The organism is Bacillus sp. CGMCC 1.16541 (assembly GCF_003184905.1).
GTDB lineage: Bacteria > Bacillota > Bacilli > Bacillales > Bacillaceae_H > Priestia.
The window spans coordinates 57,672-100,518 of sequence record NZ_QFRU01000014.1; the positions used below are offsets into that span (position 1 = coordinate 57,672).

At 37.6% G+C, this 42,847-nt stretch carries 37 protein-coding genes, 10 tRNA genes and 1 pseudogene; 9 read left to right on the plus strand and 39 right to left on the minus strand.

Features of this window, described 5'->3' with window-relative positions:
* Positions 1-56 precede the first annotated feature (56 nt).
* The gene (locus DIS06_RS13970; protein WP_110113867.1) at positions 57-665 is read left to right on the plus strand and encodes a biotin transporter BioY; all 609 of its coding nucleotides are present in this window, start codon (positions 57-59) and stop codon (positions 663-665) included.
* Positions 666-722: 57 nt separating this feature from the next.
* On the opposite strand, the gene DIS06_RS13975 is transcribed toward DIS06_RS13970, so the two are convergent.
* The 10 genes from DIS06_RS13975 to DIS06_RS14020 form a co-directional block, all read right to left on the minus strand.
* Positions 723-1,256 (minus strand): NADPH-dependent FMN reductase, encoded by a 534-nt coding sequence (locus DIS06_RS13975; RefSeq protein ID WP_110113868.1) that lies wholly within the window; start codon positions 1,254-1,256, stop codon positions 723-725.
* Between the two features lie 130 nt (positions 1,257-1,386).
* Positions 1,387-2,025 carry a response regulator gene (locus DIS06_RS13980; RefSeq protein WP_110113869.1) on the minus strand — a complete coding sequence of 213 codons (639 nt, stop codon included), beginning with the start codon at positions 2,023-2,025 and terminating at the stop codon, positions 1,387-1,389.
* A gap of 11 nt (positions 2,026-2,036) precedes the next feature.
* Positions 2,037-3,155, minus strand: coding sequence for a GAF domain-containing sensor histidine kinase (locus DIS06_RS13985; RefSeq protein ID WP_110113870.1), 1,119 nt, complete (start codon positions 3,153-3,155; stop codon positions 2,037-2,039).
* A gap of 356 nt (positions 3,156-3,511) precedes the next feature.
* On the minus strand, positions 3,512-5,254 hold the full coding sequence (locus tag DIS06_RS13990) for a phospho-sugar mutase (RefSeq protein ID WP_110113871.1): 1,743 nt from the start codon (positions 5,252-5,254) through the stop codon (positions 3,512-3,514).
* A 272-nt stretch (positions 5,255-5,526) separates the two neighbouring features.
* Positions 5,527-7,194, minus strand: a complete 1,668-nt coding sequence (locus tag DIS06_RS13995; protein ID WP_110113872.1) for a glycerol-3-phosphate dehydrogenase/oxidase — start codon at positions 7,192-7,194, stop codon at positions 5,527-5,529.
* A gap of 168 nt (positions 7,195-7,362) precedes the next feature.
* Positions 7,363-8,853: a glycerol kinase GlpK gene (glpK, locus tag DIS06_RS14000; RefSeq protein WP_110113873.1), complete on the minus strand. Its 1,491-nt coding sequence runs from the start codon at positions 8,851-8,853 to the stop codon at positions 7,363-7,365.
* A 19-nt stretch (positions 8,854-8,872) separates the two neighbouring features.
* Positions 8,873-9,694, minus strand: a complete 822-nt coding sequence (locus tag DIS06_RS14005) for an MIP/aquaporin family protein (protein ID WP_110113874.1) — start codon at positions 9,692-9,694, stop codon at positions 8,873-8,875.
* A gap of 177 nt (positions 9,695-9,871) precedes the next feature.
* Entirely contained in the window at positions 9,872-10,426 is a 555-nt protein-coding gene (locus DIS06_RS14010; protein WP_110113875.1) for a glycerol-3-phosphate responsive antiterminator, read from the minus strand.
* A gap of 167 nt (positions 10,427-10,593) precedes the next feature.
* Entirely contained in the window at positions 10,594-12,129 is a 1,536-nt protein-coding gene (locus DIS06_RS14015) for a GNAT family N-acetyltransferase (RefSeq protein ID WP_110113876.1), read from the minus strand.
* A gap of 144 nt (positions 12,130-12,273) precedes the next feature.
* On the minus strand, positions 12,274-13,116 hold the full coding sequence (locus DIS06_RS14020) for a L,D-transpeptidase (protein ID WP_110113877.1): 843 nt from the start codon (positions 13,114-13,116) through the stop codon (positions 12,274-12,276).
* A gap of 428 nt (positions 13,117-13,544) precedes the next feature.
* Between DIS06_RS14020 and DIS06_RS14025 the strand changes: the two genes are divergently transcribed.
* Both DIS06_RS14025 and DIS06_RS14030 read left to right on the plus strand, forming a co-directional pair.
* The gene (locus tag DIS06_RS14025; RefSeq protein ID WP_110113878.1) at positions 13,545-13,970 is read left to right on the plus strand and encodes a disulfide oxidoreductase; all 426 of its coding nucleotides are present in this window, start codon (positions 13,545-13,547) and stop codon (positions 13,968-13,970) included.
* Positions 13,971-13,974: 4 nt separating this feature from the next.
* Positions 13,975-14,448 (plus strand): thioredoxin family protein, encoded by a 474-nt coding sequence (locus DIS06_RS14030; RefSeq protein ID WP_110113879.1) that lies wholly within the window; start codon positions 13,975-13,977, stop codon positions 14,446-14,448.
* A 155-nt stretch (positions 14,449-14,603) separates the two neighbouring features.
* Here the strand turns inward: DIS06_RS14030 and DIS06_RS14035 are convergent, their stop codons facing one another.
* The gene (locus DIS06_RS14035) at positions 14,604-15,011 is read right to left on the minus strand and encodes a DUF5365 family protein (RefSeq protein ID WP_110113880.1); all 408 of its coding nucleotides are present in this window, start codon (positions 15,009-15,011) and stop codon (positions 14,604-14,606) included.
* A 200-nt stretch (positions 15,012-15,211) separates the two neighbouring features.
* On the opposite strand from DIS06_RS14035, the gene DIS06_RS14040 reads away from it, so the two are divergent.
* Together DIS06_RS14040 and DIS06_RS14045 are read left to right on the plus strand one after the other, a co-directional pair.
* Positions 15,212-16,141: an RluA family pseudouridine synthase gene (locus DIS06_RS14040; RefSeq protein ID WP_110113881.1), complete on the plus strand. Its 930-nt coding sequence runs from the start codon at positions 15,212-15,214 to the stop codon at positions 16,139-16,141.
* 243 nt (positions 16,142-16,384) lie between these two features.
* A complete protein-coding gene (locus DIS06_RS14045) occupies positions 16,385-17,578 on the plus strand; it encodes a dicarboxylate/amino acid:cation symporter (protein ID WP_110113882.1) in 1,194 nt (397 codons plus the stop codon).
* 45 nt (positions 17,579-17,623) lie between these two features.
* Here DIS06_RS14045 and DIS06_RS14050 read toward each other — a convergent pair whose 3' ends face one another.
* From DIS06_RS14050 to DIS06_RS20970, 3 genes and pseudogenes are all read right to left on the minus strand, one after another.
* A complete protein-coding gene (locus DIS06_RS14050; RefSeq protein ID WP_162595978.1) occupies positions 17,624-18,454 on the minus strand; it encodes an aldo/keto reductase in 831 nt (276 codons plus the stop codon).
* Positions 18,455-18,642: 188 nt separating this feature from the next.
* A complete protein-coding gene (locus DIS06_RS20965) occupies positions 18,643-19,608 on the minus strand; it encodes a methyl-accepting chemotaxis protein (RefSeq protein ID WP_481746868.1) in 966 nt (321 codons plus the stop codon).
* Positions 19,603-20,676, minus strand: a pseudogene (locus tag DIS06_RS20970) (cache domain-containing sensor histidine kinase); the annotation flags it as partial. The pseudogene DIS06_RS20970 and the gene DIS06_RS20965, both read right to left, overlap by 6 nt.
* A 243-nt stretch (positions 20,677-20,919) precedes the next feature.
* Here DIS06_RS20970 and dacB point away from each other — a divergent pair.
* Positions 20,920-22,419, plus strand: a complete 1,500-nt coding sequence (gene dacB, locus DIS06_RS14060) for a D-alanyl-D-alanine carboxypeptidase/D-alanyl-D-alanine endopeptidase (protein ID WP_110113884.1) — start codon at positions 20,920-20,922, stop codon at positions 22,417-22,419.
* Positions 22,420-22,453: 34 nt separating this feature from the next.
* On the opposite strand, the gene DIS06_RS14065 is transcribed toward dacB, so the two are convergent.
* Complete coding sequence (locus DIS06_RS14065; protein WP_110113885.1) at positions 22,454-23,335, minus strand: cation diffusion facilitator family transporter; 882 nt, start codon at positions 23,333-23,335, stop codon at positions 22,454-22,456.
* A gap of 193 nt (positions 23,336-23,528) precedes the next feature.
* Entirely contained in the window at positions 23,529-23,930 is a 402-nt protein-coding gene (locus DIS06_RS14070; RefSeq protein WP_110113886.1) for a DoxX family protein, read from the minus strand.
* Between the two features lie 327 nt (positions 23,931-24,257).
* On the opposite strand from DIS06_RS14070, the gene DIS06_RS14075 reads away from it, so the two are divergent.
* Positions 24,258-25,214, plus strand: a complete 957-nt coding sequence (locus DIS06_RS14075; protein WP_110113887.1) for an L-lactate dehydrogenase — start codon at positions 24,258-24,260, stop codon at positions 25,212-25,214.
* Between the two features lie 261 nt (positions 25,215-25,475).
* On the opposite strand, the gene bioB is transcribed toward DIS06_RS14075, so the two are convergent.
* The 6 genes from bioB to DIS06_RS14100 all read right to left on the minus strand — a co-directional run bounded on the left by bioB (position 25,476) and on the right by DIS06_RS14100 (position 32,225).
* Positions 25,476-26,474, minus strand: coding sequence for a biotin synthase BioB (gene bioB, locus DIS06_RS14080; protein WP_110113888.1), 999 nt, complete (start codon positions 26,472-26,474; stop codon positions 25,476-25,478).
* Positions 26,471-27,187, minus strand: a complete 717-nt coding sequence (gene bioD, locus DIS06_RS14085; protein ID WP_110113889.1) for a dethiobiotin synthase — start codon at positions 27,185-27,187, stop codon at positions 26,471-26,473. Before bioD ends, bioB begins: the two co-directional genes overlap by 4 nt.
* A gap of 1 nt (position 27,188) precedes the next feature.
* Entirely contained in the window at positions 27,189-28,571 is a 1,383-nt protein-coding gene (gene bioA / locus DIS06_RS14090) for an adenosylmethionine--8-amino-7-oxononanoate transaminase (protein WP_110113890.1), read from the minus strand.
* Between the two features lie 315 nt (positions 28,572-28,886).
* Positions 28,887-29,057 carry a hypothetical protein gene (locus DIS06_RS20185; RefSeq protein ID WP_162595979.1) on the minus strand — a complete coding sequence of 57 codons (171 nt, stop codon included), beginning with the start codon at positions 29,055-29,057 and terminating at the stop codon, positions 28,887-28,889.
* A gap of 141 nt (positions 29,058-29,198) precedes the next feature.
* A complete protein-coding gene (locus DIS06_RS14095; RefSeq protein ID WP_110113902.1) occupies positions 29,199-31,706 on the minus strand; it encodes a heavy metal translocating P-type ATPase in 2,508 nt (835 codons plus the stop codon).
* A gap of 153 nt (positions 31,707-31,859) precedes the next feature.
* Positions 31,860-32,225 carry an ArsR/SmtB family transcription factor gene (locus DIS06_RS14100; protein WP_110113891.1) on the minus strand — a complete coding sequence of 122 codons (366 nt, stop codon included), beginning with the start codon at positions 32,223-32,225 and terminating at the stop codon, positions 31,860-31,862.
* A gap of 169 nt (positions 32,226-32,394) precedes the next feature.
* Here DIS06_RS14100 and DIS06_RS14105 point away from each other — a divergent pair, with 169 nt between their 5' ends.
* The gene (locus DIS06_RS14105; RefSeq protein ID WP_110113892.1) at positions 32,395-32,718 is read left to right on the plus strand and encodes an ArsR/SmtB family transcription factor; all 324 of its coding nucleotides are present in this window, start codon (positions 32,395-32,397) and stop codon (positions 32,716-32,718) included.
* A gap of 106 nt (positions 32,719-32,824) precedes the next feature.
* Here DIS06_RS14105 and DIS06_RS14110 read toward each other — a convergent pair whose 3' ends face one another.
* The 7 genes from DIS06_RS14110 to queG all read right to left on the minus strand — a co-directional run bounded on the left by DIS06_RS14110 (position 32,825) and on the right by queG (position 40,830).
* Positions 32,825-33,733 (minus strand): cation diffusion facilitator family transporter, encoded by a 909-nt coding sequence (locus DIS06_RS14110; protein WP_110113893.1) that lies wholly within the window; start codon positions 33,731-33,733, stop codon positions 32,825-32,827.
* Between the two features lie 271 nt (positions 33,734-34,004).
* The gene (yhbH, locus tag DIS06_RS14115; protein WP_110113894.1) at positions 34,005-35,183 is read right to left on the minus strand and encodes a sporulation protein YhbH; all 1,179 of its coding nucleotides are present in this window, start codon (positions 35,181-35,183) and stop codon (positions 34,005-34,007) included.
* A gap of 357 nt (positions 35,184-35,540) precedes the next feature.
* Positions 35,541-35,696, minus strand: coding sequence for a hypothetical protein (locus tag DIS06_RS20415; protein ID WP_204166803.1), 156 nt, complete (start codon positions 35,694-35,696; stop codon positions 35,541-35,543).
* A gap of 102 nt (positions 35,697-35,798) precedes the next feature.
* Positions 35,799-37,694: a PrkA family serine protein kinase gene (locus DIS06_RS14120; RefSeq protein WP_110113895.1), complete on the minus strand. Its 1,896-nt coding sequence runs from the start codon at positions 37,692-37,694 to the stop codon at positions 35,799-35,801.
* Between the two features lie 501 nt (positions 37,695-38,195).
* A complete protein-coding gene (gene trmL, locus DIS06_RS14125) occupies positions 38,196-38,678 on the minus strand; it encodes a tRNA (uridine(34)/cytosine(34)/5-carboxymethylaminomethyluridine(34)-2'-O)-methyltransferase TrmL (RefSeq protein ID WP_110113896.1) in 483 nt (160 codons plus the stop codon).
* A gap of 64 nt (positions 38,679-38,742) precedes the next feature.
* Positions 38,743-39,627 (minus strand): amidase domain-containing protein, encoded by an 885-nt coding sequence (locus DIS06_RS14130; protein ID WP_110113897.1) that lies wholly within the window; start codon positions 39,625-39,627, stop codon positions 38,743-38,745.
* A 69-nt stretch (positions 39,628-39,696) separates the two neighbouring features.
* Complete coding sequence (queG, locus tag DIS06_RS14135; RefSeq protein WP_110113898.1) at positions 39,697-40,830, minus strand: tRNA epoxyqueuosine(34) reductase QueG; 1,134 nt, start codon at positions 40,828-40,830, stop codon at positions 39,697-39,699.
* Positions 40,831-40,953: 123 nt separating this feature from the next.
* Here queG and DIS06_RS14140 point away from each other — a divergent pair, with 123 nt between their 5' ends.
* Positions 40,954-41,622 (plus strand): B3/B4 domain-containing protein, encoded by a 669-nt coding sequence (locus DIS06_RS14140; RefSeq protein ID WP_110113899.1) that lies wholly within the window; start codon positions 40,954-40,956, stop codon positions 41,620-41,622.
* A gap of 144 nt (positions 41,623-41,766) precedes the next feature.
* On the opposite strand, the gene DIS06_RS14145 is transcribed toward DIS06_RS14140, so the two are convergent.
* The 10 genes from DIS06_RS14145 to DIS06_RS14190 all read right to left on the minus strand — a co-directional run bounded on the left by DIS06_RS14145 (position 41,767) and on the right by DIS06_RS14190 (position 42,785).
* Positions 41,767-41,840 (minus strand) — tRNA-Gly (locus tag DIS06_RS14145).
* Positions 41,841-41,910: 70 nt separating this feature from the next.
* A tRNA-Leu gene (locus DIS06_RS14150) sits at positions 41,911-41,991 on the minus strand.
* Between the two features lie 29 nt (positions 41,992-42,020).
* Positions 42,021-42,109 (minus strand) — tRNA-Leu (locus DIS06_RS14155).
* Positions 42,110-42,120: 11 nt separating this feature from the next.
* Positions 42,121-42,194: transfer RNA gene (locus DIS06_RS14160), tRNA-Cys, on the minus strand.
* 13 nt (positions 42,195-42,207) lie between these two features.
* A tRNA-Gly gene (locus DIS06_RS14165) sits at positions 42,208-42,282 on the minus strand.
* Between the two features lie 60 nt (positions 42,283-42,342).
* A tRNA-Cys gene (locus DIS06_RS14170) sits at positions 42,343-42,416 on the minus strand.
* A gap of 13 nt (positions 42,417-42,429) precedes the next feature.
* Positions 42,430-42,504, minus strand: a tRNA-Gly gene (locus DIS06_RS14175).
* 4 nt (positions 42,505-42,508) lie between these two features.
* Positions 42,509-42,583: transfer RNA gene (locus DIS06_RS14180), tRNA-Gln, on the minus strand.
* A gap of 32 nt (positions 42,584-42,615) precedes the next feature.
* Positions 42,616-42,691, minus strand: a tRNA-His gene (locus tag DIS06_RS14185).
* A 20-nt stretch (positions 42,692-42,711) separates the two neighbouring features.
* Positions 42,712-42,785 (minus strand) — tRNA-Trp (locus tag DIS06_RS14190).
* Positions 42,786-42,847 lie beyond the last annotated feature (62 nt).

Consider the following 42,847-nt stretch of genomic DNA (forward strand, 5'->3'; position numbering starts at 1 on the left):
ATTAGTTGTTAACTTTAAACTTTTTATAACACTACATAATAATTGGAGGGTTTCTCATGCAAACAAAACCACGCTTTCGTGCATTAGACCTTACATTGATTGGTATGTTTGCTGCATTAATGGCAATTGGGGCAAATATCACATCATGGGCGCCTTTTTTACAAGTAGCCGGTGTACCACTATCAATGCAACCATTTTTCGCTATTCTAGCGGGCGTTTTACTTGGAAGTCGACTTGGAGCGACCTCAATGGTTGTTTACTTGCTAATAGGCCTTGCAGGAGCACCTGTCTTTGCACAATTTAAAGCAGGAATAGGTGTGTTAGTTGGAAGTACAGGTGGATTTTTACTTTCCTATATCATTGCCGCTTATTTGGCCGGGAAAATAATTGAGATGAAAAAGGATCCAACGCTTCCTACATTCTTGATTGCATCTTTTGTTGGTATTGCACTAATTTATATCATTGGCACGAACTATATGTTTATAGCCGTAAACTATTGGTTAGAAGCACCGATGAGCTACGTTACAGCTTGGAAGGTCATGGCCTTTTTTGGAGTAAAAGACGTCATATTTACCATTTTCGGTGCATTTATTTCTCCACGTATTTATCGTGCGGTTTATTCATCACCTTACTTTTCCAATCAGCAAAAGTCAGTTGTCTCCTAATTAAATAAGGTATGTATCAGATGGGACAGGTGTGAGTTCCATTTGATACATACCTTTTTATTGTGCTTGTTTCATTAATTCGTACGTTTTTGCATACATGTGTAACTCTTCGATAAGAGCTTTTACAAGTAAAGATGCTTCCTCATTTAACGTCCCTTGTTCGTGTTGGATATGAATTGGGTCGAGTACAAGTTGCTTCGGAATGACATTCGCGTAGAGAGCACGAGCCACGGTACGCATATTGCTAAGAGCATTCATACCACCTTTTCCTCCGCCAGCAACCGCTAAAACCGCCACTGGTTTATGATGAAATTGCTCGCTTCCTAAAAAGTCTAGTGCATTTTTTAACGCTCCACTCATTGCACTATGATATTCGGGTGACAGTAACACAACTGCGTCTGCTTCTTGAACAGTAGAACGTAGCAATTGTACTACTTCTAGCTCATACTGATGTGGTTCTCCGTTAAAAATCGGTAATTCTAATGTACTTAAATCAACGAGCTGACCACCATATTGATGTTGTAGCTCTTTTGCTACAATTGTTGTTCTTCCTTGCTTTCTAGGGCTTCCGTTTATCATGACAACCTTCATCTTCATCGCTCCATTTTTTCATTTGTTACGACTAGTATACGTGAAAAGCTAAAATGAGAAATCTTACAGAAGGTGGAACATTTCCTCCTAAAAAAGTCGAAAGACATCTACAACTTTAGTCGTAGATGCCTTAAACAAGTCCGTGTTTTACAGCGTAAAGAGCTGCTTGCGTACGATCGGCTACATTTAGTTTTGAGAAGATATTCGATACATGTGTTTTTACAGTCTTTTCTGTAATCACAAGAACAGATGCGATTTCTTTATTGCTTCTTCCTTTTGCAATTTCCATTAATACTTCTCTTTCACGCTTCGTTAATGTATGAAGCAAGCTCGTTTCTTTCTTTTCATTGGCAGATAAATGAGAGAAAACATGAGAAGTCACTTTCGGATGTAGTTGACTTTCACCTCGATGAACAGCGTAAATCGCTTGAACAAGTTGATCTGGTTCAACGTCTTTGAGGTGATAACCAACCGCTCCAGCGCGAATAGCAGGAATAACATGATCCTGGTCCGAAAAGCTTGTTAAAATGAGTACCTTCATTTCTGGTAATTGTTCTTTTAGCTTTTTTGTTGCTTCAATTCCATCCATATTTGGCATGATTAAATCCATTAATACAACGTCTGGCTTCAGCGTTTTAGCGAGTTGCACTGCTTCTACTCCATCTTTGGCTTCCCCAACTACTTCAATTTCGGATTGCGTTTTTAAAAAGAACAGCAAGCCTCTTCTGACAACGTGATGATCATCAGCAATTAGCACTCTAATTTTCATCTTTTCCCCTCCTACAGTGGCATCCAAATTGTCACTTGTGTTCCTTTCCCTAACGAACTTTGAATATGACATGTTCCGTTCACTAATTCTGCTCTCTCTTTCATACTTAACAATCCGAGCGAAGGTAACGTTTGATTTGATTCATAAACGAATCCATCTCCTCTATCTTCGACTGTCATCACAACAGATTGATTTGTGGCTTCAAATGTCACAAACACTTCTTTTACGTTGGCATGCTTACTACAGTTATTCAATGTTTCTTGTCCAATTCTCCATAACACTTCTTCTATTCGTGAAGAGAGATTTAATACACCACGCACATCCATGTGAACAGTTAAGCCAAGTATTTTCCCATAGTCAATTAAAGCGGTACTAATCCCATGTTCTAAGCCTTGTGGCCGAAGTTGCCAGATGAGTGCTTTCATTTCTTTTAATGCGTCTTGCGAAAGCTGTTGCATATAAGTCAACATCTCTTTAATATCAGGGTTCTCTGTCATTTCCTTTGTACCTCTAGCCGTTAGCACAAGTGAAAACAACAATTGATTCACCGAGTCATGAAGATCTCTTGCAAGTCGATTACGCTCTGCTAAAAGCATCAATTCGTTTTCTTTTTTTGCAAGTGTTACTCTCTTTATCGCTGTTCCAATTTGATAAGCTACTCCTTCTAATAGTACAAGTTCGTCATCTGAAAAGTGAACTTTATTTGGAGAAGCAACGTTTAGTAAACCAAACTTTTCATCTCCTGCACGCAACGGAACAGTTGCGTGATGCGTAATACCGTTCGTTTCTCCCCACCCAAACTCAATAGCATCCTCTATTCGCTTACACTCAATAATATTTGTTGCTCGTTTTAATCGCCCATCATTATAACGGTCTATACACCAACACCCACCTTTACACATCGGTCGTTTATCTTGTATACACAGCCCTTCAGGTAGCTTATAATCCGCAACAAGTTCATATTTTCCTTGTGAATCAATCAAGAAAATCCATCCTGTATAAAGTCCTGTTAAATTCAACAGTTTTTTTAATACTTCGTGTAGCATGATTTGTAAATCGTTTTCTGAATTCAGCGTTTCAGCAATTTCTTTTAAGGTACGATTGTCACTACGTTTTTTATGATCTTTCATTTTCATATCCCCTTATAAAGGTTAAACAACTTTACGAAGGCGAAACTCTCTCATTCGTCTCGTCTATCTAAAAGTAGAAGTATCCTCGCTTTTGCATCATGATGAATGTTCAAGTGAATGTACGTTTATTATATCAGGAATGTTATACCATTATCTCTCAAAAGATGGGTGGAGGTTGTCTACATCAAAAGTTGTAGATATTTAAACAAACGTTTGATTAATGCTCTTTTATCCCTTTTAAATCAATGGATTAACGACTTTAAACAAACGTTTGATTAGTGTAAAAAAAGACCGCTACCATTAAACCTTGTTCCTCCAAAGTTTCTGTTAGCGGTCTTTAGTATAAGGCTCTTCTTTTATCTACTTAATACGCCGTTAATTTGATTTAATACATCTTCTTTTACTCGCTCTAATTTAGCCGTACTTTCTTCATCTGTTTGCCCCGTTACTCCAAAATAAAACTTCACTTTTGGCTCTGTACCAGATGGACGTAAACAGAACCACGATTGATCTTCAAGGTAATATTTCAAAACGTTTGATTTTGGCAGTAAAATTTCTTCTTTTGTTTGAACTGACAAAACATGGCGCTCGCTTAGTTTATAATCTTCAACAATTGTTACTTTTTGGCCAGCAATTTCTTCTGGAGGAGCTTGTCTAAACGTCGAAATGATGTGTTCAATTTGTTCTGCTCCTTCTTTTCCTTTTAGCGTTAAAGAGTGTAGTCCTTCACGATAGTATCCATACTGTTCAAAAATTTGGTGAAGAGCTTCATAAAGTGTCATGTCTTTTTTCTTGTAATACGCACATACTTCTACAGCTAAAAGTGCTGCTTGAATAGCATCTTTATCACGTGCAAAATCACCAATTAAATAACCATAACTTTCTTCGTATCCAAACTGAAATTCGTACTCCCCTGTTTGCTCGTATTGCTTAATTTTTTCACCAATAAATTTAAAGCCCGTTAACGTATCAATTGTTTCTAAACCAAACGATTCTGCAATCTTTCGACCAATTTCAGATGTTACAATTGTTTTTAACACAACACCATTAGCTGGTAAGATACCTTTTGCTTTTTTCTCACTCAATAAGTAGTGAAGTAAAATCGCTCCTGTTTGGTTTCCTGTTAAGAGCACATATTGATCATTGTGATCTTTAACTGCAATTCCTAAGCGATCAGCATCAGGATCGGTTGCAATTAACAGATCCGCTCCTACTTTTTCGCCTTCACGAACTGCATATTCAAATGCTGCAGGCTCTTCAGGATTCGGTGATTTCACTGTTGAGAAGTTTGGATCTGGCAGCTCTTGTTCTTGAATAACTGTTACATTTTCATACCCAAGTGTTTGCAACGCTTTTCGTACTGGCTTATTTGCTGTACCATGAAGCGGTGTAAATACAACTTTTAAGTCAGCCCCAACTTCACGTGCTAACTCTGGATGTAATGAAATAGTTTGTAAGCAATCGTTGTAGGCTTCATCCATTTCATGACCAATCATTTCAATTAACCCTTTTTCTTTTAGTGCTTGTTCGGATTCTACTTCAATTTGAAGTTCATTTTCGACAGCACTCACATATGAAACTAATTCGTCAGCTTCTTTCGGTGGTAGCTGACCTCCGTCTGGTCCATATACTTTATAACCGTTATATTCAGGTGGATTATGACTCGCTGTGACGACAATTCCACCAAATGCCTGTAAATGACGAACTGCAAACGATAACTCAGGCGTTGGACGAAGCTCTTCAAACACGTATGCTTTAATACCATGAGTCGCTAATGTTTTGGCTGCTTCCATCGCGAATTCCGGTGATTTATGTCTTGAATCATAGGCAATCGCAACACCTCGTTGTTTCGCCTCTTCTCCTGCTGCTTCAATGTAGCGCGCTAATCCTTCAGATGCTTTTCTTACGGTATAGACATTCATTCGATTTGTACCAGGTCCGATTTCGCCACGCATTCCACCTGTTCCAAATTCTAATTCTTTGTAAAAGCATTCCTCTAGTCGCTTTTCGTCTCCGTTCATCTCTTCTAGTAGAGAACGTGTTTCTGCATCTAAGGCAGGTTCGTTAATCCATGCTGCATATTTTTGCTTCCAACTCATAAGATGAGGCCCCCTTCAGCTGATCGGTAATATGTATGAACAAAGAAAAGACATAACTTTTCTTTACCATTTCGTTTACTTATGGTACTTTACGAAACGTTGCATACAATAGTTCTACAAAAATAACACTCTTCCTGCTTAAAATTTTTCATTTCTTTTTTGCTATACGCTTTCATTTTAACATGTCTAATCACAAAATAGTTGCTCTTACACTTTTTGCATAATAATGGCTCTAACCCAGACGGGAAAGAGCCACTTTATTAAAATAATTGTTAGCTAACTTTGTCACTCGGTGCAGCAACCACTGCATCATGAAGTTGTTTTTCAAGGTCTGCTTTATAATCATTTGTTTGTGCTTCTGTCCATTTTAATGATTCGCTCATGTAACGAACGACATCATCTTTCCACTTTTTCGCCCACTCAATATCAAATAGCACAGCGCCTGTTCGACGAATAAAGAAGTCAACTGGTTTTGTCGCCATTTCTTCATGCATCGCATAATACACTTGTAAGAAGACACTTAACGGTAAGCCACTTTTCTTCAGTTCATCTTGTTGTGTTTCAATATAACTGTAAAGAACATCAATGTTTGAGCCGTAGCGCTTTACAAGCTTCTCTGCTTGCTCATGTGTAAGACCTAGTTTGACTCCCTTTTTCACATGAATATCCATAAATGCTGGGAATCCTTTTGAGCCACCAACATCTCCACCTGAAATTGGCATATGCTTTGTTTTTGATTTATCGAACGTTTTGCCTTCACTTTCTTTCAAGCGCTGCGCAACAAGATCGACAACCATTTCACCCATTTTACGATAACCTGTTAGCTTTCCACCCGCAATCGTAATAAGCCCTGAATCTGATGTCCATACTTCATCTTTACGAGAGATTTCAGATGGATCTTTTCCATCTTCGTGAATTAAAGGTCGTAAACCTGCCCAGCTTGATTCTACATCTTCTTCTGTAATGTTTAATGTAGGGAACATATAAGCAATCGCATCTAATACGTAACGACGATCCTCTACTGTCATACGTGGATATGCCACGTCTCCTGTATAAACTGTATCTGTTGTTCCTACATATGTTTTACCATCACGTGGAATTGCAAAGACCATACGTCCATCTGGTGTATCAAAATAGATCGCTTGTTTTAAAGGGAAACGACTTTCATCAATAATCAAGTGAATACCCTTTGTTAATTTTAGTTGCTTTCCTTTTTTAGAATTGTCTTTTTCACGCAGTGAATCTACCCAAGGACCTGCTGCATTAACAATCTTCTTTGCATACACGTTATAAGATTCGCCTGTTAATTGATCAACAATTACCGCACCAACTACTTTGCCATTTTCATAAAGGAACTTCTCTACTTTTGCATAGTTAGCTGCTGATGTACCGCGTTTTACCGCTTCTTTTACTACTTCAATTGTTAGGCGGGCATCATCTGTTTTGTACTCAACATAATAGCCTCCACCTTTTAATCCATCTGTTTTTACAAGCGGCTCTTTCTCTGTTGTTTCAGCAACACTTAACATTTTTCTTCGCTCAGAGCGCTTAACACCTGCTAAGAAGTCATATACACGTAATCCAATTGACGTAGAAAATTTACCGAATGTTCCTCCTTTATGCATTGGAAGAAGCATCCATTCAGGTGTTGTAACGTGTGGGCCATTTTCATATACAATTTCTCGTTCTTTCCCTACTTCTGCTACCATCTTCACTTCAAACTGCTTTAGATAGCGTAAACCACCGTGTACAAGCTTTGTTGAACGACTTGATGTTCCTGCTGCAAAATCTTGCATCTCAACAAGGGCTGTTTTCATCCCACGAGTTGTTGCATCTAGTGCGATTCCACACCCTGTAATTCCTCCTCCAATAACGAGTAGGTCGAACTGTTGATTACTCATTTCTTCTAATGTATTTAAACGACTTTGACTTGAAAACATGTGTCATTCTCCTTTCAATTTCCATTTTAGACATAAAAAGAGAGACCACAACACACTTACTCCCCTAAATAGGGTGTAAGTGCTTGTGGTCTCTCCCATTCTCCAACCTGTTTATTAACTTGTTTCTATTGTATCATACATCCGTTGGCAATAAAAGTACTTCCTCTATTATTTAAATGCCATTGTTGCATGAACTGCTTTTTTCCACCCTGTATATAATTCTTCTCGTTTTTGCTCATCCATATTCGGCTCAAATGATTTTTCCATATTCCATTGCTGAGCAATCTCTTCTTTGTCTTTCCAATAGCCCACAGCTAGTCCTGCTAAATAAGCTGCACCTAGCGCTGTCGTTTCGTTAACGCTCGGACGCTCGACAGGTACGTCTAAAATATCACTTTGGAATTGCATTAAGAAATCATTTTTCACAACTCCTCCATCTACACGAAGAGTTTTTAATGTAATCCCTGAATCTGCCTCCATTGCACCAAGCACGTCTCTTGTTTGATAAGCAAGAGCTTCTAACGTTGCTCGAATAAGATGCTCTTTTGTTGTACCACGTGTTAATCCAAACATTGCTCCGCGTACATCACTATCCCAATATGGTGTTCCTAGTCCAACAAACGCTGGTACTAAATAAACGCCTTCTGTTGAATCAACTTTTGTCGCATAGTGCTCTGTATCTCTTGCATCTTTTACCATTCGCAGACCGTCACGTAGCCATTGTACTGCTGAACCTGCCACAAAAATACTTCCTTCAAGAGCATATTCAACCTTCCCATCAATTCCCCATGCGATCGTTGTAAGTAATCCGTGCTCAGAAGGTACTGCCTTTTCTCCTGTATTCATAAGCATAAAGCAACCTGTACCGTATGTGTTTTTCGCCATTCCTTTTTCATAACATGCTTGTCCAAATAATGCCGCTTGTTGGTCACCTGCTGCACCCGCAATTGGAATGTTATGACCAAAGAAGTGATAGTCTACTGTATGAGCATATACTTCTGAAGACGGTTTCACTTCAGGCAACATAGACTTTGGTACACCTAAAATCTCTAATAATTCATCATCCCACTGAAGGTCGTAAATATTAAACATCAACGTACGAGCCGCATTCGAATAATCCGTTACATGCGCTTTCCCACCTGATAATTTCCAGATTAACCACGTGTCAATTGTTCCGAACAGTAAGTCCCCGTTTTCTGCTTTTTCTCTTGCTCCTTCTACATTGTCAAGAATCCACTTCACTTTTGTACCAGAGAAGTAAGCATCAATGAGTAATCCTGTTTTTTGACGAAATGTATCACTGTGACCTGCTTCTTTTAGCTCTTCACAAATATCTGCTGTTTGACGTGATTGCCATACAATCGCATTATAAACAGGATTTCCTGTGTGTTTCTCCCACACAACCGTTGTTTCACGTTGATTTGTAATCCCAATTCCTTCGATTTGTTTTGCTGTGATACCTGATTCTGATAAACAAGTTGCAATAACTGCTAAAATTGAACCCCAAATTTCACTCGGGTTATGCTCAACCCAACCTGGCTTTGGAAAGTGTTGTGTAAATTCCTTTTGGGCAACATGCACAATTTCACCCTTTTTATTAAATAACATAGCGCGTGAACTTGTTGTTCCTTGATCTAATGATAAAATATAAGTCTCCATCTTCTATCCCTCTCCTCTTTTATTTTCCATATCCTTCTGATAATCTTGTGCTTTTTATTTTTGTTAGCGCAAATGTGATACCTAATATAATCACTACTGAAACAACTACACCAATTGTCATTGTTCCTGTCTTGTTTTCAAATGCATATTGATAAAATACAGCACCTAGCGAACCTCCTAAAACAGGTCCTAAAACAGGAATCCAAGCATATGACCAGTTTGATCCACCTTTTCCCGGTATCGGTAATAATGCATGCGCAATACGTGGACCTAAATCACGTGCTGGATTAATGGCATATCCTGTTGTACCGCCTAATGAAAGACCAATACTAACGATTAAGAATCCAACAATGAGTGGATTTAAACCTTCTGTAAACTCATTTGCTCCAAGTGCTAGTATACCTAAAACAAGAATGAATGTCCCAATTGTTTCACTTAATAAGTTAGCAAACGGGTTAACAATTGCTGGTCCTGTTGCAAATACACCTAATTTTGTACTAGCATCTTCGGTTTCTTTCCAATGAGGTAAATAGTGTAAATAAATAAGTGCTGATCCTAGCATTGCTCCTAAAAATTGAGCGACAATGTACATTGGTACATCTCCCCAAGCAAATGCTCCTGTCAATGCCAGACCTATTGTAACAGCAGGATTTAAATGTGCACCACTAATATTTCCAACTGCATATACAGCCATCGCAACACCTAATCCCCATCCCATTGTAATAACAATCCAACCTGAATTTGCTGCATACGATTTTTTTAGATTAACCCCCGCGCATACACCTGCACCAAGGACAATTAATATCATAGTTCCAATAACTTCTCCCCAAAAAACTGTCATAGAAACGCCTCCTTTTGGCTACGTAAACGTTTACGTTATGTCGAATAAAAAAGGAGTCCACAAAACACCCATTGCTAGTATTAGTTTTTGGGTACACTGTGGATCTCCTTTTTCTCCGTCACAAAGTATTAACTTGTCTATAGATTACAAGATGTTGAAAGCGTTGTCAACACCTATTTATATCGAAACATGCCATAAATTTCGATCTGATGTTGTCACTGCAGCTGCACCTGCACGTAGCGCTTTTAGTACATCTTCTTCTGTTCGGATGAGTCCACCTGCTAATACAGGAATAGTGGTTTCATTTTGTACTTCTTGAATCATCATCGGCGCAATCCCCGGTAGCAATTCAATATAGTCTGGTTTCACTTTTTTAATAAGCTCATAACTCTTTCGTAACGAGGTACTATCAAGTAAAAATACACGCTGAATTGCATAAATCCCTCGTTGCTTGGCTTTTAATAACACACTAGCACGCGTAGAGATAAGTCCAGCAGGTTTATACTCTTGACATAAAAAGTCAACTGCATATTCATCATGCTTCAACCCATGAATAAGATCAACGTGAATAATGAGCTTTTTACCTGCTCGCTTTGTTTCATTCATAATCCCTTTAAGCAACCCTAGTTGGCTATCTAATAAGACGCCATACTCGAATTCACTTTCTAAAAATTTCTCTAACTGTTTCATATCACGAACAGCCGGTAATACTTGTTGATTATTAAACCCCATTCTTTTCACTCCACTAGTTTTTCTATTTTCTTATTATGACAAAACTTTAAGAAAAAAACACCATACAAAAAAGGCAATATCAAAGACGTAAAAAGTGCGCCATTTGACATTGCCTCTTCTTATCTTGTTCCCTTCAATAAATAGATAGATGAACGGATAAGAAAACGTTATTTCTTATATTTAATATTATATACATCGTGTCGGCGATCTTTTAGCTGACGAACTGTTCCTGATTGGCGTTGACGACGCAAAATCTCTAAGTCCACGTCTCCAATAACAACCATCTCGATATTTGGGTTACATTCTCCTACAATCCCATCACGTGCAAACTCAAAGTCAGATGGTGCAAAAATAGCTGATTGCGCATATTGAATATCCATATTTTCTGTTTGTGGTAAGTTTCCAACTGTTCCAGCAATAACGGTATAAATCTGGTTCTCAACCGCGCGAGCTTGTGCACAGTAACGTACACGCAAATAGCCTTGACGATCTTCTGTACAGAACGGTGTAAAGATAATGTTTGCTCCTTTTTCTGTTGCAATACGAGCTAACTCTGGGAACTCAATGTCATAGCAAATCTGAATTGCAATTTTTCCGCAATCTGTATCAAATACTTCCACTTTATCTCCTGCACTAATCCCCCACCACTTACGTTCATTCGGTGTAATGTGGACTTTGTATTGCTTTTCAATCGTTCCATCACGACGGAAAAGGTAGGCAATGTTATAAATGTTCTCATCTTCTTCTACAAAGTGAGAACCTCCAATAATATTAACGTTGTAGCGAACAGCAAGGTCTGTAAATAGCTCAATATACTCTTCTGTAAATTCAGTGAGTCGCTGCACTGCCTTACTTGGCACTTGTTCATTCAAAAATGACATAAGTTGTGTAGTAAAAATTTCTGGAAACACACAGAAATCTGCACCTGCATCAGCTGCAACATCGGTATAATACTCCACTTGATTTCCAAATTCTTCAAAAGAAGAGATTTGTTTCATCATATATTGTACAACGCACACGCGAACAGGGAATGATGTTTTAAAGTGACGCTTTGTTTTACGAACATAATCTACATTGTTCCATTCCATTAATGTCGCATATTTGTTTGAAGCAAGGTCATCAGGTAAATACCCTGGATTAATACGCATAAGCGTAAATCCATTCATAAGCTGAAATGATAAAACGGGGTCATAAATCTTATGGTGCATCACTTGTTCAACATATTCTCTCGGTGACATTTCACTCGAATGTTTATGATAATTTGGAATGCGCCCACCAATAATGATACTTTTTAGATTTAATTCACGAGCAAGATCTTGACGTGCCTCGTAAAGGCGACGGCCAATCTTCATCCCTCGATACTCTGGATGAACCATAACCTCAATACCGTACAAATTGTATCCTTCTGGATTATGATTTGTAATGTATCCTTCATCTGTAATATCGTCCCATGTATGTTTATCATCATATTCATCAAAGTTTACAATTAAGCTCGAACACGAACCGATAATTTCTCCATCATACTCTGCACAAATTTGGCCTTCCGGAAAAACGGATAAGTGACTTTCTAAATGCTCACGTTTCCACGGTTGCATACCCGGGAAACATAATTTTTGTAGTGCCAAAATATCATCAATATCTTTATGTTCGATATTACGAATAATCATCTTTTTTTCAAATCTTGATAAATCTATTGTCGACATATCTATAACAACCCTTTCAAAAATCTATTCTTCTATTCCCGCTTTTCCAAAAAGGTAAACATTTCTTTTTATTATTTCTCTTTTTCATAAAAAGATGTCATATGAAGAAGGCTTATTTTACGCCCTTCATATGACATCTATTTTTTAATAGTTATAGTATTTTTTCAACTCATTAATTTTGACTGTTGGTAAATAACTTACATGAATTCTACTTAGATTGTGATCAATATACCTTCCACCTACACTGACCACATTTACGTTACGATCTACTTCGTATACTTTATACGTTACTCCAGCTGGTAACGTACCGACAACTGTATATTTGCCATCTCTTTTTTCCATAAGCGGCATAGGTTTGTTGATTTGCACATAACCAATTTGACCTTTTGATAGCTCTAGGTTATTATGACACACACTCTTACAGACAAATGGAGCAGGAGCTGGTGCTGGTGCTGGTGCTGGTGCTGTATTGTAGCCTTTTGACTTTGCAATGTCTTCAAACTTCTTCGAACCAAATTGTCCGATGGCAACTTTTGTGTGAAGTTTTACGCGATCAAATAACCATCTGACATCTTCGTTGTACATACGCACACAGCCAGAACTTACATACTTTCCAATTGAGCTTGAATTATTATTTCCATGGATCGCATAAGTTGTACCATATGTACCTCTTGCGTTCAAGCCTAGCCAACGATCACCTAGTGGATTGTTAGGGGAACCTCCTGGGATGTTCTTCTTATAATAAGGACGGTTTTTAATTTTATTCACAATGCTAAATGTTCCTTCTGGGGTGTAACTCATACTGCGACCGGTTCCCACTTTAAATGTTTTAACGAGCTTTCCGTTATCAAAAAACGCTAATTGATTTGTGGATTTATTAATAATAATGAACTGACCTGTACTACTTGCTTGAGCTGTACTTGTAAAACCGGATAATAGCAAGAAAAAAGTAACAATACCAACGATGACCCTTTTCACCTTTACCATCCCCCTATTTGTCTGTATAGGAAGAATTATAGATTACTTTTTTTTACATTTAAACAGTTTCTACCAAAGATGTCAAAATATTTTAAAAACTTACAAAATAGGAACCTTCCTTTCGACAGCACGATTGATAGACATGTTGTTAGAATGATTTTGTAAACTCAGTTTATATGGAAGAACATACTACTGCTTTTCAAAAAGAGAGAATGCTTAACAACGAGTATCTAGACCTATCTAACTCCCCCATAAAGGTTCATCTATAGCGAATGACTCCACCTCCGCAAGGAGGGGGGGCATTCGCTTAAGTCTAAAAAGTGTCACATAACAGCTCTTCCGTTATGTGACACTTTTTAGACCAATTTATATATTTTACTTTCTTTGGGTTGTCCTCTATAATTTTTATGAGATTATAGCGAATGTGAGGGAAAGGTGTGCAAAACATAAAGAAGGAAACTCTTTTATTTTTCTCATGGGGTGTTTCATTCATTGCTACACTCGGAAGTTTATTTTTTTCTGAGGTCATGAAATATGTCCCTTGTGAATTGTGTTGGTATCAACGAATCTTCATGTATCCACTTGTAATTATTTTAGGCGTTGCTTATGCAAAAAAAGATTATACCGTTACGAAATATATCTTGCCACTGTCCATTATCGGAGGAAGCATCTCAGTGTATCATTACCTCATTCAAAAAGTACCAGCTTTCAGTTCTGCCGCTATTTCTTGTGGTACCGTTCCGTGTACTGGTCAATACATTAACTGGTTAGGGTTTATCACGATTCCATTTTTAGCGCTTACTGCGTTTACAATCATTACAGTTTGTCATATCTTCATTATGCGTCAATCTAAGGAGGGGTAAAACCGTGAAAAAAATTATTCTTTTTGCATCTATTATCCTTGTTATTTTTGGAGCTCTTGTACTTGTCACAAACATGCAGAATAAAGAAAAAGCCGAAGGAAATCCATATGGTAAAGATACAATTCATCCTGAAACTGCAAAACAATTAGATGATCCAAACTATCAAAACCTCATTCTACCTGATGAATTAGATGAAGTAATCGAAAACAAAGAGACAGTTACCGTTTATTTCTACAGCCCACTATGTGAGCATTGTAAAAAAGCAACACCTGTAGTAGCTCCACTAGCAGAAGATATGGGTGTGGATTTACAGAAATTTAATTTACTAGAGTTTGATTCTATGTGGGATAAATATGGTATTGAATCAACTCCAACGATTATTCATTACGTAGATGGTCAAGAAGTAGACCGTCTTGTAGGTAATCAACCTGAAGAAACATTTAAAGCCTTTTTAGAAAAAGCAAAAGCATCGAAATAATAGATTGTGTCCGAGACAAAAGGAGCAAGAAACATACCTGTTTGACTCAACCTACAAAAACGCTTGTCTATGATATCCTCAGAAGTGAATGGATACTAGACAAGCGTTTTTGGTTAAATGACTTTTCTGTTACTCATATCATACAAGACAACCATTTAATTTAATGCCACTTTATAGCCGCTTGTTATATGATAAGAACCCGTCGTTACACAATTTTCTTTTGAAAAGTGTTCAATTGAAAAAGGAAAACAAAATCCAAACTCTTCTAATTTTTGAACATTCTTTTCAAAGATTTTTTGATGTTTTTTCTCTATTTTTCTATAACGAATTGTTTGAATGACCGCAATGAGAGCTTGCAAGCTACACACGATTTGAAGCGCTTCCTCTAGCAACCCATTATACGAAGAATTCGATGATTGTAGAGGATTCAAAAGGTGAAGCTCTTGTAACTCGTTAAACTCACTTTCTGATACATATTGGGGCAACAAATCATACAAAAGATGTTCTGTTAACTCTTCTATGTACTCTTCTACCTCTGACGGAGCTGCATATGCAATTCTCACGATTGACCCACCTTTTAAAGAGATACTGTTTTGTAATACTTTTAGGATAACATAAAGTGTAAATGAGAACTGTAGGTAGTTATTTCCTCCTAAAACTATCCTCTTTTTTACAAAAAACATTCTACAAAAAACGACATTATTCTTAATAAACTCATAAAAATGGTATACTTATTAGTAATTCATTTTAGGTGGTTAGAGCGATGACATTAATTAAAAAAGGTGAATGGATTGAAGAAACGATTCGACAAAAATGGAAAGATAAAACAGTCGAACACTATTTAAAAGAGAGATGGAACATTCCTCGTAAAACGCTTCATCTCTATCGTATGGAAAAAAAAGTAATGGTGAATGAAGAGGTTGTAAGGTGGACCACTCACTTACAAGAAAAAGATAATGTGCAGCTGCACGTATATGAGCCAGAGCATCATAATGTGGTGACAAGTTCTATTGAATTGGATGTGTTATATGAAGACCCACATATCCTTATTCTTAATAAGCCTATTCAAATGGACACACATCCTAGTTCTAATGAACAAACTAATACGCTAACTAATGGAGTAGCAGCCTATTTTCAACAGCAAGATTTACACACTCAGCCACGACATGTCCATCGACTTGATAAAGATACATCGGGAGCCATTTTGTATACAAAATACCCGTTGGCGAGTGCTTTATTTGATCAACTATTGGCAGATCGCCACATTAAACGTACTTACATTGCTCTTGTACATGGCATTATTCGTCAAGATAAAGGGACGATACAAGCAAGCATTGGACGCGATCGCCATCATCCAACTCGTAGACGTGTTTCTCCTTCTGGACAACATGCATTAACAAATTATCACGTGCGTTTTCGTGACACCAAACGTAATCAAACACTTGTTGAGCTTTCTTTAGACACAGGTCGAACACATCAAATCCGCGTTCATATGAGCCACTTAGGTCACCCGTTAGTTGGAGATACACTGTATGGCGGTCATGCTATCAAAGGTCAACAACAAGCGTTACATGCTGTTAGGATCACGTTTAAACATGCTATTACAGATAAGGAAGTAGCTGTAACAGCTCCTGTCTCACAGTCATTGTTCGACCCTTATCAATCAGTTATTAAAAGACATATTCTACTTTAAGCTAGCTGAGTCAATAACCTCGGCTAGTTTTTTTATTTAAAGAAAGTCGTGATGCATTAGTTAATTTTTCACAACATTACCGCCACAAATTCAGTAAAAGAAGAGCTCCGCTATCCTTATTAATGCTTAAACTACAACACTTTTTACAAAAACAATTTTAATCAAGAAAAAAAGCTTAACAAATCATGTCGACTTATGTATAATACACCTATAACAAACAAATGTTTTTCACAGGAGGACAAAATGAATAAGATCGGACTTTTGCCTAGAATCGTCATTGCGATTTTACTAGGTATCATGATTGGTAGTGTCGGACCTGAATGGTTCGTTAAGATATTCGTTACATTTAATAGTATATTTGGTAGCTTCCTAGGGTTTGCCATTCCGTTAATTATCCTTGCTTTTATCGCACCAGGGATTGGAGAAATCGGAAAAGGTGCAGGAAAGTTTTTAGGGTTAACAACGGGAATTGCTTATCTATCAACAATTACAGCTGGTCTCTTCGCCTTTCTTGCAGCCAAAAGCTTGTATCCAATTATTTTAAGCACGTCTCAAGGATCAGCAGCTCTTGAAAACCCTGAAGAAGCACTTCTAAAGCCATTCTTTGAAATGCCAATTCCAGCTCCAATGGAAGTTATGACAGCTCTAATTTTAGCATTTACATTGGGTCTTGGAATGGCCGTTATAAAAGGAAATGCGCTTAAGAACGTAATGGTTCAATTCCGTAGTATTGTTGAATTAGTAATCTCAAAAGTAATCATTCCATTATTACCTTTTCATATTTTAGGTATTTTTGCGAACATGACATATGGTGGGCAGGTTCAAACGATTATGTCTGTTTTCGCGAAAGTTTTTATCATGATTATTGCTTTACACACACTGATGCTTATTATGCAATATACAGGAAGTGGATTACTCTCTCGTAAAAATCCATTTAAAATGTTAAAAACAATGCTTCCTGCTTACTTTACAGCTCTTGGCACACAGTCTTCAGCATCAACGATTCCTGTTACATTAGAGCAAACAAAGAAAAACGGTGTGCGCGAAAAAGTTGCCGACTTCTCTGTTCCATTATTAGCTACTATTCACCTGTCAGGTAGTACGATTACACTCGTTTCATGTGCGATGGCAGTGATGCTTTTAAATGGAATGGAAATAAGCTTCTCTATTATTATGCCATTTATCTTAATGCTTGGTGTGACAATGATTGCCGCACCTGGTGTTCCTGGTGGAGCCATTATGGCAGCTGCTGGTTTACTCCAAACAATGTTAGGTTTTAATGAAACAATGGTTGCGTTAATGATGGCACTTTATTTAGCACAAGACAGCTTTGGTACAGCTTGTAACGTAACAGGCGATGGTGCCATTGCAAACGCAGTGGATAAATTAACATCAAAAAAAAGTGACAACCTACAAGAAGTCAAACAAGTAAGTTAACAAAAAAGGAAACGCCATTTTAAATGGCGTTTCCTTTTTTGTTAATTAAAAGTCAAAGTTATCTGGATCTGGACCTACGCGGCGATCTTCATTTAACGCGTCGATTTTCTCCATATCTTCTTTTGTTAACTCAAAGTCAAAGATGCTTGCATTTTCAATAATGCGGTGCTCTTTAATTGATTTCGGAATCGTTACAACTTCATTTTGCAAGTCCCAACGTAAAATCACTTGAGCTACTGATTTATTATATTTTTCACCAATTTCTTGTAGTGTCAAGTTATCAAGTAACTCACCCTGCATTAATGGTGACCATGCTTCAAGTTGAATGCCTTGTTCTTTACAAAATGATTGAAGCTCTGTTTGTGTTAAACGAGGATGATATTCTACTTGGTTCACCATCGGTTTAATCTCCGCATCGGCTAACACATCTTCTAAATGATGAACTTGGAAATTACTTACCCCGATTGCACGAACACGACCGTCTTTATAAAGCTTTTCAAGTGCCTTCCAAGTCTCTTTATACTTTCCTTTTACTGGCCAGTGAACTAAATATAAGTCTAGGTATTCTAATCCTAGTTTTTGCAAACTCGTTTCAAAAGCTTGTAATGTAGACTCATACCCTTGATCTGCATTCCACACTTTTGTTGTAATAAATAGGTCTTCTCGAGCAACACCTGATTCCTTAATTGCTTGACCTACCCCTTCTTCATTTCCATAAATCGCTGCTGTATCGATGCTACGGTATCCAGCTTTAATTGCTGCCTTTACTGAATTAACCACTTCTTGGCCTTCTTCAACTTTAAATACACCTAAGCCAAACCAAGGCATCTTCACACCATTATGTAATGTTGTACTATCAGTTAAACTTTTAACCATGATATCCCCCCCCAATATGGAAACTAAAAACAAAGTTATTTTCTCACAAAACCAAAATCCTACCAAACTTTTTGCTCAACAAAAAGCGAAAAGCGCTTGCTCAGCGGCGTACAAACTGGACAGATCCGTATGAGATAAAGAAAACAAGGTTGCCCTCCACTTATAGGCAACCCTGTTTCTCTATGTTTTTACTTTTCTTTGTCATCGTTTACTTTAAACTGACGAATGGTTTGGACCAATACTTCACTAGCTTCTTGTAATTGTTCTGCTGAGTGAGAAACCGTTGAGATGGCACGAATTTGCTCTTCTGTTGAGGCTGTTATTTCTTCTGTACCAGCTGCTGATTGTTGAGCAATTGCAGCAATACTTTGAATTGCCGAAACAACATCTTCTTTCGTTTCATCGATTTCATCCATATTTTTCACAACTTCTTTAATCGACGTCACAACCTCTTCAATTGTGGACGCAATTGAATGAAACGCATCTTCAGTATCGGCTACAACCGCTTCTTGTAACTTTGATATCTCATCTGTACGTTCAAACTCTTGGTGAACTTTTACAACTTCTCCTTGAATGCTCGCAATGGTTTGACGCACTTTCTCTGTTGCAATTGATGATTGTTCTGCTAGCTTCCTTACTTCGTCTGCTACAACAGCAAAACCTTTTCCATGCTCACCTGCTCTGGCTGCTTCAATGCTTGCATTTAAGGCTAAAAGATTCGTTTGATCAGAAATGGCATTAATTGTGTGAATGATATATTCAATTTCCTTCATTTTGTCCGTTAAATCTTTCATGACCATTTGAACAGATTGGACCACTTCTACTGATTCATTTGTTTGATGACGTAATGTTTTAACTTGCGATAACCCTTTTTCATTTGCTTGTGCTGCTTGTCCAGATAACAGAGTGATTTGTTCATTTTGAGCAATAACGCTCTCAATCTTCGATGACAAATCCATTGTTTTTGTATTTGTACCATCCGCATCTGATGCCTGCTGACTAGCCCCTGTTGCGATTTCTTGGATAGCTCGTCCAATTTCCTCACTCGAAGCGGTTGCCTCTTCGGATACCGCACTTAAGTTTTCAACAGAAAATTTCACACTTTCCACTGATGTTTGGACCGTACTAATCACTTGTTTCATATTTTTAGCCATTTCATTGAATAAAAGTGTTAATTCACCAATTTCATCTTTTGACTTTGTTTCAATATGAACCGTTAAATCTCCATTGGCAACTTTTTCGACTTCTTTCTTTAAACGTGAAATTGGGTTTGTAATGGTACGAGAGATGACAATTGTTAAAATAACTGTTAGTACAAGTCCAATTCCTGCAATGATTAAAATCATTTTAAAAATGTCATTCGCACTTACCAACATATTGTCGTAAATATACGCAAATCCAACTTTCCACCCTGTTGACTCAACTGTTTCGTAAGCTAGAACACGATCTTGCTTTTCATACACATACTGAAGAAAGTCAGATGGATTATCACTTTCATACATCTTCTTAATAAACGAAAGGTCCATTAAGTTATTTCCGGCTTCTGTAGGATGAGCGAGTGCGGTACCTTTGGCATCAAATAAAAACCCGTATCCGCCATAATTAACATTTGTTTCTGACACAATTTTACTCAAGATGCTTAACTCTAAATCAGATGCAACAACACCGAGTAACTCATTTGTTTGAGGATCAATAATTGCTTTAGCAATCGTGACAACTGTTTCACCTGTACTTGCATCTTCATATGGCTCTGTATACACTACCTGATCTGGTGTGCTTTTAGCTTGAATATACCAACCTCTGCCTCTCGGATCATAGCTAGCATCAAAGGTCGCATTCGGAACAGAGAACATTCCTTTTGATTCTGCTCCGATGTATTGAAGTCCAATATTGGGATAACTCTCGGTAAAAGATGTAAATTCTTTCTCAACCGTTTGCCACGTGAAATAAGTTGCTTCTTCGGGCTCCGCTACACCATTTTCTTGTCGTAAAAAGTTAATAATGACATCATTTTGACTGAATCGATCAATGTTACGACTATACATTGTTAAATACAAATCAATGTTTCGCTTTACTTCTTTCACCATTGTTTGTGATTGTACTTTTACATCTTCTTCAATTTGTTTTTTTGTAAATTGATACGCTCCCCCTGAAACAAATAACAAGAGAAGTGTAATAAATAACGTAAACGAAACAACGAGCTTCGTACTTACTTTTTTCATCTCTTTTCTCACCCTTTTTCCTATATATACAGTTATTAACGGACAAACCTATTAAATGTGAAGGAAAAAGACAATAGTTGAATTTTTCAGTTTCTTTTGAGTATAATGACACACATTTAGTGACGCTTACTTCTCAAAAAGACGTGACCTTTTATTCATTTTTCATTATTCCTACATAATATTGTTAAAATATTCTAATTTTTTAGTTACTATTAATTCATCACTAACTAAAGGAGGAATGACATGAAATCATTGTATGTCACCAAAAAACAGTTATTTACGTACTTACTTCTCTTCACACTTATCTTAACGCCTTTCCAACCAGCCGAGACTCCTACAAACGTAACTGCATCCAATGACTACACAGATTTAGAGCAAAACATTCACCACATTTTATCAGATGATCGCTTAAAAGGAGCTATTAGTGCCGTTAGTGTTCGCGATGCAAAAAGTGGGGATGTTGTTTTTGAAAAGTGGGGAGATATGCGTCTGAAGACGGCTTCAAATATGAAACTCCTTACAGCAGCTGCTGCTCTTCATACGTTAGGTCCTGACCATACCTTTAAAACCGAGATCCTCACAGATGGAGAAATTGTTGGGGACGTATTAAAAGGAAATCTCTACTTAAAAGGAAAAGGAGACCCTACGCTCTTAAAGCAAGATTTTGATCAAATGAGTACATATTTAAAGTCTAAAAACATTCGAATGATTCAAGGAGACATTATTGCAGATGATACGTGGTACAATGCAGTAAGACTATCAGAAGACATGATTTGGAACGATGAATCGTATTACTACGGGGCGCAAATTTCTGCTCTAACAGCTTCACCTAATGAAGATTATGATGCAGGAACTGTCATCGTTGAAACATCACCTACAAAACCTGGACAAGTTGCTAAAATTTCATTAATTCCTGAAACAACTTATCCTACTATCATTAATAAAACAAAAACAATTGAAAGTGGAACTCGTTCCATTCGTGTAACACGAGAGCATGGAACAAATAATATTGTTGTAGAAGGAACGATTCCATTTAATAGTACTAATACTCGCTCATGGGTAACACTTTGGGAGCCGACTGGCTACGCACTTGATTTGTTTAAAAAGGCTCTTGTGCAAGCTGGTATTCATGTAAAGCCAAAACAAGGTGGATACGGCCAAACACCACCAAGTGCACAAGTATTATACACAAGAGAGTCTATGCCTCTTTCTGAGCTACTTGTTCCGTTCATGAAGCTCAGTAACAACACCATTGCTGAAACATTAGTAAAAGAAATGGGACAAGCCGTTCATCACGAAGGAAGTTGGGAAAAGGGACTTGAGGTTCTTGAAGATTATGTTGCGGCACGTGGACTTAATACAAATACAATGCGTATTCGAGACGGCTCTGGTATCTCACATGTGACAAACATTCCTGCAAATGAGCTGTCAAAATTGCTTGTTGAAGTGCAAAAAGAAGAATGGTATCCAACTTTCCTACACTCTCTTCCAGTCGCAGGTGCGAGTGACCGCTTAGAAGGTGGTACGCTTCGTAGTCGTATGAGAGGAACAGCGGCTGAAAGGAATGTAAAAGCAAAAACAGGTACAATTACAGGTGCTACTTCCCTTTCTGGTTATGTAACAACAAAAGATGGACAGGATTTGGTGTTCTCTATCATATTAAATAACTTTATGGCGAGCAACTTGCGAGACATTGAAGATAAAATTGCAGTGGCCTTAGCGGAGTACGAAGACAAAGAGTAAAACAAAAAAAGAGGATGACTGGTACTCTATCCATTCATCCTCCTTTCTTTTTATGAACATCAGGTTCAATATGCACGATAGTCTCTCTTATTTTATAGTCGTGCTTCATCACATCTTCAATTTGGTCAGCAATCTCATGGCTTTGAATGACATTTAAATGAGGATCGACCATCACCGTTACTTCAAGCATCACATAATTGCCTTGCATACGACCTTTTAAATCTTTAATAAAATTGACTCCTTCAACTTCTGTAATGACGTGTTCATACTTCATTAGTTCCTCTTGATTAAATCCATCGGTTAATACGTGAGTTACGTCTTTAAAAATATCAAATGCCGTTTTACAAATGATGAGCCCCACCACAACAGCCGCTACAGTATCAAGCCACGGCATCCCAAATTGTGAACCGACAACACCAACGACTGCTCCAACACTAACGAGCGCATCTGAAAGATTATCCTTTGCAACAGCATGTAGCGACTGACTTTTTAATTGCTTAGCCAAACCGTTATTATAAAGAAACACGGCAATCATTATAACGGCACACACTAATCCAACCCATGCAGCTAGTAGATCGGGTGTTTCAGTTCTATGGTAAAAAAGAGATTGTCCCGCATTCACTAGTACCTGTAAACCGATAATCATCATAATAAAAGAAGCTAATAATGAAGAAATGTTTTCCGCTCTTGAATGCCCATAAGGATGGTCTTCATCTCTCGGTTTTTGAGAAATCTTCAATCCGATGAGAACCGCTACAGATGCAATAATATCTGTTAAATTATTAAATCCATCTGCTCGTAAAGCAGCAGAATGTGCCATACTACCAATGGTTAGCTTGCATATTGATAACACAATGTATGTAATAATACTAACCCAAGCGCCCTTTTGAGCGACTTTGTAATAATCTTGATTCACTCGACATCATACCCTTTTTATTTTTACTGTTATAAGCAAAAACAAGTGTACCAAAGTAGAATCGTGTGGGTCTATAGAAACATTGTTGAAGACTAACATGTATGTAGAGCAAGTAAAATAATGTAGCCCTTTGCTAAACAAGTTGCATAAAGTAAAAAACAAGTGAGGTGCTTCTCACTTGTTTTTTATCTCATTAGTTAAAAATAAGCATATCTACGGAATACGATCCTGCTCCCATTAATGCCACAGCTAGTGCTACAACAATGATAAATAAATTAAACTCATATCCATTTTGCGTCACCCAGTATCCGTTTGCTCCGTGTACTTTGACAATTGCAATGATCATTGTACCAATAATCATCGCTGCCGCTAATGGTGTTAACAGCCCTAATACAAATAAAGCTCCTCCAACAAGCTCTGTTAATCCTGCAATAATGGCCATTTGTTTTCCAGGTTTAATTCCAATAGACTCAAAGAAACCTCCTGTCCCTTGAACCCCATGACCACCAAACCAACCGAACAACTTTTGAGCACCATGACCCATAAATGAAAGACCTACAACTAAGCGAATTAGTAACAATCCAATACTAATCATTAAAAATTCCTCCTTTAATGTTTCGGAATTAAATATTTTTAATTCGAGATATAATAAAAAATAAAATACTTATTACTCGTTAAATATTTTTAATTCAAGATAATTATATTCAAGATAGATAGAAAGTGTCAATATTTAAAAAAAAATGAATTGGTCATCTCTCTCCTTCCGATATGGTCTGAAATTAATACTCATCTCATACTTATGAAGAAGTTATGACAAAATCATGAAAACATACGATGTGTGATTTTTATCACATCTCTCTTTCAACATCTTTGTTACATTAAGATTGTGAAAGCACTCACATATAGGAGAAAGGTGATTAACATGAAAAGTGGATTTATAACAAAAACAAGAAAAGTAGCTGTTGTTGGAGCTGGATTTGTAGGATCTAGCTATGCCTTCGCTTTACTAAATCAAGGAGTTGCTAACGAAGTAGTTTTAATTGATATTAACCAAGAAAAAGCTGAAGGTGAAATTCGCGACTTAAATCATGGAATGCCATTTGCTTCTCCAATGCAAATTAAAGCTGGTAACTACGATGAGTGTAAAGATGCAGATTTAGTTGTGATTACAGCTGGATCCAACCAAGGACCTGGTGAAACACGACTTGATTTAGTTGAGAAAAACGTGAAGATTTTCAGAAAAATTGTTTCGCATATTATGGCCAGTGGTTTTGATGGTATTATTCTTGTCGCAACAAATCCTGTTGATATTTTAAGTTACGTGACATGGCAAGCTTCAGGCCTTCCGAAAGAACGTGTGATTGGCTCTGGAACCATTCTAGATACAGCGCGTTTCCGCTACTTATTAAGTGATTACTTTAACATTGATCCTCGAAACGTACATGCTTATATTATGGGCGAACACGGTGATACAGAATTACCAGTATGGAGTCATGCACAAATCGGTGGTATACCACTTAAAAAGTTTTTAAATGAAGAAAATATTGCTGAACATCCTGACATGAAAGAAATCTTTTTAAATACACGTGATGCAGCTTACCACATTATTAACCGAAAAGGTGCAACGTATTATGGAATTGCGATGGGACTCGTGCGAATTACAAAAGCCATCTTAGATAACGAAAATGCAATATTAACAGTATCTGCTTTACTAGAAGGTCAATATGGAGTCAATGGGGTGTATAGTGGTGTACCAGCCATTGTGAATAAAGACGGTATACGTGAAATTCTTGAATTAGAACTGAATGAAACAGAATTAAAACAATTTCAGTATTCTGCGCAAGTATTAAAAGAAACACGTGAAAAGGTCTTTCAATAAACAAAAAAGTGTCTCAAAACAAGATTGGTTTTCTTATGCTCGTGAGAATGATGACATTTAGATTTGCTTTATTTATGTGATGATACCAGTGTTTGTCACAATCTAATCAAACGTTTGTTTAAATAGGTGATGCGTATGGAGAAACAACATCTAATACCCTAACTAACACCGCTTGCCTCTTAATATTCTGTACAGGGGATACATAGATTGGCAAGCAATGTTGTTAGTTATATTAGAAGCTTAAAAAATAACCACTTTCTTTTATAACGCGCATTCCTCGATCTCAAACCCTAGGTCTTCAATCATCTTCCAGTCTGCGGTTGGTTCTTGTCCTTGTGTTGTTAAGTAATCTCCTACAAAGATTGAGTTTGCAGCGAATAACCCAAGTGGTTGAAGAGAGCTTAAATTCATTTCACGGCCACCAGAAATACGAATCTCTTTTGTTGGATTCACAAAGCGCATCATCGCTAAAATCTTCAAACATTTCATTGGCGTTAATTCTTGCTTTCCTTCAAGTGGCGTTCCTTTTACTGAAACAAGGAAGTTACAAGGAATCGAATCAGCATCCAGCTCTCTTAGCTGAACGGCAATATCTACCGCTTGCTCATCGGTTTCACCCATTCCAAAAATGGCACCAGAGCATGGTGACATTCCTGCCTGTTTGGATTTTTGAACGGTATCCACACGATCATCGTAGCCATGTGTTGAACAAATGTTATCATAGTTATCTGCATGTGTATTTAAATTATGATTGTAACGATGAACACCTGCTTCTTTTAAACGAGTTGCTTGATCTTCATTTAAGAATCCAAGACAGGCACAAATTTTCAAATCTGTTTTTTCACTAATTTCTTTCACTGCTCCGATGACGTGGTCTACTTCTTTGTTTGTTGGACGGCGACCAGATGCAACGATGCAGTAAGTGCCTGCTTTACGACGCTTTGCTTCGAGTGCACCTTCTACAATCTTTTCTTGTGTTAACCATGCATATTTATCAATAGGTGCTTCTGATACAATGGATTGCGAACAATATCCACAGTCTTCTGGACAAAGCCCTGATTTTGTATTGATAATCATGTTTAGCTTTACTTTTTTACCATAATGATGATGACGAATTGAATACGCCGCATTCATAATTTCAAGCACTTCTTCATCACTAGCCTTGATAATTGAAAGCGCTTCTTCATTTGTCGTCAAATGACCATTTATAACCTCTTGTGCTAAATCTTTCCAATTAATTTTTGTTTGAACGTTACTCATCCATTTCTCCCCACTTTACTTTTAATGAATTGACTAATATCTTCTACATTTATGTAGCGATGGACTGCTTCAATTAATTGGTCTTTCATGGTAATAGAATCTAATGAAGGCATCATCCCCAACACCTTCACATGTCCATACTGTTCAATCATTTCTTTATTCTCTAGCACTCGTTCTACTTGAGTTTCATCATAATGACAAAGAATAACCCCAACAACTTCAACACCATGTTGACGAGCATACTCAATCGTTAACAATGTATGATTGACTGTTCCTAATGTTCCTCGTGCTACAATAAGAAGAGGAAGATTAAATGCTTTGATCGTTTCTATTAACAAAGCATCAGTTGTATACGGAACCGCTAAACCACCCGCACCTTCTACCAAAAGAGAATCATATTTTTCAAGAAATTGATAATAATGAGTTAGTAACTGATCAACAGTAACCTGTTTATTCGCTCGTTGTAACGCCAATTGTGGGGCCAACGGTTCATCTAATGAATAAGGACAAATGGCGTTAACGTCGTCATCCACACTAGACATCACCTTTAGCCTCGCCGCATCTCCCCTTTCATCACTTGCTTTATGTCCGCTTTGAATCGGTTTGAATACGCCTATGTTATACCCTTTCTCTCGTAAAGCTCCAGCCAATCCACCAGTGATGACGGTTTTTCCTACTTCTGTATCCGTTGCCGTAATAAATAGCCCACTCATTTTACGACCGCCTCTCTGTAATCTCTAGGATTGATTCATAGAGTATATCAAGCATGTCATCTAGCTCTTCTTTCGTAGAAGCAAGTGGTGGAATGAATGTAATAACGTTACCAAGTGGGCGAATGAGCATCCCTAACTCTCTTGCATAACGACAAACACGCACACCTACTCGTTCTTCCCATGCATATTCTTCTTTTGTTTCTTTATCTACGACGAGTTCAATCCCAATCATAAATCCTTTTTGACGAATATCACCCACATGGTTTAACTCATAAAATGTATGTAACTTATTAGCGAGGTAGTCCGATTTCTCTGCTACATTCTCTATTAATCTATTTTTCTCATAAAGCTCGAGGTTTGCGAGTGCTGCCGCACAGCCAAGTGGATTTCCTGTGTAGCTATGACCGTGAAAAAATGTTTTTTGTTCTTCATATTCACCTAAAAATGCATGATAAATCTCATCTGTCGCAACAGTAATGGCAATCGGTAAATAACCAGCTGTCAGTCCTTTTCCAGCGGTTAAAATATCTGGTGTCACATCCTCATATTCACATGCAAACATTTTACCTGTACGCCCAAATCCTGTTGCAACTTCATCTGCAATTAAAAGGACGTCATATTTTGTACACAGCTGTCGTAACCCTTTTAAATAACCTTCTGGCATGACAATAATGCCGCTTGCTCCCTGTACAATTGGCTCCACAATTAAGCCTGCAACTTCATGACTTCGTTCACTTAATACAGCTTCCACTTCTGCTAGATAATTCTCTACAATCGTTTCTGGATTTTGTCCATAGGGAGAACGATATGTTCCTGGATAGGGCACTTTAATTGATGGAAATAGTAGTGAGCGATATGTTTTATGGTACAAGTCAATTGCACCAACTGAAACTGCGCCAATCGTATCTCCATGGTAAGCTTCTTGCATGGTAATAAAATGTTGCTTTTCAGGTTTCCCTTTATGTTGCCAATATTGAAAGGCCATTTTAACCGCAATCTCTACAGCCGTTGCGCCTGCATCTGAATAAAAGACTTTGCGAAGACCTTTTGGTACTAATTCGACGATTTTTTCAGCTAACAAAACAGATGGTACATTCGCCATGCCAAGTAATGTCGAATGTGCGACACGTCCAAGCTGCTCAATGACCGCTTCATTGATTTCTTTTACATTATGACCATGAACATTGAGCCAAATTGATGAAAATCCATCCCAATAGCCTTTTCCATTCATGTCGTATAACTTACGACCGCTTCCATGTGAAATAATGACAGGATCATCTTCTCTGTATTGCTTCATCTGTGTAAAAGGATGCCATACATATTCTTTATTCTTTTTTGCCATTTCTTCATAAGAAATTCCTGGATATGTAGAAACTGATGTCATCTTTTCAACCCCTTATGTTAACTTTATGTAATTAAAAGTTAACACTTATAAGTGAAATTTGTCAAACTATTTCCAAAAATGTTTAATCGATTATGTTCTAACCCTTTTTAAAATAAGAATACCGAGTAGCTTGTTTATCTATCACTATTGTTTACGTTTCGTTTCCGCCATCCCTCGACATATTTCCCCAGAAATAATGACAATTATTTCTCTTTCTCTATTCTATCTCCAGCACAAAAAAGGTCTCTATCAAAGAGAGTCTACTCCTTTTGATAAAGACCTTTCTATACAAACTGACTCATACGTACATTATTTTTAATACGTAAGGTCAAACCTTTCAAGAAACTCATGATACGCTTCAATTCGACCTTCAATGTTTGCTTTTTCAACGTCTGTTAACTCATTGTTTTTTAAATACGTTTGTTGTTCCTCAATTTGTGACTTAATGTACGATGCAATCGATGTTTCGTTAAATGTTCCTAACATGTCATCCACCTCGTTTTATAGGATAGTAACTTTTACCCCTTGATGAGAAGATGAAACCTTTTTAAGCGATAAAACAACTACGTACATTAAAATGAGGTATCGTGTTTAGGTATGACGATTTGTATCTATATTCTTAACTCTTTAGCTCTTCATTCTTAGTAAACGAAGACTATTTAAAATAACAAGTAATGCTGCTCCTGTATCACTTAGTACCGCAAGCCATAACGTTAACCAACCTGGAAAGATAAACGCTAGCGCCACGGCTTTGACAATTAAGGAGAACCAAATGTTTTGCTTAATAATGGTCAATGCTTTCCGACTTAATTTAATCGTATGAGGAAGCTTCTCTAAGTTATCTGCCATAAGGACAATATCGGCCGTTTCCATAGCTGTATCAGTTCCCGCTCCTCCCATCGCAATGCCAAGATCTGCAGTCGCTAATGCTGGGGCGTCATTAATACCATCTCCAACCATCGCTGTTCGATAACCTTCTTGTTGTAATTGTTGGATCGCAGCTACTTTATCTTCTGGCATTAAGTTCGCAAAATAACGACTAATCTTTGAATCTGAAGCAATTTTCTTTGCTGTTCCTTCATGATCACCCGTTAACATCACAAGCTGATTTACACCTACTTGTTTCAAACGTTCAAGTGCTGCCAGCGTCGATGTTCTCATTTGGTCAGCCACACCAATGACCCCTAATACGTGATGCTCTGTTCCTACAATAATAAGTGTTTTGCCTTCCTTTTCAAGCTGTTCAATCTTATTCATAATCGGGTCAAGAGGTGTACCAATTTCTAAAAAAAGCTTTTTATTTCCAGCATAGTAAACCGTTCCGTCAATTGCGGCTTGAATTCCTTTTCCAGTTAACGCTTTAAAATGCTCTCCTTGTAGAGGAGAGATACCTCGTTGATTACCATCTGTTACAATCGCTTTTGCAATCGGATGATTTGAATACTCTTCTAACGTTCTTGCGACAGCTAATAATTCATGTTCTGTTCCATGAGCTGCAAAAACAGTATCCACCGCTGGCTTTCCTTCTGTTAACGTTCCAGTTTTATCAAATGCAATCGCTTGAATACTACCAGCCGCTTCAAGAAATGTACCACCTTTAATCAAAACACCATTTTTAGCTGCATTGCCAATTGCTGAAACAATGGCAACAGGCGTCGAAATGACCAATGCACAAGGACAAGCAACAACCAGTAACTCTAAGCCTTTGTAAAACCATTCCCCCCATGCACCCATTCCAATAACAGGTGGGATAAGGATCATGGCTAATGCTAACACAAACACAATCGGTGTATAAATCTCAGCAAACTTATCAACAAACGCTTGTGCCGGTGCTTTCTTTTCTTGCGCCTCTTCAACTAAATGAATAATTTTCGCAATGGTTGTGTCTTCAACGACTTTTGTTACTTTAATTTCAAGAGAGCCACTCTCGTTAATTGTACCTGCGTACACCACATCGCCTGCTTGTTTATCTACTGGAATCGATTCACCGGTAATTGGAGCTTGATTAATGCTCGATTCACCTTTGACAATCTCTCCATCAAGAGGAATACGATCACCTGGTTTGACAACAATGATATGACCTATCGTAATTTCTTCTACATCTTTTTTTACAAGTTGAGTACCTTGTTTTACCCAAGCTTCAGGTGGTGCTAAATCCATTAGATTACGAATAGAAGCTCTTGTTTGTCCAATGGAACGTGTTTGTAGCGCTACACCTAGTGCAAACAACCATACCACCGTTGCTCCTTCTAGCCACTCTCCAATTAAGGCTGCACCTAGTGCTGCGACTGTCATTAAAACATTCATATCAAGCGAGCGACTTCTTACTGCATAGTAGGCACTTTTCGCTGGTTTATGTCCGCTAATCACCATTGCACTCGCATAGAGAAGAATTGTTAAAAGCTCATTAACTCCAGTATAGGAACTTGCAAACCCTAATGCAATGAGAATACCTGAAGCGATAATGGAAGTAGACTTTCCTTTTTTCACTTCTTCCTTTTGTCTGTTTCGTGTAATCAATGTAGCAGTGTAGCCCGCTTTTGCTACTTCTTTGACAACATCATCTACACTACTTTCATGTTCGATTTGCATTTTACCTGTCGCAAAGCTCACATTCACTTCTTTCACATGTGACAATGTACGCAAATGATTTTCGAGTGTTTTTGCACAAGCGCCACAGTCCATTCCTTCAACCCTATATGTTTTCATACGTTTATTTTCTTGAATAGGTTCAATTGTAAACCCTAACTTTTCGACTTGCGACGGAACAACTAAAAAAGCTGATTCTAAACTAGCGGCCACTTCCATTTTTCCTGTATTGTAATTAATCGTAACGTCTTCAATATCTCTTAGCGTTCGGATGCTCTTCTCAATTGTCATGGCACAAGATGGACAATCCATGCCATACACACGATAGGCAGCTTTTGGGCCAGTGCTATTTACTAAGCCAGGTTGATTATGTGACGTTGAACAACAACTAGACGTTGCGTCCAAAGTTTTATCTACATTTGAGTGACAGCAATGAGAGTGTAGTTTCACTTCAGAATTATCTTCTACTTTTGAAGTGAAACAGCTTGACGTTGACACTCTTTGAATCGCTTCCCCCTTGCAGCCAGATATATTGTTGTGTTCCATTTGACTAGCTGTTTCCCCTCCACAACAGCTTACTGATTCACTTGTCACTTTTTCATTATGACAACAAGAAGAGCTCTCCAACTTTTCTTTTTTTGATTTATCTTTATCTTGTTTCACGCGTATCCACTCCCATATAGTCCCTACAAAGATGAATTAACTCCGTGTTTTTAGTTCTTGTTGATGAGCAAAAAGAACTTGTATTAACTGTTCCATATGTTCATCGTCTAATGAATAAAACGCTAATTTTCCTTCTTTTCGATATTTAGCGATACCCATATTGCGTAGAAGACGCAAGTGATGAGAAGTAGTTGCTACCGTTGCTTCAATGATATTTGCTACGTCACACACACATAATTCTGTCCCTTGGTATAAAGCAAAAACCACTTTCATTCTTGTTTCATCTGCTAACGCTTTTAGCATTTTGGTTGCACGCTGAATATCTTCTACTACAATAGACGATTTCACTTCGTTTACCTTACTCTCATTAAAACAGTAAATCTCACAACGATCCTTCCCCATCGTATCTCCCTCACATTCAAATTTTCATTTGACTATAATGTATGCTACTTTTTAAAAATGGTCAAACATTTATTTAAATATTTAAATTAAAACAAGCAAAAGTTATGTTGTTGTACTTCCTATAGGACTTTCTTATAATGAAAAGAGAACGAGTAAAGGAGTGATGACTATGCAGGAAAAGGAGTTCTCTTCGAGTCAGGATCATCATCTCGATGAAGAAACATTGTTTATTGTCTCTCAAACTTTTAAAGGTCTCTCTGATCCCACTCGACTTCGAATTCTCCATTTATTGTTTGAAGGAGAGCATTCAGTCAATGAAATAGCTGAGAAATTGTCATTACTTCAATCGACTGTCTCTCATCAACTTCGCTTTTTAAAAAACATTCGATTAGTTAAATTTAGAAGAGAAGGTACAACGATGTTTTATTCTCATGATGATGAACATGTCGTTCATGTGCTAAAACAAATGATTGAACATGCCAAACACATGTAAATGGAGATTTCCGAAAAACGTTTAAACAGATGAAACAATTACTTAATGCAACATCCCATGCTTATGTTGCATCTAATGAGCACGGAATGTTGCGCTTATTTCTTTGTTAATTACAATGCTCTCCTTTTGAACAACTATAATCCTCTACATCAATCTGTATGGTCGTATGATGCAAGTGAAATTGATCATGTAAGACGGTATTTGCTTTTTTCAGCAACTGTTGATGATTGATTCCTTGTTCAACAACAAAATGACAGCTAAGTGCTGGAAAGTTCGATGTAATCGCCCACACGTGTAAATCATGTATGTCTTTGATTTCTTCAAAACTCAATAGTGCATCTTTTAACTGTTTCACATCAATGTTTGTTGGAACACCTTCCATAAGGATATGAAAAGCATCTTCCGTTACTCGCCAACCACTGATGATAATCAATATTGCTACGATAATACTTGCAAGTGAATCAGCAAGACTCCAACCGAAAAACATAATGAGTAATGCAGCTATAATAGCTCCCACAGAACCTAACATATCACCTAAAACATGTAGAAACGCACTACGTACATTTAAGTTTTCTTCTTTGTCACCTTTCATGAGGATATATGCAGCTACAATATTCACAAGGAGTCCAATGGATGAAACGATCAGCATTCCTGTGCTTACGACTTCTGGTGGACTTAAGATTCTTTGATATGCTTCCCAGAAAATATAAAGCGAAATAACAATAAGCGTGATGCCATTAATAAAAGCTGCTAAAATTTCAAAACGCTTATAACCAAACGTCTTTGAGAACGAAGCACCCTTTTCACCAAAAGTTAAAGCTAAAAAACTTAGTCCTAACGCTGCAGCATCACTTAACATATGACCAGCATCTGATAATAAAGCTAAGCTATTCGTTAAAATTCCACCAATCACTTCTATTATCATGTAAGCAGTAATAATGAAAAACGACCATTTGAGTGCTTTTTTATTTTGACTTCCGTGGTGATGATGCCCGTGACTATGTGAATGTCCCATACGTTTCACTCCTTTATATGAATATATGTACATATATTTATATATTATGACAAACTCAAAAAATAGGTGCAAGATGAATCTTTATTTTCAGAAGAATAGTCGTCTTTTATGAGGTTCTTCAAACGTACTTTACAAAAATCGGCCTGAATTGTCCCATTCTTTTTATACAAACAAAAATACACCCTACTTGTTAGGGTGTACCTAAAAAGCAGGGTGTATTTTAACAATAAAAGGGAGTACATAAAACACTTACACTCCCTCCATTTACCAATTATGCGTATCTGGCATCTTCTTCGTTCTTCTTAAAGAAACTTCTCATTGCATGAAACACATCTGCTTTTTGTTTTAAAATGAAGTAGCTAAATTTTTCATCTTGAATGTTTTTATATGCGGACATTAACGTGGAATGTCTGTTGTATTGGTTCACTTCTCCGTATCCAAACATGTTTGATACTTTCATCAACTCATTAACCAGTTTGACACAACGAGCGTTGTCTGATGTTAAATTGTCTCCATCTGAGAAATGGAATGGATAAATATTATATCGACTTGGGTCATATTTTTGGTCGATTAGTTCTAATGCTTTACGATAAGCTGAAGAACAAATGGTTCCTCCGCTTTCTCCTTTTGAAAAGAAATCTTCTTCTGATACAACTTTTGCTTCTGTATGATGGGCAATAAATTCAATATCGACTGTCTCATATTTTGTTCGTAAAAAGCGGGTCATCCAAAAGAAAAAGCTACGCGCCATGTATTTTTCCCAAATCCCCATTGAACCACTGGTGTCCATCATCGCAAGAACAACAGCTTTTGATTCTGGCTTTAGGACTTCATTCCACGTTTTAAACTTTAAATCTTCTGGATAGATAGGGTGAAACGCTGGTTTTCCTGTCATCGCATTTCGTTTATACGCTGTCATCATTGTTCGTTTCTTATCAATGTTCCCCATGAGCCCCGTTTTCCGAATATCGTTAAATTCAATGTGTTGCACAATATTTTGATCTGTTTGCTTTCGTTTTAAATTTGGTAGCTCTAATTGGGAAAATAACGCTTCTTGTAGCTCCATTAACGATACTTCTGCTTCATAATAATCTTCTCCAGCTTGATCCCCAGCTCCTTGACCTTTTCCAGCACCTTTTTGACCATTCCCTGCTGAACCATCTCGAGCCACCACATCTCCAACTTTACTGTCACCATCACCTTGACCAACATGCTTATTTTTATCGTAGTTATACCGAATTCGATACTCATCTAAGGAACGAATTGGAATTTTAACAACATCTCTTCCATTTGACATAACAATGTTTTCTTCAGTAATTAAATCTGGAAGGTTATTTTTAATCGCCTCTTGAATTTTCTCTTGATGTCGTTTTTGATCATCATGACCTTTGCGGTGGAGGGACCAATCTTCTTTTGAAATCGCAAAACTTTTATCTTCTTCTTTTCCCATATCACTTACCCTCCCTTTATAAAAAGTAATCACTTTTTTCACGTTCTCAACATACATTATGATGAATGCATTCGACTAAAAAAACCTTTTCGAGAAAGGTTGGTTACTCTATCCTATGCAAAAATTCTAAATAATTGACAAATAATTACGACAATTTAAAGTGTAGAATTTTAAAGAAGACAAGCATCATTTGAGTTGCCATAGAATAAGTATGCTTGTATTTACATATATATTAATTTATGTTTTAAAAAAGATTTGGTGCGGACATAAAATGAAAAGGGGCTGAGATGAAATAGACGGAAAATCACCTATCAACCTCAACCCCTTTTCTTTATTTTTCCTGCTTACGTCTCGATCTCATTGTTTGTTTTTCTTTTGAGCATGTTTATCTGACGTCTCGCGTTCTTCCTGACGTTCTTTCTGCAAGTGTTCCATCACTTTTCCGTGCTCTTTCATTTCTTCTAAATTCGTTACCATTGATCCATTTTTCGGCTCTTTCTTTTCATTGCTCATTCCGATCACCTCTTTTTATATATAATTTCCTCCTTCTTATCTGTAATAAACCTTTTTTTACAACATAAAAAAGCCCGATGTAAGCCACCGGGCAATGATGTGTTATCGATTAAGCAAACTACCTACATAGCGCAACAACTCGTTGGCTGACACAGAGTTATAGCCATGTTCATCAATCAATCGTGCCACGACCTCATTTACTTTTTTCAACTGCTGCTCATCTGGCGTTTTTGTTGATGTTGTAATTTTCACCACATCTTTTAAATCGGCAAATAATTTCTTTTGAATCGCTTCACGTAAGCGTTCATGAGATTTGTAGTCAAATCGCTTTCCTTTGCGTGCATAAGCAGAGATACGAATCAAAATTTCTTCACGGAATGCTTTCTTCGCATTTTCAGAAATCCCAATTTGTTCTTCAATGGAACGCATAAGTTTTTCATCTGGATTCATTTCTTCACCTGTTAGTGGATCGCGCAGCTTGTTTTTATTGCAATAAGCTTCGACATTATCTAAATAATTATCCATTAACGTTTTAGCCGACTCTTCATACGAATACACAAAGGCTTTTTGTACCTCTTTCTTCGCAATGTCATCATATTCTTTACGTGCTAGTGAAATATAGTTTAAGTAACGCTCACGATCTTCGTTTGAAATGGATGGATGTTGATCTAACCCTTCTTTTAGTGAGCGTAACACATCTAATGCGTTAATCGATGACACATTTTTACGAATAATCGTTGAAGAAATACGGTTAATCACATAACGTGGATCAATACCGCTCATTCCCTCATCTGAATGTTCCTTTTTTAGCTCTTGAATGTCAGCCTCATTAAATCCTTCAACCGACTGCCCATCGTAAAGACGCATTTTCTTTACAAGATCGATATCGCCTTTTTTCGGCTCTTTTAAACGAGTTAATATCGTAAAGATGGAAGCCACTTTAAACGTATGTGGTGCAATGTGCACATTTGATACATCACTTTCACGAATCATTTTCTCATAAATTTTCTCTTCTTCACTCGCTTTTAAGTTATATGGAACTGGCATCACAATGATACGAGAATGTAAGGCTTCATTCTTTTTGTTTGAAATAAATGAGCGATACTCCGTTTCATTCGTATGAGCCACAATCAATTCATCCGCACTAATGAGCGCAAAACGACCAGCTTTGAAATTTCCTTCTTGAGTCAGAGATAATAGATGCCATAAGAATTTTTCATCGCACTTTAACATCTCTTGGAACTCCATCATCCCTCGGTTTGCTTTGTTAAGTTCTCCATCGAATCGATATGCACGTGGATCTGATTCTGATCCATATTCAGCAATTGTAGAAAAATCAATACTTCCCGTTAAATCGGCAATATCTTGAGATTTTGGATCTGACGGACTAAACGTTCCAATCCCTGTACGTTTGTCTTCTGAGAAGAAAATTCGTTCTACCTGGACATCTTCAATTCTCCCACCATATTCTTCCTCTAATCTCATGACATTTAATGGTGATAAATTTCCTTCGATGCGTATTCCATACTCTTGGTAAAAGTCGTCACGAAGGTGATGTGGAATTAAATGAAGAGGATCTTCATGCATTGGGCAACCTTTAATCGCGAACACCGCTCCTCTGTCTGAATGGGAATATGCTTCAAGACCTCTTTTTAACATGGTTACTAATGTTGACTTACCACCACTAACTGGACCCATTAGTAATAAAATACGTTTTCGTACATCTAATCGTTTGGCTGCTGGGTGAAAATATTCCTCTACTAACCTCTCTAACGATTCCTCAAGTCCAAATAATTGTCCACTAAAGAATTGATATTGCTTTTTTCCATTAATTTCTTCAATTCCTGAATCTTTGATCATGTTGTACACTCTTGAATGTGCAGATTGAGCAACATATGGCTTCTCTTTTAAAACCTCTAAATAATCTGCGAAGGTACCTTCCCACTTTAGACGCTGTTCATCTTCACGGTACTTTTCAATCTTTTTTAATATATCCATTAAAGGACCTCCCCCTACTGATCAGGCTAGTGAACAAGATTAATACAATTTATGCACACACATCGTTGAACATGCTTTTTAAATCTTGAATTATCAAAACTAGATCGTCAGGAAATCCTTTTATCAAGGTACCAACACAACGGATAGCAACTTTCATAGGATAGAAAGATTTTTTATGTACTGCTTAAATGAATGGTCTTAACTATTCTAGAAGGACATAATCCTTTTTGATACATATATTTGTAAAATTTTGTCCATACTTTTCATTCACAGACGTTTTATCTTCCGCTATAATAAAAAGAGGACAGGTTAGATTAAAAGTTGACAACAAAGGAGGATGAACGATGAGAACACTTCTAGTTATTGGTGTGTGCCTCACTTTCTTATCTGCAATTTTTACAGCAGGGTATAACGAAAAACCAGGTGCAAAGCGTAAATAAGAGCTTTACATACGAACATAAAAATGAAAGCCCTTCACAAATGTGAGGGGCTTTCTGCTTATTAAGATAAACCAGGGTAATTTTGTTGACGCAATGCTTCATAGATAAGAATGGCAGCCGTATTCGATAAGTTTAATGAACGAACGTTTTCAGTCATAGGTAAACGTAAGCAACGTTCCATGTTTTCTTCAATGATGTGCTTCGGTAAACCATTTGTTTCACGACCAAATACAAAGAAATGATCGTCTTCTAATGAACTGTAATCAAACGTTGTATGCGGCTTTTGACCAAACTTTGTAATAAAGTAAAAAGCAGCTTCTGGATACTTTTCAAAAATTTCTTCTAACGAATCATGATAAACAACATTTACGTATTGCCAGTAATCTAAGCCAGCACGCTTTAACATCTTATCATCAGTTGAAAATCCTAATGGACGAACTAAATGTAATGTTGTATTTGTTGCTGCACATGTTCTTGCAACGTTTCCAGTATTCGCTGGAATTTCTGGTTGATATAAAACGACGTGTAGTCCCACAATAGTCACCTCTAAAAAAAAATCTATCCATCATTATACCACTATCTTGCTAAAACCAAAATAATATTTGAACTTATCGGTCAACAATATGAAAAAATGCATATTTAATATTTGGTGTATAAGCTGTTGAATCCTCGTAAGCCCAATATCGCATTCGACTGTTATATGTGTTGGCATTGACTAATGGCATGGCATTTGCATCTTTTGCTACAACGATTGTCGTATGATTCCATCTACCATCTCCTTCAAAATCGTAGCAAATGATATCACCTGGAACTAATTCGTTGGCAGCATGTTTTTCCTGTGCCCGTAAACCCACAGTTGATCCTTTTAAAAACCAATACATCGAGTTAGCAACAGCCCAACTATAACTCCACACTTTATTATTTGTCCACCAACCTTTTGCGCGATTCAACTGTCCTCTCATTGGCGCTCCACCAGCGTGCAGGCATTGTGATACATAGTTCGTACAGTTCACTTCAAATGTTTTATATTTCGGATTATACTCATTCCACCACTTTTCTGCATATTGAACCGCAGCAAGGCGATTATAAGAGAAAGAGCGCTCTTCTCCTTGTACGTCTATAGACAAATTAGATCTTGAAGCTGTGTCATCTTTTGGTATAATCCACTCATCTTTTAAAAGTGTATCTTTATAAAAAAGCGCTTTTCGTTTTTCAATTTCTTCTTCTATATAAAATAACTCTCCCTGTTTGATGAGAGACTCAATATGAAGCGAGTAATCTAAAGTGGTCTCTTCCCCATCAACATGCGCCTGTTCAATCCACCCTTTAGCTGTACACTTAACAATTTCAGCTTGGCGCTTTTGTAATAATTTTTCTTTCATTTCACATTGCTTTTCAATAAAAGTTGAAAAGTCACTTCTAACATCTTGATTTACATAACCATCAGCTCTTGCTTTCATTAACGTTTGAAGAACATATTTTTTTGTAAGCAAACGTCTCACCACCTTTTGCGTCCTTTACTTATACGCTATGATAAAACGTTTGTCTTTTAATACAAAAAGTTAGTTTTGCAACATTTCAATTCCTTTATTCATTTCTTGTTTCACATCTTCATCGGATTCTTTTTCTCGTAACCTTTTTAATTCTTCTAATACACTTGCGTCTCCAATTTTACCAAGAGCCCATGCTGCTGTTCCTCTCATAACAGGACGAACATCCTCTTTCACTACTTTTAGTAAATCTGTAACCGCTGTTTTATCCTTAAAGTGAGCAAGTGCAATAATGGCATTACGTTGAATAGGCTTCTTTCCTCTCCAAGAACCTGATACGTGTCCAAACTTTTCTTTAAACTCACGATTACTAATCTGTAAAAGTGGTTTTAGTTTTGGTTTTGCAATCTCCGGATCTGGGTTCATTTCTGGATGTAGATGAAAGTCTTTTCCTTTATTCTCTGGGCATACGGTCTGACACGTATCACAACCATATAAACGATTACCAAGCTTATCTCGAAACTCGTCGGCTAAAAAGCTTTTCGTTTGTGTTAAAAAGGCAATACATCGCTGAGAATCTAATTGTCCTCCTGTAACTAACGCACCTGTTGGACATACTTCTACACACTTGTTACAAGAGCCACAACGATCTTCCATTGGTGTATCAGAAGGTAATGCGATGTTTGTTATGATTTCACCTAAATAAACATACGAGCCAAATTCAGGTGTGATAATGGAACAGTTTTTTGCACTCCATCCGATACCAGCTCTTTGGGCTACTGCTCTATCAGATAGCTCTCCCGTATCTACCATGGACTTAACTGTTGCACCAGGTACTATATTTAAAATGAATGCCTCTAGCTTTTCTAGTCGATCTCGTAACACTGTATGATAGTCTTGGCCCCATGACGCCCGACAAAAGATCCCTCGTCGATCTTCTCTTGTACTTTTTGGGGCATCTTTCATTTTAGAAGGATAAGCTAGCGCAATAGATATAATTGTTGATGCTTTAGGTAATAATAGTTCAGGATTTGTTCTCTTCTCAATATCAGATTCTTCAAATCCTGATTGGTAACCCAATTCTTGCTGCGTAAGTAATCGGCCTTTTAGTTCCTCGAATACCGAAGCACTTGCAAATCCAATTTTATCAATACCAATTGACTGACTGTATTCAATAATTTGTTCTTTTAGTTCTTGAGAATTCATTTTATTGACCTCCTTTCTGCTAAAATGTAATCTACTAATGAAGCGCATCTTAAAAACTAGTTTAGTCTATTATGTTTATAATAATCATAACTAAAGACAATAAACGAAGGGAATGAACAACAAGTGGAAATTCATTTGTCACAGGAAATTAAAGACCTCTACCCTAATTTTAAATTAGGTGTCATTCAATATAAACACATTGAAGTTGGTGTGTCACCGCAGATGTTACAGGGGAGACTCCGTTTGTTTCAAGAATCAATCTATTTTGACTTACAAAACCTTTCAATTAATGAAGTAGAAGGGATTAAAGAATGGCGGTCAATCTTCAAACAGTTTGGAACAGACCCAAGCAAATACCGCCCTTCTATCGAGGCTTTGTATCGTCGTATTCAAAAGCAAACCTACCTACCTTCTATTAATTCTGGTGTAGATGTAAACAACTTCTTTTCTCTACAATATCAAGTTCCCATCGGTATTTACGATATGGACAAGCTAGATGGTTCAGTCATTATCTCAATTGGCCATGAAGAAGATAGCTATACAGGATTAAATAATAGAGCAATTTCATTAGTAAATAAATTGGTTTCAAAAGATTCAAAAGGTGCTTTTGGAAGCCCTTATGTTGATTCTAACCGTGCGCCTATCACTGAGCAAACAACAAATGCACTCCAATTAATTTATTTGAGACCTTCTTTACATGGATCGAATGCACTTGAATTAACAAAATCGTTAAAAGAGATGTTTATCCAAATTCATGGTGGAGAAGCGACTTATTCAGTTATATCAGAATAGTTCATTTCAATGGGAGTAAGGATGAGGTGAATGGAACATTTTACTCTTTTTAGCTCACCCTCTCCTAAAGAAAAGTGTTCATACATAATAAAAAACGCAATACCTCATTTTCAAACGAGATACTGCGTTGTGATTACTTATGTATGGAGCGGGTGATGGGAATCGAACCCACGACATCAGCTTGGAAGGCTGAGGTTTTACCATTAAACTACACCCGCAAATATTATCGAATTTTGTCGAAGTATGGCTAAAATAAAAACAGGTATGATCCTGTTAAGTTTGACTCAATACCGGTGGTCGGGGTCGAACCGACACTCCATAGGAACACGATTTTGAGTCGTGCGCGTCTGCCAATTCCGCCACACCGGCAAAATAAGAAACAATCAATTAATTAAAAATGGTGCCGAGGGCCGGACTTGAACCGGCACGATAGTCACCTACCGCAGGATTTTAAGTCCTGTGTGTCTGCCAATTCCACCACCCCGGCAGCATGATTAATGGAGGCGGCAACCGGATTCGAACCGGTGGTAAAGGTTTTGCAGACCTCTGCCTTACCACTTGGCTATGCCGCCAAACGAAAAAAATTGGAGCGGAAGACGGGATTCGAACCCGCGACCCCCACCTTGGCAAGGTGGTGTTCTACCACTGAACTACTTCCGCAATATGGCTGGGCTAGCTGGATTCGAACCAACGCATGACGGAGTCAAAGTCCGTTGCTAATGGAGGCGGCAACCGGATTCGAACCGGTGGTAAAGGTTTTGCAGACCTCTGCCTTACCACTTGGCTATGCCGCCAAACGAAAAAAATTGGAGCGGAAGACGGGATTCGAACCCGCGACCCCCACCTTGGCAAGGTGGTGTTCTACCACTGAACTACTTCCGCAATATGGCTGGGCTAGCTGGATTCGAACCAACGCATGACGGAGTCAAAGTCCGTTGCCTTACCGCTTGGCTATAGCCCAATTTTATATGTTTTATAGTATATTATAGCTTATGGGGCGACTGATGGGAATCGAACCCACGAGTGCCAGAGCCACAATCTGGTGCGTTAACCACTTCGCCACAGCCGCCATAATAGATAAGTTATAATTGGCAGGGGCAGTAGGAATCGAACCCACACTGGCGGTTTTGGAGACCGCAGTTCTACCTTTAAACTATGCCCCTATATGAAAATGGTGGAGGGGGACGGATTCGAACCGCCGAACCCTGAGGGAGCGGATTTACAG

Coding starts and splice junctions, on each gene's coding strand:
- DIS06_RS14075 (WP_110113887.1), top strand. CDS start 24,258: ATGAAAAGTGGATTTATAACAAAAACAAGAAAAGTAGCTGTTGTTGGA.
- DIS06_RS14050 (WP_162595978.1), bottom strand. CDS start 18,454: ATGGTTAAAAGTTTAACTGATAGTACAACATTACATAATGGTGTGAAG.
- DIS06_RS14100 (WP_110113891.1), bottom strand. CDS start 32,225: ATGGGGAAGGATCGTTGTGAGATTTACTGTTTTAATGAGAGTAAGGTA.
- DIS06_RS13970 (WP_110113867.1), top strand. CDS start 57: ATGCAAACAAAACCACGCTTTCGTGCATTAGACCTTACATTGATTGGT.
- DIS06_RS14095 (WP_110113902.1), bottom strand. CDS start 31,706: ATGGAACACAACAATATATCTGGCTGCAAGGGGGAAGCGATTCAAAGA.
- DIS06_RS13980 (WP_110113869.1), bottom strand. CDS start 2,025: ATGAAAATTAGAGTGCTAATTGCTGATGATCATCACGTTGTCAGAAGA.
- glpK (WP_110113873.1), bottom strand. CDS start 8,853: ATGGAGACTTATATTTTATCATTAGATCAAGGAACAACAAGTTCACGC.
- DIS06_RS13985 (WP_110113870.1), bottom strand. CDS start 3,155: ATGAAAGATCATAAAAAACGTAGTGACAATCGTACCTTAAAAGAAATT.
- DIS06_RS13990 (WP_110113871.1), bottom strand. CDS start 5,254: ATGAGTTGGAAGCAAAAATATGCAGCATGGATTAACGAACCTGCCTTA.
- bioA (WP_110113890.1), bottom strand. CDS start 28,571: ATGACATCAGTTTCTACATATCCAGGAATTTCTTATGAAGAAATGGCA.
- DIS06_RS14040 (WP_110113881.1), top strand. CDS start 15,212: ATGACATTAATTAAAAAAGGTGAATGGATTGAAGAAACGATTCGACAA.
- dacB (WP_110113884.1), top strand. CDS start 20,920: ATGAAATCATTGTATGTCACCAAAAAACAGTTATTTACGTACTTACTT.
- DIS06_RS14110 (WP_110113893.1), bottom strand. CDS start 33,733: ATGGGACATTCACATAGTCACGGGCATCATCACCACGGAAGTCAAAAT.
- DIS06_RS20415 (WP_204166803.1), bottom strand. CDS start 35,696: ATGAGCAATGAAAAGAAAGAGCCGAAAAATGGATCAATGGTAACGAAT.
- DIS06_RS14005 (WP_110113874.1), bottom strand. CDS start 9,694: ATGACAGTTTTTTGGGGAGAAGTTATTGGAACTATGATATTAATTGTC.
- bioD (WP_110113889.1), bottom strand. CDS start 27,187: ATGAGTGGGCTATTTATTACGGCAACGGATACAGAAGTAGGAAAAACC.
- yhbH (WP_110113894.1), bottom strand. CDS start 35,183: ATGGGAAAAGAAGAAGATAAAAGTTTTGCGATTTCAAAAGAAGATTGG.
- DIS06_RS14015 (WP_110113876.1), bottom strand. CDS start 12,129: ATGTCGACAATAGATTTATCAAGATTTGAAAAAAAGATGATTATTCGT.
- DIS06_RS20185 (WP_162595979.1), bottom strand. CDS start 29,057: ATGTTAGGAACATTTAACGAAACATCGATTGCATCGTACATTAAGTCA.
- DIS06_RS20965 (WP_481746868.1), bottom strand. CDS start 19,608: ATGGCTAAAAATATGAAACAAGTGATTAGTACGGTCCAAACATCAGTG.
- bioB (WP_110113888.1), bottom strand. CDS start 26,474: ATGAGTAACGTTCAAACAAAAATTAATTGGAAAGATTTAGCACAAGAG.
- queG (WP_110113898.1), bottom strand. CDS start 40,830: ATGAATTCTCAAGAACTAAAAGAACAAATTATTGAATACAGTCAGTCA.
- DIS06_RS14010 (WP_110113875.1), bottom strand. CDS start 10,426: ATGGGGTTTAATAATCAACAAGTATTACCGGCTGTTCGTGATATGAAA.
- DIS06_RS14020 (WP_110113877.1), bottom strand. CDS start 13,116: ATGGTAAAGGTGAAAAGGGTCATCGTTGGTATTGTTACTTTTTTCTTG.
- DIS06_RS14105 (WP_110113892.1), top strand. CDS start 32,395: ATGCAGGAAAAGGAGTTCTCTTCGAGTCAGGATCATCATCTCGATGAA.
- DIS06_RS13995 (WP_110113872.1), bottom strand. CDS start 7,194: ATGTTTTCAAGTCAAAGTCGTTTAAATACATTAGAAGAAATGAGTAAT.
- DIS06_RS14120 (WP_110113895.1), bottom strand. CDS start 37,694: ATGGATATATTAAAAAAGATTGAAAAGTACCGTGAAGATGAACAGCGT.
- DIS06_RS14070 (WP_110113886.1), bottom strand. CDS start 23,930: ATGATTAGTATTGGATTGTTACTAATTCGCTTAGTTGTAGGTCTTTCA.
- DIS06_RS13975 (WP_110113868.1), bottom strand. CDS start 1,256: ATGAAGGTTGTCATGATAAACGGAAGCCCTAGAAAGCAAGGAAGAACA.
- DIS06_RS14045 (WP_110113882.1), top strand. CDS start 16,385: ATGAATAAGATCGGACTTTTGCCTAGAATCGTCATTGCGATTTTACTA.